This is a genomic window from Paraburkholderia sp. (genome assembly GCF_035501035.1).
In the GTDB taxonomy this organism is placed as follows: domain Bacteria; phylum Pseudomonadota; class Gammaproteobacteria; order Burkholderiales; family Burkholderiaceae; genus Paraburkholderia.
Map to the genome: position 1 here is coordinate 1 of NZ_DATJWR010000392.1, position 57,671 is coordinate 57,671.

Below are 57,671 nucleotides of genomic sequence, written 5' to 3' on the forward strand. Positions count from 1 at the left end.
GATCGTGCGCGGCGTGCCGCCTTCGAGGCCGACCGCCTTGTCGGCGGCGTCCATGCGAATGTCGAGGTACTTCTCCAGACCCACGCCAGCGGCCAGCAGCGCCGCTTCGCCGTCCTGGCCGAGCTTGTTCAGATAGTTCACGCCGGCCCACACTTCATCGGGCGTGATGTCGAGATCGTCGATAGCCTTGAACAGGTCGCTCAGCAGGCGGTGCGTGATCTGCTGGAAACGCGCATTGCCGCTGTTGCCTTCCAGGTTGGCGGCGGCCTTCAGCAGATCCTGCACTTCCTTCGTTTGAAATACTTTTGCGCTCATGATTACTGTCTCCATGTAATGGCGAAAAATTCGCTCAGGCGTCGCTTTCCCGAACGGACGAGGGGTGACGGCACAGCGGTGTTACCGAAATCTTCATGTACGGGAAAAGCGGCAACGCGGTCAGGATCTCGTGCAGCTCCGCGTTGCTCTCCACATCGAAAATGCTGTAGTTCGCGTACTCGCCAACCACACGCCAGATATGGCGCCACTTGCCGCTGCGCTGCAGCTCCTGCGAATACTCTTTCTCGCGAGCCTTGATCTGGTTGGCGACATCGGCAGGCATGTCGGCGGGAATATTCACATCCATTCGTACGTGGAAAAGCATCGTCAGCGTCCTGTTGTCTTGGGGTGCGGATTACTTCGTGACCTTCATTAGCCCGTCACGCGTGAAGCGCCTGACCCTGGCTTCGTCCAGTTCAATGCCCAGCCCCGGGCCGTTCGGCACGGTAAGCTCGAAGTCGCTGTAATCCAGCGGTGTGGTCAAAATCTCTTCGGTGATCAGCAGCGGCCCGAACAGCTCGGTGCCCCACTGCAGGTTGGCGAAGCTCGCGAACAGCTGCGCCGAGGCAATCGTGCTGAACGCGCCTTCGAGCATCGTCCCGCCATACAGTTCGATACCTGCCGCATCGGCAATCGCCGCCACGCGCTGCGCGGCGAACAGCCCACCGCTTTGTTCGATCTTGATGGCGAATACATCGGCGCCCTCGTTCTTCGCGATCTCGAATGCGCTTTCCGGGCCTTGCAGGATTTCGTCGGCCATCAATGCCACCGGGAAGCGGCGCATGAGGCGCGCGAGCGCGGCCGGGGATGCCACCGGCTGCTCGACGAGTTCGCAGCCCGCGTCGGCCAGCGCTGGAATCGCCCATGCTGCCTGCGTCTCGCTCCACGCCATGTTGACGTCCACGCGCACCGTGGCGCGTTCGCCCACGGCCTTCCTGATTTCCGCGACGTGCCGGATATCGGTCTTGAGATCCCTGGCGCCGATCTTCAGCTTGAAGATCTTGTGGCGGCGCACGTCGAGCATCGTTTCCGCTTCGGCGATATCTTTCGCGGTATCGCCCGAAGCCAGCGTCCAGGCAACCGGCAGGCGCTCGCGGCGGCGCCCGCCCAGCAGTTCGCTCACCGGCACGCCAAGGCGCTTGCCCTGCGCATCGAGCAGCGCGGTTTCGAGCGCGCACTTCGCGAAGTGATTGACCTTGACCAGCTTGCCCAGATGCGCCATCAGCGCCTGAATCTGCGTGGCGTCCCGGCCGACCATCGCCGGGGCGAAGTAGGCGTCGATCGCCAGCTTCATCGCCTCCGGGCTTTCCGGGCCGTAAGCCATGCCGGCAATCGTCGTGCCTTCGCCGATACCGAACACGCCGTCGCTGCAATAGACCTTCACCAGCATCAGGGTTTGCCCGTACATGGTGGCGACCGAGAGCTTGTGAGGGCGGATCGTCGGCAGATCGACGAGGCGGGTTTCGATACGTTCGATCGTGGCGGTGGTCATGTCGAATGCGGCGCAAGTGAAGTAGATACGATAGTTTTATACACGTCGCGCATTCGCACAGTCCAATACTATTTGCGTCCAATTCAATACCTTTATAGTATTGAACCGCCGCAATCGCCCGTCTTTGGTATGATATTGCGGTGCATCATATTCTTTGAGTATCGATAATTTGATGCTCCTCTTTGGGATCAGACCATGGACCTACGTCAGCTTCGTTACTTCGTTGCCGTTGTCCGCGAGCGCAATTTCACTCGCGCCGCGGAGCAACTGCGCATCGCGCAACCGCCACTGAGCCGGCAGATTCAATTGCTCGAACAGGAGATCGGCGTCCCTCTGCTGATTCGCAACACCCGCCCGGTGCGCACGACCGACGCGGGCCGTCTGGTCTACGAGCAGGCAATGCAGATACTGGGTCGCGTCGAGCAGATGCAAACGGCTGCGAAGCACGTGGGGCTGCATCAGCGGACCGTGCTGTCGATCGGCTTCGTCGCCTCGGTGCTTTATTCCGGACTGCCAACATTGATGCGCAAGCTGCGTCAGCATGCGCCGGAACTGGACATCCAGATGGTGGAGCTCATGTCGGTGCAGCAGATCCAGGCGTTGAAGGAAGGCCGCATCGATCTTGGCTTTGGCCGGGTGCGCCACAGCGACCCGAACGTGGCCGGCATCGTCCTGCGTGAAGAGCCCCTCGCCGTGGTGGTGCCCGTCGAGTCCCCCATGGCAAAAGAATCGACGCCAATCCCCATCGAGCAGTTGGCCGGACAAAAGCTGATTGTTTATCCGAAGGAGCCGCGCCCCAGTTTCGCCGATCAGGTATTGAGCATGTTGCACGGTGATGGCGTGCAACCCGGCGAGGTACTCGAGGTACGGGAGATCCAGGCGGCACTGGGCCTCGTCGCGGCCGAGTTCGGCGTGTGCGTGATTCCCGCGTCAGCGCGGCAAATACGCCAGGATGTGCACTACCGCCTGATAGACAGCGACCACGCCACTTCACCGATCATCCTGAATCACCGCGTGAACGACAGCTCGGTCTACATCGACCTCGTCAAGCAACTGGTCAAGGAGATGTATGCGGAACCTCAATTGTGGCTTCCCGAGAAGAAAAAGAAGCCGTGAATGGCTGCGCGCTCATCGAGGCTCGCAAGCCGCTGCGATCGTCGGTGAGCGCGCGAGACCCTGAACATGAGGATGTCACGCAACATCGTCACGTTCAGGGCCGAATCGAGCCTCAGTGAAAGTCAGTGGTTCGGCGATAGGGCGATATCTGCCTTTGCCGCATCCAGACGCAGGCTGAACACGGCAAGCGCAGCGCCCGCGAGGGGCACCGCCAGCGCGAGGAAAAAGCCGGAAGGGCCGCCCCACGAAAGAAACGTGCCGCCGATCGCCGATCCCACGATTGCGCCCGCCCGTCCCATGCCGATTGCCCACCCTGTTGCCGTGGCACGCAGAGCGGTTGGGTACGCGCCCACGATCAGGTAGTTCAGCGCAATCTGCTGCCCGCCAATACCAAAACCCGCAGCCCCCACAAGAGCAAAGACAAGTGCCCAGTTCGTGCCGGCATGACTCAGGCCGAGTGCGATGACGATGCCAGACGCGAACATGGCGCCAAGCAGAGTGCGTGTGTTCATGCGAGGCAAGAGGAACGAGAGCGGAATCGCGCAAACGATGAACACGGCATTGACGATCACAGTGCCGAGCGGCGCCTGCGCCGCCGGCAGGCCGGCGGATTTGAGCACGGTGGGCAACCACGAGAGAAGCATGAACCATGCGACCCAGTTGAGCAGATAGACGGTCCAGATTGCGAGCGTTTTCCCTGCATAGCCGTCCCGAAACAGTGCACCGACGCTTGCCTTCGCAACGGCTTCCTCGGGCACGGTGAAGCGCACGTCGGGCGGCAACGGCTGCGTCACGATCTTCGAGAGCGTCTTGTGCACGTATTGCTGCCCGCGGGCGTCGCCGCGCGCCGCCCGATAGTAGAGCGACTCGGGCAGCAGAAGCGCCGCGAGCACGAGCACGGCAAGCGGCACACCGCCACCCACGACAAAGATGCCCTGCCACCCAATGACAGGCAGCATGCGTGCCGCGAGCAAGCCTCCGAGCATGGCCCCCGCTGGCAGGCCGAGCAGCACGCCGGTCATGATCGCGCCGCGCAGTCGTGCCGGGCCGTACTCGGCGGCGAGTGCGAGCAGCACCGGCGTGCAGCCGCCCATGCCCAGCCCGGCAATGAAGCGCAACACCAGGATGAGTTGGGGATTGGTCGCCCAGGAAGTGGCCAACGTTGCGCAGCCAAAGAGCGCAAGTCCGATCATGATCGCGGGCCGGCGGCCTATGCGGTCTCCGACGAGACCCAGCGTCATCGCGCCAACGGTCATGCCGATGATCCCGGCGGTCAGGATGGGCGCCAGCGCGCCGGCGGGCAGCTTGAACGCAGCGAGAATCGCAGGCCCGGTAAAGGCGATGGCCTGCGTGTCGAAGCCATCGAGCAGCGCAATCAGCACGCAGATCGCGAGCACACGGCATTGGAACGCACCGAGCCGTTCTCTGTCGATTAGCGCCGGAATGGACCGGATGGAAGGGTGAATCATGACGAGAGTCTCCAATCGACACGCATCCTGGAGAGGCGTGGCATTTGATTTTTTCTGGAAATCAGGCGATCTTCGGCGCGGCGATTTATCTTTCCCTTAAGCGGGAAAGCCGCCACACGTATTGGCTATTGTGTTTGGCACAAACCCGGCTAAGCATAGATCGCCGTATTTCGCGCTGTCCAACACCTAATAGGTATCGGTCCATACCGATACGGCATAGTTCTCAAACGGATGATCAATTGAACCGAACACCTGACGTGTAAACCCTGGTATCAAGTTGCGTCGTCAACGAGACGATGTATGTGCAAGTTGAAACACCGAATCATCGCACCCTATCGGGAAGCGGCATCAAGTCATCTCGATGATCGAAAAGAACAGCCACATGAAAATCTCCGGCCAAGGCATGCTCAATTACCACCAGAACCGGCAGTTGCAACATGCAAATGCGTTCACGGTTCGCCACCGGATTCTGGTTTATTTCGGCGCATGCATGACGGCCGCATTGATCGTTTTCAGTGTCGCTATCACTGCGCTCGTCGAGCGCACTCCCGAAGTCGAGACGCTCGCGCTCGCGCTCACAATCGCAGCCGTTCTCGCTTTCCTGCTCTTTCTCACATCTTGGGCGAAGTCAGCCAGGCCGTTTCGCAGATGGAGGGTGTCACGCAGCAAAATGCAGCACTCGTAGAGCAGATTGCAGCTGCATCCGAAGCGCGGCGAGAGCAGGCCAGGCATTTGCGACGCACCGTCGATCAATTTACGCTGCGAACCGCCGCATGCACGTAGGCGCGAGTCCGCCGCCAGTGGATCCGGGAACGCGGGCAAGGTCGCACCGGTCTCGTGCGGCGGCACAGCCTAACCACGCGTTCACTGCGCCGCGAGCCGCTGTGCGGAAAAGCGCAGGCCCTCGAAAAGCCGCTCTGCCACACGTTCGGGAAAGCCTTCGGGCAGCGCCGACGCGACCTCATCGATCGCGCGGGGCGTGCGCTCGAGCACGCGTTCGACGAGCGGCGCCGCGTCGGGCCCGTAGTGGCAAAGTTGTGCGGTAGCGTCGAAGTGCGTGCGCTTCACGTCGCGCATGCGGTAATGGCGCGCCCTCCCCCACACCGCCATTGCGAGCGAAGCCTTGTGCCACGACCACTGGTTGCCGCCGTCCCCCTCCACCGGCCAGATCGACATCACGTCATAGAGCGGGGCGAGCTGGAAGCGCCCCGCAGGCAACAGGCGGATGCTGAAATTCTTCGCGTGGCCGTCCGGCGCGGCGAGCATCCAGAAGACGATTTGCGCGGTGAGGAAAGTCTCGAGATCTTCCCGCGCCTGCTGCGACTGGCGCAAGAGTCCCGCGATCTCGCGCACGCCTGGGCCGCCATGCGCCTCATACTTGCGATGCGGCGCAACCCCGAGTGCCTGGCAGAAGTCCTCCTGCGGCAGGCGCAGGAGTGCGCCGCTACGCGCACGCGCACGGTCGAAGCGTTCGACGCACAACACCTTCTGCGCGCCGAATGTCATGATCTCAGCCTGCGAAGCGGGCAGCCCGTAGGCTCTGAGCAGTGCCAGGCAAATCCATTCGTTTTCGACTGAGGTGTTGAAGTCCACCTTGCGATGGCCGATGAACCCTAGCGGCAGCTTCAGAATGTGCGTTGTCGGTGTGGCACCGCGCGGCAGCAGCCATTTACCGCGGTGACGCAGCAGCGCGGTTTTCTCCTGCGCGCCCGCGAGCGAAATGCGCAGCTCGTCGGCCTCCTGCGCGTCACCCGGCAACGCACCGGCCGTTTCGAGCAGCAGGCGCTCGATGGCAGCCTCGCTCAGCGCCGTGCCTTCCACGCGATCGATGCGCCCCGGCATTTCGTCTTCGCCGAGCAGTTGCACGGCGCCCACGCAGTCGCGCCCGATGGCCTTGAGTAGATCGAAGGCCTCGAGCGTATCCGTGCGAAAGCGCGCCGCAATGCGGCGGCGAATGTGCGGACTGTCGGGCAGCAGGTTGTCGAAATAATGGTGGATGCGCTCGCCGCGCAGCGGCACATCGCCAATGCCGAACGGCAGCGAGAGCGAGAGCGGCCGGCCCACGGCCGAGCGTTTCCAGGCGTCGTCGTAGCGCAGTTCGGTGTCCCCGGCCGCCGTCACGACCCACGTACCCACGCGCTCGCCGTTGGCCCAGATCGAGAGCGCGCGCGAATGCGATTTGCGGCCCATCGTCACCACTCCGGCGTGTCGGCGCCCGCGGCCGGGGCCTTGCCCGCGCCCGCCGGCTCGCGCGACTGCACGCAAAACTCCAGCCCATAGAGCGCGAAAAGCGCGAGCATCTGCTCGAGCGAGAGCCCGGCGGTGCCCGTGGTTTCGAGCGCGGAGAGTCGCGGCTGGCCGACGCCGACATGCGCTGCGGCCTGCGCCTGGGTCATGCCGCGCGCCTTGCGGGCCGACTGCAGAATCTCGCCAAGCCCGGTGGGCGTCTGGACGATGATCTTCATGGCATATTCCTGTAAGGCATAAAGCGATTATATGCCTGTGGGGAATATTTTGCCAATATCACTCACAGGAATAAAACTGCAATATCACTCATAGGAATAGTCGGCCGGCTAGCCCCCTGACCGAAACTCAGCTGTATGCACGCCGGGAAAGGCGCTGATCGCCACGCATGGCCGCGCTCAAGCGCGCGCCGCTTCCTGCCCGCGCTCATGCGCGCGCACGTCGAACGCCCCACCCGTCAAGGTCTGGTCACGCAGCGTCACCGGCTTCTTGCCCGGCAGCAGCGGGAATACGAGCTCCGCGAAACGGATCGCCTCTTCGAGGTGCGGATAGCCGGAGAGCACGAAGCTGTCCGCGCCCGCATCGACGTATTCCTTGAGGCGCGCCGCCACCGTCTGCGCGTCGCCCACGAGCGCCGTGCCCGCGCCGCCGCGTACGAGCCCCACGCCAGCCCACAGGTTCGGGCTGATTTCGAGCTGGTCGCGGCGGCCGCCATGCAGTTCGGCCATGCGGCGCTGGCCCACCGAATCCATACTCGCGTAGTTCTCCTGCGCGCGGCGGATGTCGTCGTCATCGAGCTTGCTGATCAGGCGCTCGGCTGCGGACCATGCTTCGTCATTGGTCTCGCGCACGATCACGTGCAGGCGCACGCCAAGCTTGAGTGTGCGCCCGTGGCGCGCCGCCCGGGCCCGCACGTCGGCGAACTTCTGCGCCACCGCCTCCGGCGGCTCCCCCCAGGTGAGATAGGCATCCACGTGCTTCGCCGCCAGTGCGTGGGCCGCCGGCGACGAACCGCCGAAATACAGTGGCGGATATGGCGTCTGCACCGGCGCGTGAAAATTCTGCGCGCCTTGTACGCGCAGATGCTTCCCCTCGAAGTTCACCTTCTCGCCGCGCAACAGGTCGCGCCAGATCGTGAGGAACTCGTCGGCGGCCTCATAGCGCTCGTCGTGCGAGAGAAATACACCGTCCGCCGCGAGCTCGGTGGCGTCGCCGCCCGGCACGACGTTGAGCAGCAAGCGGCCATTCAACGCCTGATCGAGCGTGGCCGCCTGACGCGCCGATGCGGTAGGCGCACCCAGCGAGGTGCGCAACGCGACGAGCAGCTTGATGCGCCGCGTGACGGGCGCCAAGCTCGCGGCCGTCACCCACGGGTCGAGGCAGCTGCTGCCGGTGGGAATGAGCAGGCCGTCGTAGCCGAGCTCCTCGGCAGTGACGGCGATCTGCCGCATATAGGCGTTGGTCGGCGCGCGGCCGAAGTCGGACTTGCCCAGGTAGCGCGTGTCGCCCGAGGTTGGCAAGAACCAGAAAATGTCGAGACTCATCAGTGATCCTGCTGCGGATAGTGGAAAGCGCGAACGCGCACGGCGTTATCGCGCGATTACCGCCGCCCGTGCATCGAACGGGGTCGTCCACTCATTGAAACAGCCCGCAGCGCTTTCCCCTACCAGTTATTCGGCAGTTGCATATGACGTTTTCGGCTATGCACCCGCCGGCGTAGTCAGCTCGTCGAGCCGCGAGAGAAAGAGCTTGAGCGTGGGGGACGTGTTCGCCCGGTTATAGCCCACCACGAGATCGACGATGGGCGCCTCCCCGTCCAGCGGCCGGCTCACCACCGACCACGGCAGCAGGTTGTTTGCATACTCGGGCATCAGCGCGAGGCCTCGCGTGGAGGCCACGAGCGACATCGCCATCGCGAGATTGTCCACGGTGTGCTCGGGCGCCAGCTGCACACCGTGCTCGCGCAAATAGCCTTCGATCACCTCGTGCAGCACGCGCGCCTTGTTCGACGCCATCACGAACGGCTCGCCCACGAAATCCTGCGCACGAATCGCCTCGCGCCCGGCGAGCCGGTGGTCGCTCGGCATCAGCACGATCAGGCGCTCGCGGCTCACTACGCGGTATTCGAGGTCGAAGCCGGGCTCCGCGCGCAAGAAGCCGAGATCGAGCTTGCCGCGCGCGAGCGCATCCGCCAGGTCGGGCGAGTAGTAGCTCGATACCGTCACGTCGATATTCGGCAGTTCGTCGCGCAGCACCTGCATCGCGCGCGGCAGCCAGGTCATCTCCTGGCCGGTGAGAAAACCGAGTGCGAAGACCTTGCGCTCGGGCAGCGCCGCGCGGCGCGCCGCTTCGGCCGCCGCGTCCACCTGTGCGAGCGCGAGCCGTGCATGATCGAGGAATGCCTTGCCCGCCGCCGTCAGTTCCACGCCACGCGCGCTGCGGCTGAAGAGCTGCACGCCCACCTGGTCTTCGAGATCGCGGATCTGCCGGCTCAGCGAAGGCTGCGAGGTGAAGAGCCGCTGCTCGGCGGCGACCGTCAGGCTGCCGGTCTCGGCGACCGCTACAAAATACCGCAGATGCCGCAGCTCCATTGCTGTCTCCCGGTTGCAACACCTCGCGCGTGCGCGTGCGCTCGCCATGCCTCGCGAGCATGCCGGCAAGCCTACAAAGTCTTTTTCACCCGCGCAAGCGGTGCCTGGACTGCCCTATCTATCGCCCCATGCGCGCGCCTCGCGACGCTTCGCATACCTCACGGGATACGCTGCCGCTCACGCGGCAGCCATCGCTCGCAGGCATGCAGGTTTCTGCAATCGGTTTGTCAGCTTTGCGGGAGTTCGCCATGGCCCTTTTTCTCCGCTTTTCACCGGCGAAGTCGCAGACAGCGGCGCAATGCGCAATCCCAATCGATTAGGCATCCAAAATGATTGACGAGCGCAGCAGCAGACTCCCAGTCGGCCCGCACGCAAAACCCGGTAGTCGAATAAACTGAATCGCATTCCCGGCAAGGCATGGTCCGCCGGCTCATCCCACCCCGTACTCGAGGAACCCAGTCATGGACACAAGGACCGTCAAGATTCCCGGCCCCGACCATCCGATCACGATCGAACCGGCGCATACGCGCGTGGTGGTGAAAGCGGGCGGCCGAGTCATAGCCGACACGCGCCGCGCGCTCACGCTGCGCGAGGCGAGCTATCCCGCCGTGTTCTACGTGCCGCGCGAAGACGCCGATATGGCGCTGCTCTCGCGCACCGAGCACACGAGCTGGTGCCCGTACAAGGGTCAGGCTTCTTACTACTCGATCACGCCCGGCGGCGAGCGCGCCGCGAACGCGATCTGGACCTACGAAACGCCGCACGCGGCCGTGGCGGCGATCAAGGACCATCTCGCGTTCTATCCCGACCGCGTCGATTCGATCGAAACGCTAGCCTGAACCTGAAGCGCCGGCGCGCAGCCAGCACCGCGGCGCGTCAAACCGTTTCGAGCCGCTGCTGCCGCTCGCGCAGCGGCTGCACGCGCTGGCCGAAGGACTCGACTTCCTCGACGAAGTGCAGGAAGCCGCCAAGCACGAGATCGATGCCAATCGCCTTGAGCGCGACGATCTTGCGGGCGATCTGCCCGGGTGTGCCGATGACCCCGGTCTTGAAGCCGTCGTTGTACTGCACGAGGTCCTCGAACTTCGAATCGGCCCACATGCGTTCGCCGGCCTAAAGTTTCCGCGGCAGCCTGCCGTTAAGCAATATGGCTTGCTGGACACCCTTTCGACCGCATGCGCCGCTGCGGCGACCTTGCCTTTGCATCGTCGACGCTCATACGAGCCCCAAGGGGTGCCTGGATTCGATGATTCGCGCGGCGTGGCGCAGCCTTCCCTTACATCCAACCAACATGCAACAGGGCACCCCGGCCACGGCGGCCAGTTTTGCCGACATGGGCGTCGACTTGCTCGACTTCTTCGACGTGACGCCCACCTCGCTGTGGCTCGAAGACTATAGCCAGTTGCGCGCGTTGTTCGAGCGCTGGCGCGCGGCCGGCGTCACCGACCTGCGCCGCTTCCTCGAAGAAGATCCGCGCCGCGTGGCCGAATGCTCGGCCTGCATCCGTGTGCTCAAGGTCAACCGGCATACGCTCGAACTCTACGGCGCGCGCGACTATGAAACGCTCGCCGCGCATCTTTCCCGCGTGCTGCGCGACGACATGTTCCAGGCACACGTGGGCGAGCTCGAACAGATGTGGGCCGGCCACACCACGTTCCAGAGCAAGAGCGTGAACTACACGCTCGCCGGGCGGCGCATGGACATCCTGCTGCGCGGCGTGATCCTGCCGGGTCATGAAGCCGACTGGAGCCGCGTGCTCGTGGCGATCGAAGACGTCTCGGCACTCGAAGAAGCGCGCCATCGCGCAACCGCGAGCGAGCAATACGCGCTGGGCATTTTCGAGCACGCGCCCGTTTCGCTTTGGGTGGAAAACTTTTCGGCCATTCGCGAACTGCTCGACGAAGTCCGCATGCAGGGCATTGTCGACTTTCGCACCTTCACGGACGTTCACCCCGAATTCGTCGAGCGCTGCATGAGCGAGATCCAGGTGCTCGACGTGAACCACTACACCCTGGGCATGTATCGCGCGCCCGACAAGGCCACGCTGCTCGCGCGCCTGCCCGAGGTCTTCCGCGACGAAATGCGCCCACATTTTCGCGAGCAGTTGCTCGATCTATGGGAAGGCCGTCTCTTTCAGCAGCGCGAGGTGGTGAACTACGCGCTCGACGGCAGCGAACTCAACGTGCATCTGCAGTTCTCCGTATTCCCGGGCCACGAAGCGCAATGGGACCTCGTATTGCTCGCGCTCACCGACATCACGGCGCGCAAGAAGGCCGAGGCCTACCTCGAATTCCTCGGCAAGCACGACGTGCTCACGAAGCTCAAGAATCGCTCGTTCTATGTGGACGAGATCAACCGGCTGCAACGCAAGGGTCCGTTCCCGGTGAGCGCGATCGTCGTCGACATGGACGACCTGAAGACCGTGAACGACCAGCTCGGGCACGCCGCCGGCGACGCGCTGCTGCGCCGCGCAGGCGAAGTCCTCGCGAAGGCGATCCAGAAGCCGTATCAGGCCGCGCGCATCGGCGGCGATGAATTCGCCGTGCTGATGCCCGGCGCCGACGAGCGGGATGCGCAGACAGTGGCGGACAGCATCATGAAGCTGGTCGAACTGAACAACCAGTTCTACGGCGGACCGAAACTGAGCTTTTCACTGGGCTCTGCGACGTGCGAGGAAGGCGAAAGCGTGGAAGCCATGCTACGCGGAGCCGACGCGGCGATGTACGAGGCCAAACGCCGACGCAACGAAACGAGCCGCGCAATGACGCAAGCCGAGGCGGCGTCGTGACGCGCCCGAACGCTTCGGACACCATACGAAAAGCGTGAAAGAAAGAGCAGGGAAATGTGACCGGCATGTGGCCATGCCTGCAGACGGGGGCGCCGCCCCCGCTTTTCAAACGCTGCACATATTCAAGCAAGCGGCGCGACGCCGCCTGCCTGCATGCAGGCCATCGCACTGGCGCGACACGACGCGCGCGCCGGCGACGAGGCCAGCAGCGCGCGCGTCCGCCATGGCGACGGACTTCGCATCACGACGCGTTGACGGCGTCCTTGAAGGCCTTGCCAGCGGTGAACTTCACGGTCTTGGCGGCCGCAATCTGGATCTCCTCGCCCGTGGCCGGGTTGCGGCCCACGCGGGCAGCACGCTGGCCGGTCGAGAACGAGCCGAAGCCGACGAGCTGAACGGAGTCACCCGAGGTGACCGCACGCGTAACGACTTCGAGGATCGCGTCGATAGCTGCGCCGGTGGCCGCCTTGGTCTCGCCCGTGCTTGCGGCGACTGCGTCAATGAGTTCCTGTTTGTTCATCTGCTACCTGTGTTGAGTTGAGAAAACCTGCATACCCTACCTCACGCGGGCGAAACAGGCAAATCGCGTTGCATATGGAAACGCGTTGGTTCGCCGCCCGGCACGTGTCTTGCGGCCCGTGCGCGCTTCGGCGAAAGCGGAATCAATAGCACAACACGAAGACAGTGTGTAGACAAAAACGCATCAAAAATGGCAAAAATGTACAAAAACGACAAACCCGGAGCCTGTAGACGGATTCACACGGGAATGATTCGTGCTGATGTCGCCTGCCAAATGACTGAAATCAGCGGTAATCTCGATCGACGATTTAGGTCAATAAATGAATGCCGCGCCGGGACAGCCGACTACCTCGTGCCCGGGAACACAGACGCCGCCTGAGCGATGTTAGGCGTGCCGCTTCTGAGGATCGCGGTGCGCTCGCGGCGCGGTGCTCGAGGCCGGCGCGGCTGCCGGCGAGAGCGCCCCCTCGATCTGCCGCGCCCCGATTCACCGTTTCGCCGCGCCATGCAAAACAGAACTGGGGTATTTCCCGCTCGAAGCGACACGTGCGAAGGGGCATCTTGACACTCACAGGGCCATTAATCGGTCATGCTTATCATTGGCAGGCTGTCGCACCGCTCGGAGCATTCGCGCCTCGTCGTCGGGCTCAGGTAAAAACCCACAGCACCCGCGTCAGCCCGTCAGTGAGATTGGCGTAGCGAAAGCGGCGACGCGCAGGCAACTGGAAGCTGTCGTCGACACGCAACGTCACCGGCTCTTCGTCGTCATCCAGCCAGATCGTGAGCTCGCCTTCGAGCACGAATCCGCCCTGCTCGTCGCTGTCGTCCACGGGGCGGTCTCCGCTCGTAGCGCCCGGATCTAGCCGGCTCTCCAGCATCGAAAAACCCGAGGACATGCTCGGCGAAACCAGCACGTCAGTGATGCCGCCGCCATAGTAGAGCGTGCGCCGCTCGCCAGGACGCGTGACCCACGGCAGCGCACGCGGCATGCTCACGCTATAGAAATAGGTGGTGGGCGTTTGCAGCGCCTCGCCTATTGCCGTGAGATCCGCCACCGTGGGCCGCGAACGGCCGCGCTCGACCTGCGAAAGAAAACCCACCGAGCGGCCAATCTTCTTCGCAAGCTCGGCAAGCGTCACCTTCTTGTGCTTGCGCAGATCGCGAATCAGGATCGCGAGGCCTTCTATTTCGTCCTGCCTGTCCATGCGGGAATCTCCGTCACACGACGTCGCGCAGCCTGTACCACAGCTTGCCGAGCGCCTCGAGCGGCGCGGCGAAGCGCTCGCCGCCCGGAAAGCGCGGATTATGAATGCGCTCGTAGAGCGAGAGCAAGTGCGCTTCGCCGAGGATCGCATCGGCAACGGCGCGCGCCGCCGCGAGTGTCGGCAGGATGCCGTGACCGGAAAAGCCCTGCAGCCAGTAGCGATTGCGTTCGTGGCCCACGTCGGGCGTGCGGCGAATGCTGATGTCGATATGGCCGCCCCACGCATACTCGAATTCGATGCCGCGCAACTGCGGGAACGCGCGTTCGAGGCTCGGCCGGATAGCCGCGCCGACGTCCTTCGGGATGCCGCCCAGATACGTGCACGCGCCGCCAAACAGCAGCCGATGATCGGGGCTTAGGCGGAAATAATCCGGCACGAACTGATTGTCGATCACGCAACTGTTGCGCGGCAGGATCGAGCGCGCTAGCTCGGGGTCCAGCTGGCGCGTGGCAACCTGCCAGGTGCCCACGGGCAGCACGCGGCTCGCGAGTTCGTCATCGAGCCGGTCGATATAGGCGTTGCAGGCGAGCACCAGTGTGCTGGCACGCACCGTGCCCTCGCGCGTGGTCGCCACATAGCCGTTCTGGATTTCGCGGTACGTGAGCACGCGGCTTTGCTCGAAGATGGCGCCGCCCGCGCGCTCGATGGCGGCAGCAAGGCCGAGCGCGAGCTTGAGCGGATCGAGATGCCCCGCCTCGGGATCGTAGAGTGCCGCCCGATAACGAGCGCTGCCGATCCACTCCGGCATCTGCGCCTCGGGAATGAAGCGCAGGCTTTCATAGCCCCACTTCTGCGCGGCTTCGTCGCGCGCGGCTTCGAGCATGCCCACGCGCGAGCGCCGGACCGCCGCCCACAGACTGCCCGGCCGATAGTCGATATCGAAGCCGTGTCGCACCGGCAGCTCGCGTACCTCGGCAGCGGCCCAGCGCATGCTGTCCCACAACTCCCGCGCACCGGCCACGCCCAGCGCCTGTTCGAACGGCGGCATATCGCACGACCAGCCGAGCAGCGCCTGGCCGCCGTTGCGCCCCGACGCGGCCCATGCGACGCGGCTCGCCTCCACGACCGCCACGCGCCGGCCGGCCAGAGCGAGCCGTAACGCCGTGTGCAAACCGCTGAAGCCCGCGCCGACAACCAGCACGTCGACGCTGTGATCGCCCGCCAGCGCAGGGCGCTCGGGCAGTGCGCCTGGCCAGTTGCGTGCGTAGTAGCTGTCGATGTGGCGAGTCGATTCGGCGAACATGGAGTGCGTCCGTGAATATATGGCGGCTAAATTTCATGAAAAAATAGCACGACATTTTCACGTACGCAATTCGGCGCATTGCGAGCAGCGCACTGCAAATCGCTTAGTTCGCGGCTTCGTCTCCCTGCGCGCGGCGCGCCCACGCTTCTATATAGGCGGGCGCCTCGCGCTCCGGCGTGTCGGTATCGGCCACGGGCGGCAGCGGCGCCAGCGCCATCGGCAGCACACCGGCCCACACAGGGCGATCCATGTCCTCTTCGTCGTCCTTCGGGCCGCCCGTGCGGATTTTGGTGACGGATTCCGCGAGCGCGATGCGCAACACCGTGGTCGCGGCCAATTCCTTGTGATTGCCCGCGCGCACCTCGTGCCTGCGGCCCGGCGCGATGTGCTCCATGAAGGCGTCGAGCACGGCGCCCTTGTGCTCCTCTCCCACCTTCTCGAACACGCCATAAATCACGGCGGAGCGATAGTTCATCGAGTGATTGAACGCCGAGCGCGCGAGCACGAGACCGTCCAGATGCGTAACTGTGACGCAAACCTGTGCGCCTTCGGCCGCGAGCCGCAACATGCGGCTGCCGTTCGAACCGTGAATGTAGAGATGCTCGCCCTCGCGCCAGCACGCGGTGGGGATGCAATGCACGCCATGCTCGTCGGCGAAAGCGACGTGGCAGACGTAGGCCTCATCAAGAATCGCGTGCAGAACCGCCGTGTCGTAGTGTGCGCGTTGCGCGACGCGGCGCACACGCGTGCGTTGCGAAGGCACCGCGCTGGTGTCGACGGCGGGTTCGTTGGCGGCATCGGCGAGGGACATCGTTTTGCTTCCTCTGCGGTTGGGGTTGAAATGCCGGTTACGATAGACAAATCGTGGCCCTGGTTGTAGATCCAGGCGAGGTGCAGTTGGTGGAGCCATGAGCGCGGCTGGGGCGAAGAGAGGCGCGCTGGTCGAGAACACGCAATGGCATGAAATACAAAAAAGATGGCGCCAAAACAGAAATGTACATTGCGAGATTGCCGTATCTTGCTAGTTCAACGTCTCGGCCCGGCCCGCGCCCGCGCCGCGCAACGGCATGGTTGGGCTGACGCTCACTCAAAAATACCCATGCATCACCATTTTATATTTTGGATTGCTTATGAATGACATTATGGGGTATGACTTTGAAGATCTGAAACCCGGCATGAGTGCGAGCTTCGCAAAGACCATTACGGATGCGGACATCGTGTTGTTTGCGGGCGCCTCGGGCGACAACAACGCCGTCCATATAGACGACGAATTTGCGCAAGGGACCCCCTTCAAGGGGCGCATTGCACATGGAATGCTGACGGCAAGCATTATTTCCGCGGCGATCGCTGGCCGGTTGCCTGGGCCGGGCACGATCTACCTCGGGCAAAACCTGCGTTTCAAGGCACCGGTCAGGCCCGGCGATACTGTACAGGCAACGGTGACGGTGAGAGAGCTCATTCCCGGCAAGCGCCGCGTCGTGCTGGACACCCTGTGTACCGTCGGAGGCAAGGTGGTGATCGATGGCGATGCGCTCGTCATGCCGACATCGCGCGCGAATCGCACTATCGCGGAACCGCCCGCGCACGGCCCGGATGCAGCAGAACTGGAGCGGTGATGAGCAATCCATTCAATGTGCCAGACGAGGTCGTGCAAGGCCTCTTCGGCTCAGCACAGGATTTTTTCAGCGCGATGTCCGTCCTGCCCACTGCCCCAGCCTTCGCGCAGGCCGTAATCACAGAAGCCGCCCCTCAGTACTGGCAGAGGCAATGGGCACTATGGACAGGTGTACTGAGCAATTTTTCTGGCGCGAATACGCAAGCAGTCACCAGTCCAGTGACCCGTGATCAACGGTTCATGGCGAACGAGTGGTCCAGCCACGCGGGATACAACCTGCTCAAGCAAAGCTACCTCGCCAATGCCGGCTTGCTTGAAGATATCGTCGGGGCCACGACCTATGACGAGGACAAAAAGCACAGGCTGCGCTTTTTCATGCGCCAGCTCATCGATGCGACCAGTCCGACCAACTACGCCTTAACCAATCCGGAAGCCATTCAGGCGGCTATTGAGTCAAACGGCGGGAGCCTGCGCGCAGGCATGACCAACCTGCTTGGCGACGTCGCGCGCGGCGCCATTACGATTACCGACGAAGCCGCCTTCGAAGTGGGTCACAACGTTGCCCTCTCCGCAGGTGCGGTTGTCTTCGAAAACGGCCTGTTCCAGCTGATCCAGTATTCACCGCTGACCACGCACGTGGCAAAGCGTCCGCTGCTGATCGTGCCGCCCTGCATCAACAAGTTTTATATCCTTGACCTGCAGCCGGAAAACTCATTCGTTCGCTTTGCCGTCGAGCAGGGGCAGACGGTATTCATCATTTCGTGGCGCAACCCCGATGCCGAGATGGCGCAGACGGCGTGGGACGACTATCTGGAATCCGGCGTGATGAAGGCGATCGAAGTGGCGCTCGCCATTACCGGCGCGGACAGTGTGAACACGGTTGGCTGGTGCGTGGGCGGCACGCTTCTCTCATCGGCGCTTGCCGTCATGCGTGCGCGCGAAGAGGAAAACGTCGCGAGCCTGACGCTCCTCACGACCATGCTCGACTTTACCGATCCTGGCGATCTCGGCGTATTTATCGACGAGCAAACCGTGGCACAACGCGAGCGGACCATAGGAGGCGGCGGCATCTACCCGGGCCGTGAACTCGGTTTCGTGTTCCAGATGCTGCGCGCCAACGATCTGATCTGGCCATACGTGATCAACAACTATTTGAAGGGTAAAAGTCCCGCGGCGTTCGACCTGCTCTACTGGAACGCGGATAGCACCAATCTGCCAGGGCCGATGTACACCTGGTACCTGCGCAACATGTACCTCGAGAACAACCTGCGCGTGCCCGGGAAGCTCACGATGTGCGGCACTCCGGTCGACATCGGCCGCATCGACACGTCAGCCTATGTCCTCGCGACCCAGGAAGATCACATCGTCCCGTGGAAATCGGCATGGCGCAGCGCTCAGCTTCTTGGCGGAGACGTTCAGTTCGTGCTCGGGGCAAGCGGACACATTGCCGGCGTCGTCAACCCCGCGAGCCGGAACAGGCGAAGCTACTGGGTCAATGGCGACGAGGGCGGCGAAGCTGACGCATGGCTCGGATCCGCGCAGCAAAACCCCGGTAGCTGGTGGAATCACTGGATCACATGGCTGCAACAGCATGCAGGTGGGCAAGTCAAAGCGCGCATCAAGCCCGGAAATCGGGCACATCGACCGATCGAGCCCGCCCCCGGCCGCTACGTCAAGGTGCGGTCGTAGTGCACCCAAGGGGTACACGACGCCAGCCAGTGACATCGGGCGCGCGATGTGTGGCCGCGCGCCTGCTCTGTCGATTTGGCTATGCCCCAGATATACAAGTAATACAACGTAAACCGTTAAATATCTTACTTTTCATCTTTGATTTTTGACATTAATCCTATAATGTCAATCTTCTGCGGATAGGCGCTGCCACAAGTCGATCGTGCCTCGCTGAGGTCACCTCAGAGGGCGCCCCGCGACAAACAACGTCAAGGTGCCCCTTGTCAGCACGTCGCGGCCGGCCCGATATGTCGCGCCGACGAAGGCGCGGCATCGTCATATGAGAATCGTGATTGACAACGGCCGACGCGAGTGCGCCGCGTCGACCTTGATTGCAATGCGCGTTCGCTCCTTCCCCGCGCGCCTGATCAACTCCTCGACATTGGGTTCCCTGCTTTCGAAGCGATGTATCGCGCCATCCAGCGTTTCCAGCGAGAACCCTTCAAAGTCGCCGAAGCGGTCGTAAGCAAGGCTATCGACCTTTCCAACGAAGCTGTGCTCCTCGCACTGTGTTGCGATCCTGACTTCGACTGGGTCGGATGCAATGCCGTTTGCTATCACTACGAGTTCCCAGTGGCCCAGCGGCAATGTCGACGGAATGTCGAAATGGCAGGACTTCAAGTCCTCGGGCACCTCGCGACCGGTAGCGACCCCCATGGTCGAGAAATCATGGCTGCGGACATAGGCCACCTGCCCCGTCGACGGCCGCGTGAGCCGGACGATCGGGTAGTTCGTCGCCATGCCGGCGTCGTCGCCGTAGGACACAGCCTGTGACAATCCGTTGATCTGTGTGCCTCGCAGACGGTAGCTATGCCCAGGCACCATGCAGTCGGGAACCTCGATGTGGGCGGGCCTCCACGAGTGGTGGGCAGACCCGCTGGCGGGGTCTGGCGTGTACAGGAACAGGCTGTTTGTGTGAGCGCTGCAAAGAAGCTCGCCGGTGGGCAACAACAGGAAGAAGGATTGCCAGGTCCAGTTGCCGGCGGGAAGCGCAGGTTGCGCATCGAGCGGTGCCAGTGTGGCCGCTGAACTGTGCGGGTCGTATTCGAGGAAGACCGGATTTTGTGAGAAGTAGTCACCGGAATCCGGTTCTGTGGTGCCACCCAGGAAGACGACTTTCCCGCTGGGCAGCAGGCACCCAGGCGAGTCCAGCGCCGTGAGCGTGGGCCAGTTAGGACTCGCGCTGGTGTCCGGGGGAAACGCCGGTCCTGGCGTCCACGATCCGGGATCGGCAAGGTGCGGGCCGGGCGTGAAGATCGCTGTCTTGCCCGTACCGCCAACAACCAGGGCTTTGCCACTTGGCAGCACGATTACAGGGCCAGTTTCGAAGACCCCAACGCCGTTCAGCGTGTCGATCGCCAGATTGACCGGCGCCACATGGCAATCCACCCACTCGTCGAGCTCGGGAACATAGCGCTGTGCCTTGGGCGTGTCCCGCACGCTCGGCGCGAGGACACTTCCGTCGCGCAGGAGCGCAAAGGTTTCCTCCTCGAAAGGATCCTTCTTGTCAGTTTTAGGAAGCGCCCCGAATCTCAGCCCGGCTTCGGTCCACGTGTTGGCATGCGGATCCCAGATGGCAGTTCGTTTGGACCAGGCTGACGGCGGGGGCCCACCTGGCGTGGCGCCGCCCAGCAAGACGCGCCCGTCCGCGAGGACCGAGCCATTGCAGTCGCCGCGGACGAAATCAAAACTCGAGGGTTTGCTGATTGCGCTCCAAAGGTTGGTTTGCGGATCGAAGATCTCGCCCAGCGGCGTATCGGACCCGGCATCCGAATCTTCCCCACCAATCGCGAAGACGCGGCCATCCCTGAGCACGCCTGAGGCGAAGTATTCGCGCGTATTGATCATGTCCAGCTCGGCCGACCAGCTCCCAGTCTCATAACGCCCATAGAAGTCGGGCGTGAGCCTCAACCACTCCTTGCCATAGGCATTGTGAAGGAGCACCGAGCCATCGGTCAAAAGCAGCATCGCGTCCGAACTGAATGCCCCTGAGGCAACCGTCGGAAGCGGAGATATTGTTTTCCATACGCCGACCATTTCGGACTCCATATTGATGAATATGACTGAAACTAAATGCAAAAAAATGGCCACCCATTGCAGCCTTATTCACCACAATAAAAACGAATGCATTCTTGATACGCCTTGAGAAAATCTTTAATTAACACGTATCAATTGGCGAAAATTATCATGGCAACGCCTGGATTCAGGTCGCCAAACATAACGAGTTTGCTATCACCCCGCATGGAATGCGCTGCCCCTGGTGCGCGTCGGAGCGGCCCTCCTCTCTACCACACCATAAAGATTCGACCACTGCGCCAAGTATCAGAGTTTTGCGGGACGGTCGTCAGGCATCAACTGAAGAATAGAGTTCGAATCTTCATATTTCAAGATCGGGGGCCACTGAGCTACTCGATGCGAATGTCATGTAACCGCCAGAGGTGCAATCGCACCTTCGCACCATTTCAGCTCACGCAGATATCCACGCTCATTGCGTGACCGTCACGCCTGCCCTGTCGCCTCCAATCACTTCTTGCCGCCCCATATCCCGGTAACCGTCAACAAGAGCCAGCTGACGAACGCGCCGATCAGCGCCTCGCCCAACTGGCGTATCACCGGGTTCTTCTCCAGCCATGCATACCATTCGGAGCGTTCGAACTGCCCGTCTTTCGCCAGCCAGGCACTGCCGCTGAGCAGTTGCACGTTCAGCGAGTCAGGCGCGAGCGTGAGCTTGCCCACGAACAGACGCGGTGCCGAGGAACACGCCGCCCCGCCCGGATCGCCGAGGCGCCACCAGATCTGCCCGGGCCTCGCGGCGCAGGCATAGCGCGTAAAGCTATTCGATTCCACCGGCTTCACCCCGATCTCGCGCACCGCGAGCCGTGCGATCTGATTTTCCATGACACCGAGATAGAGAAAGGATTGCGGCGCGTTCGTCGGAAACACGAACCGCACGCGCGCGCCCTCGGGTACCTCCACCGTGACGGGCCAACTGCCCGTCAGGTGCAGCTGCGCGCCATTGGCCCATTCGAGGCTCTTGTTTTCAGCGGTATTCACCATGTCCCGACCCGCAGGCGCCACGCCCAGCGTGATCCTGATGGTTGCGCGCTCCGCTTTCAGGCTCAGCACTGCGTTCGAGCGCCCGTCGAGCAGCGCAAAATGAATCTTCGCATCCGGCTGGACCGATACCGTTTCAATATCGATGGTGTTGTGCCCTGTCACATCAGGACTCGTCGAACGCCACGTGAGTGCCTGTGCGTTGGCCGGCGGCTGGAACTGGAGCGTCTTCAGCAACTGCAGGCTGGCGGAATCGAGGCGAGCGTTGTCGAAGTACACATCGATGCCCTCGTGAACCACGCCTTCGATGGAGAGCAGCGGACCGGGGGCGAGCGGAGTCGCAATGACTTCTTCGTCCTGCATGGCTTTCCATTCAGTCGTCTCGATCTCTTTTGCGTAGGGCCGCGTGATCGCATATTCGACGAGGGCAATCGTCAGCATCATCAGGATCACTGCGGCCAACGCGACGGCAATCTTCTGCCCGGTCGTGCGCGGCCGCCGGCGCGTACGACGCGCGAGGCTTCGCGGCGAGGTCATGGGTGCGTGATCGTCACGACGTCATTGGAGATCCCGCTGGCCCAGCTCTTGTCGTCATCCCGGCTGTCCCACGCGCGCACTTCCAGCCGGTGAATGCCTGGCGACAAATGTCCAGCATTGTCGTGTGCGTCCCATTGACCGCTATGATCGGAACCCTCGAGGCTGGGCACCGCAAACGAGCGCACCGGCGTCGAGACGATGCTGCCGTCGCGCGGCGAACGCTCGAAGCGCAAGAACGTGATGGTCGCGTGATTGAACACCCACTCAGTCTTGAACGACCAGGTGACGGGGCTCTTACGGAGATCCGGCTGAGGCGGGCCAATATGCAGATCGGTCACGGTGATCGAGCCCACTGCCCTCGGCCCCGCACCGATGCCGTAGATTTCGAGCGGCGATGGCGCGGCGTCTGCGCCATTAGCTGCCGGGTGCTGGGAAGGACAGGCCGGCGTTTCGGACTGCACGCGGTAGCGGGCTGGCCAGAGGCGCTCCGCCGACATCCCCGAGAAGTTGCCCCAGAATAAATGCCGCCCGATATGGCCGTCCGGATCGATCACGGCGGGGACCGTCGCCTTCCCGCCAACGACGACCACGACATATGTGCAGGAGTTGGGCGCCGGCTTGAAGTCGATCACGAGCGGCCAGTTGCCCTTGAACAGCCCCACGGCCTCGAACTGATCCGCCGGGCGTGTGAGCGGCAATTGCGGCCCGGCTGCCAGCAAGGTTTTGACTTCGTTCGCATCGGGTTCGGCGGGCTCAGTCGGCGCGGGAGCTCGATCGTCCGTGGACGGCCCAACGATGCCGGGCAGACCAGGCCAGGAAAGCTGAGCCGGAGAATTCACACTGCCTCCGGGCGCCGGCCGGGCGCCGTACGCCGGTGCGCCGGGGTGCAACTGGGCCGACGCACTGACGGAAGCGAGAAGCGTTGCGATGCACAGGCCACAGGCCACAATGTCACCCAGCCGCCAGAGCGGGACACGATGGTTGCTCATGACAGGCTCCTCGCAGAGGGGACGCCGCAAACCAGCGGCGCTGCGAGACCGTGGCGCTTCGGTAGCAGCGAAGCGGCTCCTCGACGGGCAATCTGATTCGGTCTACCAGGTATTATCGTCGTCCGCGTAGATCACGGTCCGGTGTATAGATTTTCAGCATAGGCCAATCTCCCGGAATGCGTAAGGTTTGCGTTCAACTAGCGCGGCGTCTGCCAGCTTGAGCATTACCGGCAGCAACTCCGACAGGATATAACCAACGTTACTGAGGGCGACCGAATTGCGTGAACGGCAACGTTCGGTTTGTCATCGGCATTGCCTGTTATTCACCCTCTCTCGCACGAACTCCACGAACGCACTGGTGAGACGCGACAGCGGTTGCCTGTCCGATGTGACGACACCGTATTCGAAAGGGATTGCGGGCGCAAAGTCATGGACGGAGACCCCTGCCGGCAAGTAGTCGGTCGACACCGGATCGATGATCGACACGCCGGCACCTCGTGCGACAAACGTCGCTATCGCCGCCGACAACTGACACTCCGCGCTCATCTCCCGTTCGATATGCCGCGCCGCGAAGATATCGTCGATGATGCGGCGCGTGTCGAGCTCACGCGGAAACGAAATGAACTTTTCTCCCGCCAGGTCCTCGGGGGTGATGACCCGCTTGCGGGAAAGCCGGTGGCGCTTCGGCAGGATGCACTTCATGTCGGCACTGAACAGCGTCTCGAGCTGCACGCCGGGCTGCCATGTCGTATAAGTCACGAACCCGATGTCGCATTGCTCACTTGCCACCAGTTCCCCAACCAGTCTCGTGCCGTGAACGAGTAGCGACACCGTCACCCCTTCGTGTGCGCGTGTAAAGTCGGTGATCCATTCCGGCAGCAGGTTCAACGCGAGTGCGGGCGCCGCCGCGACGTTCAGCGAACCTTTGCTAAGGGAGCGGATCTGCTGCGCCGCATGGGCAATACGATCGATGCCGACAAACGAGCGCTCCACTTCGTGATAGAGCAGCAGCGCGTCCGAAGTGGGGAAAAGTCTGCCTTTCTCCCGCGTAAACAAGCTGAAGCCGATTTCCGTCTCCAGATCGAGAATCAGCCGCGTCACGGCGGGCTGCGTGATGTGCAGCATTTCGGCAGCCCGCGTAATCGACTGCCTCAGGATCACCGCCCTGAACGCTTCAAGCTGTCGGCTCTTCATTGCCTACCCCATAACATTTGAACATCGATTGTCGTTAATTTCTGATTTGACCGTGCCGATTTGGCGCACAAAACTGTGCTCAACCCGGAACAAAGCCGGATACATCGCAGCATAACATTCCGATATCGATGGAGACTTCAATGCCCAAACGCATCGTACCGATCCTGCTCGCCAGCCTGCTCGGCGCCGCTCAGGCCCACGCTGAAACGACGCTCTACGTCGGTGCCTTCGGTGGATCTTTCGAACAACTGCTGCGGGAAAAGATCATTCCGCCGTTCGAGAAGGCCAACAACGTCAAGGTGGTGGTCGTTCCGGGCGACTCGACGACGACCATGGCGCGACTTCAGGCACAAAAAGGCAAGGAGAGCCTCGATGTCGTATTTCTCGACGACGGTCCGATGTATCAGGCAATCCAGCTCGGCTTTTGCGACACCCTGACCGATGCGCCGGTCTACCACAACCTGTACGACGTGGCCCGTTTCAAGAGCAACAAGGCGGTGACGATCGGGCTGAACGCCACTGGCCTCGTCTACAACGAGCGACTGTTCGCAGAGAAGGGCTGGGCGCCCCCAACTTCGTGGCACGACCTGGCCGACCCTCGCTACAAAGGAAAGGTCGAGTTCCCCACGATCAGCAACGGTTATGGGCTGCAGACGCTCATCGTGCTCGCCCGTCTGAACGGCGGCAGCGAGCAGAACATCCAGCCGGGTTTCGACGTGGTGAAGGCGTCGATCGCACCAAACGTGCTGTCGTTCGATCCTTCGCCGGGGAAAATCTCCGAACTGTTCCAGACGGACAGCATCGCGCTCGCCGCATGGGGTGATGGCCGCACGCAGGCGTTGCGCAACCAGGGCGTGCCCGTAAAGTTCGTCGCGCCCAAGGAAGGTGCGGTGGTGCTGGGCCTGAGCATGTGCCCGGTCAAGCATGACACGCCGAACGATCTCGCCCAGAAGTTCGTCCAGTTCTCCTTGTCGCCGGAAGCCCAGGCGATGTACGCAGAAGAAGAAGGCGTTGCGCCGGTCAACAAGCAAACCCGCTTGTCCCCGGCGGTGGCCTCGCGTGTTTCCGCCCCGGACGCCGTGGCGAAGATGCTCAAGGTCGACTGGGACGTCGTCAACGACAAGCGCGCGAGCTGGACCCAGGAGTGGAATCGCGACGTGGAACGCTGACCGTCTGTTCGCGCTGAAGGCGGCGGGCGACGCCGCCGGAAGTCTTTCCGTCCTCGCCAAAGGAATCACAAGGTGTACTAAAAGTCATGACTTATTTACGCATTGAACGCCTGAACAAGCAGTACGGCGAGACTGTCGTCGTCGACGGCCTCAGCATCGATGTGGGTCGCGGGGAGTTCGTCTCGCTGCTCGGGCCATCGGGCTGCGGCAAGACGACGACCCTGCAGATGATCGCCGGCTTCGTCGAGCCGACTTCGGGCGACATCAGCCTCGAAGGTCGATCGCTGGTTGGCACGCCGCCCGCAAAGCGCGGCCTCGGCATTGTGTTCCAGAGCTACGCCTTGTTCGCCCACATGACGGTTGCCGAGAATGTCGAGTTCGGGATGCAGATGAGGCGCGTCGACCGCGCAGCGCGCAAGCGCCGGTGCGCCGCCGCGCTCGAGCTGGTTCAACTCGGCCGCCATGCGTCGAAGTACCCGCGCGAACTGTCGGGCGGCCAGCGTCAGCGCGTCGCGCTCGCACGTGCACTGGTCATCGAGCCACCGTTGCTGCTGCTGGACGAACCGCTCTCCAACCTCGACGCGAAACTACGTCACGACATGCAGGCCGAATTGCGCACCATCCAGCGCAAGGTCGGCACCACCACCATCATGGTCACGCATGATCAGGCCGAAGCGTTGGCGATCAGCGATCGTGTCGCGCTGCTCAATCAAGGCACGGTGGTCCGCTTCGATACGCCGACCGGCGTCTATGACGACCCCGGCAGCCTCTTCGCCGCGGACTTTATCGGTCGCGCCAATGTGTTGCGCGGACACGTGACCTACGACGGTATGGACCGAGTATTCCGGGTCGGGCCCGCGAGTCTGCCGCTCGATGCGCCGCATGCGTGCGGCGAGCACGCATTTTCGCTGCGTCCCGAGCGCATCGAGCTGGTCGCGAGCGGCACAGGACACGTGGACGGACACATCAGCGCGTGCGCGTTTCACGGCAACTGCTGGTCGGTCAACGTGAGCACCGATATCGGCGAGCTGCAGGTGCAACTCGCGAACGGTGGCGGCTACGTGGCGAAGGTCGGAGACGCGGTCGGCCTCGACTGGTCAGGCACCGCGCTGCGTCCTCTCGCACCGCACACCTCGGGAGGCACACGATGAGCGCCTCCCGTCCCCTGCCTCGCCCGCTGCGAACGGCCGCAGCGCGCCGCGGCCGGCCGACCGGCCCGTTCCTCGTCGCACCCGTGACGCTGCTCTTCGCGTTGCTGCTCGTCCTACCGATGGCGCTCGTCGGCATGCTGAGCCTGCAAGGCTTCGACGCGTCATCGGGCGGCGTGCTCGACGCCTACTCGTGGCACAACTACGCGCAGATCGTCGCCGCCCCCTACTATCACGAGATATTCCTGCGCACCTTCGGACTCGCGATCAGCGTGACGCTCGGAACGATCGTAGTGGGTGTGCCCGAGGCGTGGTTCATCTTCCGCATGTCGGCTCGCTGGCGCGCGTTCTTCCTGATTCTCACGCTCGGCCCCCTGTTCATCTCAGCCGTCGTGCGCACGCTGGGCTGGTCGATCCTGCTCGACGGTCAGGGCGTCGTCGCGCAAATGCTCGTGCGCCTGCACCTGGTCGATACCCCGCCGCAAATGCTGTTCTCGTTCCCGGCTGTAGTGGTCGTGCTCGTGCATGCGCTGGTGCCATTGATGGTGCTGTCCGTCTGGACCTCGTTGCAAAGCATCGATCCGCAGATCGCCAATGCGGCGGTTTCGCTCGGCGCGGGCCCGTTCACGGTATGGCGGCGCATCGTCCTGCCGCAAACCGCGCCCGGCATTTTGTCGGGGAGCCTGATGGTGTTCGCGCTGAGCGCAAGCGCGTTCGCGACACCCGCGCTCATCGGCGGACGGCGCCTCAAGGTCGTCGCGACGGCGGCCTACGACGAGTTCCTGCACAGCATGAACTGGCCGATGGGCGCGGCGATCGCGGTGTGCCTGCTCGTGCTGAATCTCGGCATCGTCGCGCTTTACGGCCGGGTGATCGAGCGACGCCTCAAGCGTCGTCTTGGGGAGGCCACATCGTGAATCGAAACGGTCCTGTTGCGCTGGGCTTCCATGCCGCGTTCACCATGTTTCTGATCGCACCGCTTGCGATCGTCTGCCTCGTCGCCTTCACGCCGGGCAATCTGCTTGGCGTGCCGACGCTTCATTTTTCGGCGCGCTGGTTCAAAGCGCTCATCGACGATCCGGATTTCACGCAGGCGTTTTCGAACAGCCTGTTGCTCGGGGCGCTCTCCGCCACGCTTGCGGCGATGCTGGGCGTGCCGGCCGCGCTGGGTCTGACGCGCTACCGCTTTGCCGGCCGCGACGCGATCAACTCGCTGCTGCTCTCGCCGCTGATGATTCCGCCCGTTGTGATCGGCGTCGCGCTGCTGCAGCTATTCACGCGCATTGGCGTGTCCGGGTCGTTCCTCTCGCTCGTGCTCGCGCACGTGATGCTGGTGTTCCCGTATTGCCTGCGGCTCATCATGGCCTCGCTGGTCGTGACGACACGCGATGCCGAGCACGCCGCCGTCTCGCTCGGGGCAAACGCGTGGACCACCTTCCGGCGCATCACGTTGCCCGCGCTGTTGCCGGGTATCGCCGCTGGCTGGGTGCTGGGCTTCGCAAGCAGCTTCGACGAACTGACTGCGACCATTTTTATCGCGGCGCCGACCACGATCACGCTGCCGGTGCGCATCTACATGAGCATGACCGAAACCGTCGACCCGATGGTCGCCGCGGTCGCAACCGTGATCATGGCCGTCACGCTAGGCCTGATGTTCGTGCTCGACAGGCTCGTGGGGCTCGACAAGGTTCTGATGGGGAAGCATTGATGAAACACGAATATGACTTTGCGATCGTCGGCGGCGGTCTGGTCGGGATGGCGATCGCTTACGGGCTCGCCAAACGTGGCCAGAAGACGATCGTGCTCGATGGAGAGGATTCCAGCGTACGCGCCGCTCGCGGGAACTTCGGCCTGATCTGGGTCTCGGGCAAGGGCAAGAAGCAGGTCGATTACGGTCGGTGGTCGCTCGAATCGGCGCTGCTGTGGCCGGCGTTCGCTGCGGAGCTGGAAGAAGCGTCTTCGTTCAGTCTCGGTTATTCGCGCGGGGGCGGCATCAGCATCGCGATGACCGATGACGCGCTGGAAGGCAGTGTGGATACGCTGCGCCACTTGCATGCCCAGGATGCACGTCTCACCTACGACATCCTCGACCGCCAGCAATTGACGGAACGCATTCCCGAGGTTGGCCAGCACGTGGCCGGCGCGGTTTACTCGGAAAACGATGGCCATGTGAGCCCGCTCTATACGCTGCGCGCGCTGTTCCTCGCATTCGAGCGAGCAGGCGGCGACTACGTGCCGGAGGCTCGGGTGAAGTCGATCGAACGCGCGAACGGCGGCTTTCGCGTCGACACGGGCACGCGCACGCTCGAAGCTGGGCGCGTGGTGTTGTGCGCGGGTCTCGGCAACCGCGAGCTCGCGCCCATGGTCGGACTCACCGCGCCCGTGGTTCCACTGCGCGGCCAGATCCTCGTGACCGAACGCGTGCGTCCCTTCCTCAAATACCCGACGCTCTCCGTGCGACAGACAGCGGAGGGATCGGTTCTGCTCGGCGAATCCGCGGAGGATGTCGGGATGGACGACGGCGTGACGCCCGAGATCGTCGCGCACATCGCCCGCAAAGCCGTGACGCAGTTTCCGCTGCTCAAAGGCGTGCGCGTAGTGCGCGCATGGGGCGCATTACGCGTGATGACGCCTGACAGCATGCCTGTCTACGAAGAATCCGCCACGCATCCCGGTGCGTTCATCGCAACCTGCCATAGCGGCGTGACGCTCGCCGCCGCGCATTGCGAGTTGCTCGTTGGCTGGCTGCTCGGTGGTCAACGTCCTTCTCTTCTGGACTACTTCTATGCAAAACGTTTCGCTGTTTAGTCAGATCGACGGCACCCCCATCCGCATGGTGCGCATTGTCGTCGACGGTCGCAATGTGGACGTGCCGGAACATGCCAGCGTGGCAGCAGCACTCCTGTATGCCGGCGTCGGCGTCTTCCGTCACACGCCTGTGGGCGCCGCACCGCGCGCGCCGTATTGCATGATGGGCGTGTGCTTCGATTGTCTCGTCGAAATCGATGGCTCGCCGAACCAGCAGGCCTGCATGGTGAGCGTGCGCGACGGAATGGAAGTCAAAGCCATGGTTGGCGCGAGGGCACTCGTATGACGATCGAATCGGTAGACCTCGTGATCGTTGGCGCAGGCCCGGCCGGCATGGCGTGTGCGATCGACGCGGCGCGTGCTGGCCTCGACGTGCTGGTGCTCGACGAAAGCCCGCAGCCAGGCGGCCAAATCTATCGCAATGTCGGGTGCTCGCCGCTGCCCGATGCGGCGCTGCTCGGCGACGACTATCTCCAGGGCGCGGACCTCGTCGCGCGCTTTGCTCGGGCGCGCCTGCGCTACTGGCCCGAAACGCTCGTGTGGCAGATCACGCGCTCGCTGGAGATCAGCTTCACACGCCGCGGCGACGCCGCGGCAAGCGGGCAGATCCGTGCGAAAGCCGTGGTCATCGCCACCGGCGCGTACGAGCGGCCATGCCCGCTTCCGGGCTGGACGCTCCCTGGGGTCATGGGAGTGGGCGCTGCGCAGACCCTATTGAAGTCGTCGGCCATGCTACCCGATGGGCCGGTGGTGCTGGCGGGCAGCGGACCGTTGCTGTATCTGTTTGCGTGGCAGCTCATTCAGGCGAACAGGGCACCGGCCGCGATCCTCGATACAACACCTTCGCGCAACTACTGGCACGCGCTCGCAGACCTGCCTGGCGCATTGCGTACGCCGGCGTATCTGCTCAAGGGCAAACGCTTGCTGAACGCGATCCGGCGCAGCGGCATTCCACACATTCGCCATGTGACACGGCTTTCGGTGGAAGGCGACGGTCGTGCGGAATCGGTGCAATACACGGCCAGGGGGCGCACGTCGAGACTCGCCGCGAGCACCGTCCTGCTGCACCAGGGCGTTGTACCCAACGTGCAACTCACGCGCTCGATCGGCTGCGAACATCGCTGGGACGAGGCTCAACTTTGCTGGCATCCGCGCACCGACGCATGGGGCGAAACAACGGTGCCGAATCTCTTCATCGCGGGCGACGGCGGCGGGATCCACGGTGCAATCGCGGCCCGGACGGCCGGTGCGCTGATCGCGCTGCATCTGGCCCATCGGCTTGGCGTGTCGAGCCGCGAAGCACGCGATACGCAAGCCGCGCCGCTGCGGCGAGAACTCAACCGGCACCGCGCCGTGCGGCCATTCCTCGACACGCTTTATCGTCCGGCAGACGCATTTCGCCGCCCTGCCGACGAAACTATCGTCTGCCGCTGCGAGGAGGTCAGCGCCGGCGAGATCAGGGCGATGGCGCGTCTTGGCTGCACCGGGCCCAACCAGAGCAAGTCGTTCTCCCGCTGCGGAATGGGACCGTGCCAGGGACGCCTCTGTGGCCTGACAGTCGCTGAACTGCTTGCCGAGGCGCATGCGAAACCCGTGGCGGAAGTCGGTTACTACCGCATTCGGCCGCCTATCAAACCAGTGAGCCTGGGCGACCTGGCCATGTCCCATACCCCTGATATCAACGCAGCAAAACCGACGGAGTTCGTCCCCAAATGAATGCGTCCCCTATCGTGAGAACCGCCGGCAATGCACGCATGAGCAAGATGGTGCGCGCAGGCAACCTTCTCTTTCTCGCCGGACAAACCTCATCCGGCGCACCGCATGCGCGCACGATCGAAGAACAGGCCACCGAAGCGCTCGGGCGCATTGACGCTTTACTGGAGCAGGCGGGCAGCGGCAGGCAAAAGCTGCTATCGGTCACGATCTATCTGAAGGATATGTCGCTGTTCGACCGCATGAACGCCGTTTGGCAAAACTGGGTCGACCCGGAGCACCTGCCTGCCCGCTGCACCGTGCAGGCCACGCTCGGTTTGCCGGAGTTACTCGTGGAATTCAGTGTGACGGCTGCGGTTTGACGACCTGTCTGCGCTCGGCGCCTTCAGCGGCGAAGTTGAACGATACCGCCGAAGGCTTCGAATGAATCGCTTGACCCAAGCCCCGCTTTCCCGCGGTTTCGCGCCTTGGCGGGCTCGATAGCGGGGCTCCTTTCCATTTGGACTGCTTCGCAGTGCGAGAAAAATCCCGTTCGGTTGGTGAAAGATAATCGCATAGCCATTCAACAGGACGGTCCAGACCCTGGATCACTGCAAGCGCGAGACCCGGCACCCTCCACGCGCACACCGACACGAGAACGAGGGCATCAAAGTCCTGGCGGTCCTTTTCTGCGCGCGCGGCGGTTTGACGACGCATTCGGGACGGATCGATGCGAAGCGACAACTTTAGCTGGAATTCAGCTGTAACTTGCCTTCCAGACGGCATTCGCTGATGCTGCAGTGCAGCGTGCATCTTGTGCGAACTATGTGGGTAAGCGGTGTATTACCCGAGATGCGGTCCGCATCGTCTTCTCGTTGCGCATGCATGTCGAGGGACGGCCCGATCACCGGACATACCGACTCTGCGATGACCAGTCCCGATGCCTTGCGCCCGCTTCTGGTAATGTCACGCACATGCAAACGATCCTCTCCATCGAGAATCTCTCGAAAGTCTATGCGTCGGGGTTCCGCGCGCTCACGCGCGTCAGCCTCGACATTCACCGCGGCGAAATTTTCGCGCTGCTGGGACCGAACGGTGCCGGCAAGACGACGCTGATCAGCATCGTCTGCGGCATCGTCAATGCGAGCGAAGGCAGCGTACGGGTGGCCGGTCACGACATCGTCAACGACTACCGCGCCGCGCGCTCGCTGATCGGCCTCGTGCCTCAGGAGCTTACGACGGACGCATTCGAAACGGTCTGGGCCACTGTCTCGTTTAGCCGTGGCCTGTTCGGCAAGCCGGCCAACCCCGCCTACGTCGAGCGCGTGCTGCGCGACCTGTCGCTCTGGGAGAAGCGGAACAACAAGATCATGACGCTGTCGGGCGGAATGAAACGCCGCGTGCTGATAGCGAAAGCACTCGCGCACGAGCCGCAGCTTCTGTTTCTGGACGAGCCGACCGCGGGCGTGGACGTCGAGCTGCGCCGCGACATGTGGGAACTCGTGCGCGGGCTCAAGGCCAACGGCGTGACGATTATCCTGACGACCCACTACATCGACGAGGCGGAAGAGATGGCCGACCGGATCGGCGTCATCAACACCGGCGAAATCATGCTCGTCGAACGCAAGGATGCGCTCATGCGCAAGCTCGGTCGCAAACAGCTGACGTTGCAGCTCGAAGCCCCGTTGACGGCGATTCCAGCCGGGCTTGCCTCGTGGCGCCTGGAACTGGCCGACGGCGGCACCGAACTCACCTATACCTACGACGCCGAAAACGAACGCAACGACATCATCACCTTGCTCAAGAACCTGAACGAGGCCGGCATTGGCTTCACGGACCTGAAAACGAGCCAGAGTTCGCTGGAGGATATCTTCGTGAGCCTCGTCAGCAAAGACCCGACCGGCGCTTCACGAACCGCCACTCCGTCGATCGACGATCAAGGCAAAGGACAGGTGACATCCCGATGAACCTCTACGCGATTCGCGCCATCTATCGCTTCGAAATGGCGCGCACGAGGCGCACGCTGATGCAGAGCATTGTCGCGCCGGTGATCTCGACCTCGCTCTACTTCATCGTGTTCGGCTCCGCGATCGGCTCACGCATCAAGGAAGTGAACGGTGTCAGCTATGGCGCGTTCATCGTACCGGGCCTGATCATGCTGTCACTGCTCTCGCAGAGCATCTCGAATGCATCATTCGGCATCTACTTTCCCCGGTTCACGGGCACGATTTACGAACTGCTGTCGGCGCCCGTGTCCCATTTCGAAATCGTGATCAGCTATGTCGGTGCGGCGGCAACCAAGTCGGTACTGCTCGGGCTCATCATCCTCGCGACCGCCGCGCTCTTCGTGCCGATCCAGATCCTGCATCCACTCTGGATGGCGCTGTTCCTGCTGCTCACAGCGATAACGTTCAGCCTGCTCGGCTTCATCATCGGCATCTGGGCGGACAACTTCGAGAAGCTGCAGATCGTACCGCTCCTGATCATCACGCCCCTGACCTTTCTCGGCGGCAGCTTCTACTCTATCGACATGCTGCCGCCATTGTGGCGCGTGATCACGCTATTCAACCCGATCGTCTATCTCATCAGCGGCTTTCGCTGGAGCTTCTACGGGCTCGCGGACGTCCACGTTGGCGTGAGTCTCGGCATGACGGCAGCCTTTCTTGTGGCATTCCTCACGATCACCGCCTGGATCTTCAAGACAGGATACCGGCTGAAAACCTGAGTGGAGGGCTGGCCCGGAGCGAGGCAAGTCCGGCAGGAATCGTGAACCCGGAGTTCGAATCGCTGTAGACGTCCAATTGTTCGACTACGGGGAGATCGGCAACGCCTCCGACTTCGAAGGGCGTCGGTACGCGCGAACTGTCATCCCACGGTGGCAAACGCCCGGCGCCAATACCAGTTGAGGTTCTCGCTTAGCAGGCGTGTTTCCGTCTCTCGAACGAGTTCCACAAACTCGCGCTCCGAAGCGGCTGCACTAAATCGACGGAGTTGGTCTTCCAGGAATTTTTGCATCTCTGCGAACGTTTGCGCCCGCCCATGCAGATCGCTCGCGGCGGCCCAAGATAGTGCGCCGACGGCGACGACCGGGAAAAATGCGGCGAGCGCATTCAATACGCCGGATGGAATCAACGATTGCGGGAGCGATATTGCCGCCGCCAGATCGCGATTTCCTACTTCGCGAATGCCCAGGTATAGTTCAGCCGTCGCCATCAGCACGGCTAGAATCGTGAAGAACCAGAATGCGAATGTTGCGAAGAAGAGGTGGCGCTCCGCTTTCAGGGCCCGACTTCCGTAGTAGCTTATCTGTCCGCTGATGGGGTCAGTCAGGCGCTCCCTCACATAGTTGTCGCGCCTGGCCGCCCATGCCTTGCCGTCGGCGTATGGGGCGTTGCGCAGAAGCAGAATGTCGCAGGTCCGTAGAACAGGTTCAAACTTCTGCGGCACCGGAAGTAAAAAGACGTATTTGAAATCGCCGCGAGCCGTTCCGATTCTGGTGAGCGAGCGCATGATCTCGGCAATCAGCCGGTTGGAGACCAGTTTGCCCACCCGCCCACCGTGGTGCAACGCATAATGATGTCCGGCGCCCGTGATCAGAAGCATAATTTCGCCCACGAGCAGCGCCAGGATCAGCGTCGATCCCGGAAGAAGTTCGTCACCGTGAAAAGTTAGAGGAAGCTTCCCCACGATAATCGCCAGCAACGTCGCCGCCACGTGGCAACCAATGATGACATTGGCAAAATTCCTGAACCCGATCCCATGCTTCTTTGATCGTTCGCTCGCGTGATTCTTGATGGCGCCAATATAGGTCTCGGCCGGGGGCCACTTGCCGATGTCGCCGAGGATGCCGATTTGAAGGCCCGCCAGTTCCGCGGGCATCGTCGGCGGCCCCTCATCCGTAGCTTCGGTCCAGGGTATGGTCGGAGGCAACTCGTCCAGCGTCACCTTCCCTGCATTGATCGAAACGCCAAGCGTCACCACCGGCTTGCGTACAATTTCCGCCCGTACAATCAGGTCTTCCGTCCCCCCTGGCTTGCCTCGCGCACCATCGCGCACGAGGCAGAGAATGACGTCGCTTTCATGCACGATTGCGGAGTTGGCTTCCTCGAATCGCGTATCGCGGTCCCTTGCGTGACTGACAACGCGCTCTTCGATGATGTGTGGGCTGCGCAGCAGTTCGCGCGCGGCAGTTTCCTCTGCGGGCGAAAAGTCTCGAACGCCATCCGGGCCGACCGCCGAGAGGAAGTCGTCGCGGTTCTGCGGCAGCAGCACACGTTGCGCAATGCCTAGCTTCTCACAGGCCCGCGTAAAAAGCGTGTCGGCACCGACTGCAATCTGCGAGATTCCACACAGGACGTGCTGATCACACAGGCCCAGCTTCACCCGAAGTTCGACGAGCCGTTCCAGCAACCGCTCGAACGCCTGCGCCTCGAGATCGGCAGGATCGAGATCATGATGCTGCGACGCGTTAAACAGATTCCGTGAACCGGCGAAGCCGACTTGCACGACGATCGGGATCGTGGGCGGCACATAAGCGTGGGAGTGGGCATGGTTCGACATTTCGATCTCACGCGGCCGATGCGTTGTGAGCACGCCGCAACGAATACATGCGGCACTCGCCAAAATTCTTCGCCATGGGTTGCAACCCGGCGTATTCGCAGATAAACGTATCCCGCGCGGTGAAGGCAAGCATGGCCGCGAACTGCTCTGTCACGAAGATCTCCCCAACGGGCGTCACGGGCTCGATCCGCGCCGTACGAATGACTTCCATGCCGACGAACTTGTGACGTCGAATAACCCGGTCATATCTTCGATACAACGGTCCAACATGGGCGCTCAGCCGGATCCCGAGCCGTCCGGGCAATCCCATCCTGCTCAAGCTTTCCGGCAACAGGATCTTTTGCAAGCGCATGCAGCAGTCGATTGCGGAAAGTACGTCCGGCAGCACAATGAAGAGGCCGTCACCCGCTGTCTCCGCATATTCGATACTGCCGCAGTCCTTGAGCGCCTTCGCAAATCCGCCGACGATGCGCTCGATAAAGACCAACTGTTCGGACTCGTTCAGGGTGCTAAAGCCGTGAACGTCGCCAAAGATAATCGCGTGCGGTTGCCGGAGCGTCTCCCCCTGTGGGTTTGGCGAGTGTGCCACCTGCATGATGTCGGCGTTCTCGTTGGGCATCACGTCGAATACCATGCCGTCGCCGCCAGGATAAATGAGTTGCGGCACCACGCCGAGATTGCGGGCGCGCAGGAACGCGAGGCCGCGTGCCTGCTGTTGACACAGGAGCTGCGCCGCCGGATCGCCCGGGTCGCCTTCCTTGGTCACCAGCATGATTTCGACAGCATCGTTGTCGCTCACGATCCGCACGAACTTTTCTGCGAGATCCGGTCTGCCCGCGAGTATGCGCGTAGCGAGCAGATCCGCCTCGCATGGCAGGACGAGATGCAACTTGACGCCACCTGCGAGCAGCGCAGCAGCGATTTCAAGGTCGTCCTCGGACATCAGCGCGCCAAACGCAATGGTCGTCCGTCCCTGGGGGATATCGATGCTGATCTTCGAAGACCGAGAAACCGGCCGCGCAATCCAGTTCAATATTCGCGGCGTAGGCAGGTTGTTCAAAATATCCAGTGGAGCGCCAACGAGTGCCGCGACCCATGTGAGTTGCGCTCGCGTACTCGCTACCTGGTCGAGATTCTCATTGCCGGTCGCCGCCCGTACCCTGGAGACTTCAGCTGCGGCTGACCGAAGCATTTCGGCTGCAGCGTCAGGTTGCCGAAGAATCAATCTGGCTTCTGCCTGCGTCACGTCGGACCAATAATCTGCAGGGCTCTGCGCCGCCGCGAGCATGAGCGCGTGATGAGCGAACAGGTTCGCGCGATCGGAATCTCCACACGACAGATACATGGAAGCAGCGTTGATCGCGAGGTAGTACGTTCCCAACCGATGAAACGAATCCGCATAAGCCTGCGCCGACTCCAGGCGATATCTCTTCGCATCCCCCGGCGAACTCACGCGTGCGAGATCTTTCAGCAGGCGTCCATGAAGTCCGGCGAATTCGGCGGCGAGATCCTGATCCGTCGGCTTTGGCAAACGTCCTTCACGCTCGATTCTCCGGTACCACTCAATCGCGCGCCCAAGCACCCCAAGTCGCGCGAGCGCGAGGATCGCCTGATGCTCGAACAGCAGCGTGTCAGGCCACAGCGCGAGCGCCTGCATGGAAAGGTCGTAGGCGGCCAGGTAGTTGCCATCTCTACCGTTCGCGCTTTTTACGCGTGCCAGCCACTCTGCCTTGCACGCAACGCTCGCCGCCGCGGTTAGCTCACTGTCCATAATCTCAAGGTATCGCCTGAACCGCAGGAGTCTTGTACTTATCCTCCGCGGACTTGTTCTGGTTGAGGAGCAACGAAATGATCGATATCGTCTCCAGTGTGTGGTCGCACCTCGCCTGATCCTTATCCTGGCAAACCTGCGGCGCCGGCAATGACCATCGCTCTCCGTTGTACGCGACAGTGATGCGCTGAGATGAAAATCCTACGTCGGTTCTCTCGAGACGAAACAGCACCCCGCGCTCGCAGCTCGCGCCGCCCTTCTCCGTCCATTCGAGCGTGATGCAACGTTCCGGCTGGTCGGGATGCTGCTGGGTCTCGAGTGCCTGAAATGCGAGGATCTGGCCAATATATTGAATGACTTCAAGCGTCGAGCGGAGCTTGAATACATACGGCTCGCAACGCCGCCCACTGGACGTATTGCCCCGTTCTGTCACGGCACCACCGCAATCGTCCGGGTCGATGGGTCCGCTTGCCTTTGACGTGCTGCGTGCGCCGGCAGTGGCTTCGTTGCGTACGGACGGCGAACAAGCATCGGCGGGAATATCAATGTGTTCATAGGGCGTGTTCGTCAAGACTCCCACTACCCTTGCCCCCCTTCTGGCGGGGTCTCCTGACTCCTGGCATAGAATGACCGGATTGTCCTCGGCTTCGCTAAGCAACTCCCACATTCCGCTATTCAATCGCACCACCGTATATTTGCTGCCGTCGATATTGGCGACATCGCGGAAATTCTTTGCCATATCGAGCGAGAACGGCACGCCCACCCGCCTTTTTAGAACGACGGGATAAACTCGATGCAGATTGTTGATGACACGAAGAAACGCGAAGTACTCGGGCTCGCGGCGTTCTTGTGGGCACGGACCTCCGGAGATGAAAATGTCGTATTTGTCAGGCAATCTGTTGAACTCCGGCAACGCGTTCACATAGCAAATCACCCTCGAACTGTTCGGCGCATTCAAGATCATTTCATTCGCCCCGGGTGTGAGGACACCGGAAGTCAGCAGCATGAGCGCCAGTCGATAATCGACGCCCTCATCCATGAAAAAGGCCGCCGTCTTCGGCACGATCGGTCTCATCACGCCATCCGTGAAGTCCTTCGTATCGAGACTATTGACGTCGAAGCTGGGCGAGGTGCTGACCGTCAGACCGAACGTTGCCATATCTTGCGGGATGGTCGTGACATGCGCGCGCGAGCCATAGGGAAACGTTGTCGATGCGTTGGCCTGCATGTTTAGTACACCTCGTATGTTTGCCAGCTCGCTGAAATGCAGCGGCGCGCCATCCCTCGCCCTTAGGATATTGCGCAGAATCACCTGGTTCGACGCAATATCGTTCGCATCGAAATAGTCGACAACCTGGTGATTGATGATCGGCTCTAGCGAGCATGCCGAGAGCATCAGCCAGAGGAATGCCGTAATCCATGAAATGCCATATCTCATGACGGTCTCCAGTATGCGTTAACTGCTTATTGGTTCTTCCATGCTGCGCGGCGTGGCCTAAAGCACATCGCGGCAACGGCGCCAAGCGCGCAGCCGAACAACACCCACGCCATCGACTTTCCTGTTCCGTCCGCCAGTTCTCCCACCAATGCCCCTGCTATCGCGCCCCCCGAGTACTGCATCGTGCTCATTAGCGCCGTGGCGCTGGCAGCATGAGAAGAATGATTTGAAAGCGCCTCCACCTGCGTATTCGATGGAATGCACGTGTAACTGAGCAAAAACACCATCAACACACCCAGCACCCACGCGGAGCTGGCCGGCGCAGAGCGCATGGATATCGCCAGGTAACCACTCGCCACGAGCCAGACGAGCACGCCGGCTTCGATCATGCGCGGCGCGCCGAGGCGGGATACCAATGCCGAATTCAGCCGGAAGAAGCCTATCGTCGCTACGCCGAACGTGGCCAGCGTGAGGCCGTAGGCCAATGGCGTATAGGCATATTGATTCAGGAACACGATTGGCGAACCGGCGAGAAAGGCGAACAGCGCCCCCATGCCAAACGTGCCGATCAGCGCGTTGCTGAGGAACCTGCGCTCTCGCAGGATTTCCCCGAAGAGGCGCAACGTGGGCGTGAATCCGATCGAGAGACGCTTGGCGCGCGGCAATGTCTCCTGCATGAACCAGATCATCAGGATGAGGCTCACCACTCCATAAAGCGCCGCGACGAGGAATATCGCCCGCCAGCCGGCCACGAGCAGCACACTACTGCCCAGCAGCGGCGCCACCACCGGCGCCACGGACATCACCTGCATGATGTCCGACATGAGTTCCGCGGCTTCGCGACCATCGCAGACATCGCGCACCATCGCGCGCGGCACGACGACAGAGGCGGCCGCGCCAAATGCGGCAATCGCGCGGAAGACACATAGACTCACACTGCTTTGCGCAAGCGCGCAGCATATCGAGGCGACGATGTAAAGCGACAGCCCGAACGCGAGCGGCGCGCGCCGGCCCAGGCGATCCGACACGAGCCCCTGTGTGAGTTGTCCGGCAGCGAATCCCGCGAAATAGGCGGCGAGCGCGAGCTGAGGACTCGACTTCCCCAATTCCCGCTCGATCACCGCGGCCGCAGGAAGATACATATCGACCGATACCGGTCCGATAGCGATGATGAACCCGAGCAGATACTTCAGGTCGGGCGTCGGGCCTGCCCGCACGTTCTGTAAATTTCCCATCGCGCTCCTCATCCGTGAAGGATTGGACATGGCGACTTCGCGATCGGCGCAGCTTGCTGACTACTGACAGGCGTGAATCAAAAATACAGCGACATCTATTCAATACATTGAACGAGTGCCGAAATTCTTCGCAGTTCGGCTCGCGGGTCCGCTGTGGCAATTCGGCTCGTGGAAGGACTCTCCATGTTGCCTCTGCGACCGACGAAATTCGTGAGCTCGCTCAGGCCCACGGCGACGCTCAATTCGGGCCTGTTCACATAGCGTCCGATAACCATCCCCACGAGGTGGCCTCCGCCATCGATTACCGGTCCCCCGCTGTTGCCTTCATACAGCACGGCCCGCAGTACCAGGAGGCGGCGTCCTTTCACATATCCCTCGCCTTGCATGGTGCCGCGGGTGAAAACCGGCACGAGAGGCGATGACGGCGTAAGACCGAATCCGATCGTGAAAACCGCGCTGTTTCGCGGCACACGTTCTTTGCCTGGCACGGCCGCGAGGTCCACCTTGTGTCGCGTAGACAAGAGTGCCATGTCGCCTGCTTCGTCGACCGACTCGACAGTAGCCGGAATGCTCCCGTTGTCCGTAGTCCACACCTTGAGACGCAGGCAACCGCGCACGACGTGCGCTGATGTCAGCATCTCACCCGCTCGAGTGACAAAAAACGCCGTGCCGCTGCGAAACAGACTGCCTTCATTTCCGGAGCCGGACACGTCACGCGCACGAAGAAAGCCGCCCAACAGCAGACCGATCGCCGCGATCATGTAGATCAACGAGTAGCGATGCGGTTTCATGGCGCGAAAACCAGCCTGCAGGATGATCAGTTCGCAAGTTGCCACTCCCCCTTCGAGTTGCGGCACGCGCGCGCAGTCTGCTGATATGTCTGTCCTGCCTTTACATAGGTTTCCTGAAAGTCGCGGCAGGTTTGTGCACTCGGTGACGACGTGTAGCCGCTCAGCGGCTTGATAGTTCCCGAATTTCCGGTTTTCGAGTTGTGCCAGGTCTTGGCCTGATCGTTCTTTGAACTTTGCAGGGCGGCCTGAACCGCTCGCTCGCGCGCCTCACGGTCGCGCTCGTCCATTTCATGTCCGATCACGCCCCCTAGCAGGCCGCCCACAAGACCACCGGCAACGATCGCCCCGGCATTTCCATGGCCGAAGATGCCCCCCAGTGCGGCACCCACGCCGCCGCCGACCAGGGCCCCGGACGTCGTATTGTTCATGCCGCTCGATCCGTTCTGTGCGCACCCCGCCACGACCGCGCCGGCCAAGCTAATTGATGCCAGCGTCCAAAGCCAATTGTTCATTGCGTCTCTCCTCTCACGCAGCGCTGGAAATCCGCGCGCAACTACATGGCCCAGATCCCTATTCGCGCGTGCCTCGCCTCCTGCTCGGCCTGCGCATACTGCGCCGGCGCTCCCTGCCGCACGCGCGCCCAGCCATTGCGGACAGCGTGTTCCGCGATGTCATGACCGTTTGCGAGGCACACGTATGCTTCTTCTCGCGCAAAGCACTTGACCACGTTTCCTTCGCTTTCGAGGTAACGCTGCATCGATTGCGCGGCACGCCCCTGTTCACCCCGAATACCGAAGAGGTTCACAATCTTTCCACTGACGATTAACGCAGACGAATCGAGCATCTGATCGACGCTACCTACGAGATCTGGCGCCGGCTGTTGCGCAGCCGTATTGCCAGCTTCGGGAGCTGGCGTTGTCGACGGACGATTGACGGCCGGCGTGGAAGCAGCCAACGACGGTACGGACACTTGCACCGGAGCGGGTGCGGAGGCTGGCGTAGCGGCTGGCATGGAGGCTGCCGCAGGGGTCGAGGCGGGCGTCGGCGCCGCCGGTGTGGAAGGCCCTTGACGCAGAAAAGCGTACGCTAGCGCGCCGACGACAATCACGCCGCCCCCCGCCGATGCAGCCAACACGGCAAAGTTGCGCTTGCGAACCGGCGCAGGAGGAACAACGCGCGCTGGCGCGGCCTGCGCGGCCGCGCCCTGATGCGACAGCTCACCGGCCAAACCCGCCTCCTCGGCTTGCCTGCTCGCAGCTTCACGACGGCGTGCCGCCTCGGCCTCCTTGGCCAACTCCGCCGCCTGCCGCTGACGCGCTTCCTCCGCTAGCCTGGCCTGCTCCGCCGCCTCGCGCCGCCGTGCTTCTTCGGCTGCCTTCGCCTTTGCGGCCGTTTCGCGCTGGCGCGCTTCCTCCGCGGTTTTCTCAACCGTTTCCCGTTCGCGCGCTTGCTGCGCTGCGTCCTGCGCCAACTCACGACGATGGCTCTCTTCAATGGCCTGCTCTGCTTTCGAAACCGGCACCGACACTTTGAGGATGCTCTCTGCCAGTCCATCCACCCAGCTGCCAACTTCATGAGAGCGCGGGTCAGCATGGCGCAGCGGCCGGAAATCGATCCACTGGTGCCGTCGAAGCGCCTCGATTTCGTTGCCGAACGCCGTATCGTCTGCGGATATTTGATCGACGCTCACATAAAGAATCGGGAAGATCAGATCGTCATGACCTAACCGGATCATCCGACGACGAAATGACTGAAACTCCTCGAAGCAATGCGTACTCTTGAGGTAGCGAGGGGTGACGATTGGTATGAAGAAGACGGTCTGGCCAATTGTCCGCTCAATGGAAGCGGCCCAATCGGCACCTGGCGGAATAGCCTGAATGTCCTGCCAGATCGTGATATCGCCGCCATACTGCAACGCAATGGCTTTGCCCACGATGGTGCGAAGCTGGCTCAGATGTCCATCGCTGTGCGCATCGTCGCTACGCGCGTAGCTCCAGAATCCCACAGGATTGGACATCTCCGGACGCTCCGATAACGAGAGACGAGTTTCCGTTTAATCCGACGAATTAAACGTGAGGAACATGCACTCCGGCCTGATTGGCTAAAAACGTTCCCTTTACACACCGTTTGCGCGAAATATTCTACGTTCCAGGTAGCTTTTTGAAATCGTGTTCTTTCTGGAAATTTTCTGCTCAAATTATCGAGCATTGAATTTGAACGAATGTTAATTGAAGATAGGAGAATGAAAACGGGGAGGCTGTAAGTATTTGCCCTATAAAAATATCGTCCGGATTTGTCGGCAAACGCATATACATGACTAGAAATCCGCGATTGCATTCGTCGATCTCTGGATTCCTCCCAGTTCCCCCGCATCTTCCAGTTTTATTGAAGAATTGCTTCTCCATTTAAGCCGATTCATATGGAGAAGTCAGGAACCGTTCGCAAATCAAACGACCAGCGCAAACGCTCTCAAGCCTCCCCTGGCTTCGGTCGCTCCCCGCCGTGGCATTTTCGTTGAATCGTCGTTCTCAGCGCGCCAGCTTCACCGGCGTCACGCCACTGTGAGATTTATCGTCAGTTTCGTGCTCTGTTGGCACTTCCATTTCTGACGCGATCATTAGGGGCCAGAAATTGCCATGCAGCAAAGCCTCGGTGGCATCCGACAAATCCATTTGTTCGAGACTCCCGCCGGCAGAAACGGAAATGAACGGCCGCCACTTCTCGACAAATGCGATGAGGTCGTCCTTGCGTCGGAAGAATCGCCACTGGCGCAGCGCATGGGTGTTGGAGTGTGCAACGATCATGTCTTTCCCGTCCTGGCCGCGGGCAAAGTCCGCATCGGACCACTGCGCACCGGGTTCCCCGAAGAGGCCAACCGGGCTGTCCGGATATCGTAAGTCGTAGAGCATTAACTGACCTTGCGAAGGCCTAAGGAGCAGCCACTTGCCATCGTTCGAAATTTTGCATGAAACGATGCTCGTCGCAGCGCCCGCGGTTCCCGTCATTGCGTTGGCCGACCTGGTCACATCCGCGCCAACCAGAATCGGCCGCTTCCCCGCGGTTACACCCTTCACATCGATTGTGACCATCCAACCCTCGTCTTTCGGACGTGTCGATACGTCGGTCCCGTCCGGACTGCCAGGAACACAGGCATTGCCACCTGAGGCCAGCGGCACGGCCGAAGGCAGATCACGCGATAACACCGGCTCGGTGTACCAAAGAGAGACTTTCCCGTTAGACGTACCGACGGCGATGTGATCCTGGTTGTCGAAAGCAACACTAGTGAACGCACCATCATCCGGGCTTCCTCGCAGCAACCGCGGGGATTCGCGGCTTCCTGGCCCCGAGTCCCGTGATTGCATGTTCCATAGGTAGATGCGTGACTGGTCCTGGATGGTGGCTGCGACGAACTTGCCGTCCGGACTGATGGCCCCGCGGAAGACAGGAAGGTTGCTGCATGTTTCGAGTGTGGTCACCTTATGCGAAGCAAGATCCCAGACTTCGATGTTATCTGCCCGGTCGTACGCCCCAATCAGCCTGTCGGGATCGCTCGGATCGAACATCAGCCATTTGAGCGTATTCTTCGGCAGACCTGGATTCTGGTCCTGGTAGCGCTTTCCACAAACATCGCGCCTGGAATCCGAGGGTTCGAGCGGTTCGCCGGCCAGGCTCCAGCCGCCCGGAGTACCGTCGCCTTCGTAGACCCGAACCTCGCCACCACTCGTTGCGATCGCGACATATTTTCCGGAAGCACTGATAGCTGCAGCCGTTAGATAACCTGATGCAATGCCAATGTCGTCGAATTCGAATACGTTGCGTGGCCTGAAAGCCGCGTTGGCCGTGCTGCCATGATCTGGCCGGGACAACTCCCACATCGTCCACTTCGTTCCGGAGCCCCCAGTCAGCATGAGATCGCGGTCCGGTGCGAACACGCCGAAGCGCGGCCTCTTGCCGTCAACCTTGATGTCATCGTTTCGGCTCCAGTGTTTCGAATCACCCGTGCTGATCAAGCTGACGCCGTCGGAGCCTAGCGTCGATCCCGATAATATCGCGTCGCCAGTCTTATTGACGCTGAGCTGGAAAGCACTTAACTGGTCGGCTGATTCCAGCTCGCCCAACCTCCGGATCCGTACATTCTGGTCGTCATGGACATTCCATATCGGTTCGATGTCCCACGCCCACGGGCTGCCACGATCCGACCATGAGACGGTCAGGAGTTCTGATGGATGCGATTTACCCATTGGTCTGAAAGCGACCCCAACCATCCCTTTCTGGACAGTGAATACTGCTCGCTCCTCCATATGCTGAAGTGCGTCATAAGCGAGCACCATGTTCGCCGGTTCAATCGGCAGCCAGTTCGCGCGATTTTCAAGGCCGAGCCAGATCTTGAGGTTCTCGAATGTGGACCGCGCGCCCGGCGCCTGGGCGTCGTCGTGTGATAACGCATACCTCGCCAGAAGAGCAGCCTGATCCGCGCTGTCCCGCTTCAACAGATTCAGGCCCGCAGCCGCAATCTGATTCGCCTGTGTGCTCGCATCCTTCTCTCTGTTCATGTACATATCGTTGATATATACGCCCGCGAGCAGAATAGCGACCGCACCAGCGATGGCTATGCCGCCGGCCACCTGTTTGCGCCGACGTGAGCGTCGTTGAACGACTTCGGCCCGTCGCCGCGCAACCTCCGCACGGCTGCGCGCCAACAGGTCCGCCGCGGCGTCGAGTCGGTCCTCGCCCCCGCGTGTATATCGGCTGGCCCAGAAGCGCGTTGGCTGCCGTTGCTGCCACCAGGTCTCGAACTCCAGAAGCAATTGCGATGGAAGGGCGTCAAGCTCGGCGAACGAAACCAGCTTGTTGTATTTCTCTGCGTCCGCACGCTCCTCGCGCACCCAACTGGACGGATCATCTCCGCCCAACCTCTCCCAGCGGCGGATCAGCGCCTCATGCCCAATATCGACAACAGCCTTCGCGCTTAGCGTCTCCTCAGTGGGCGCGCGCAAAAAGCTGCACATGGGGTCGGCAAAATGCGCAACGACCTTGCGCACCGCGGCCTCGACCGCCGCGACTTCTTCGGCCGGCGCGTCATCTCGCGCGATCACTTTGACGAGATCGCCAATGGTCTGCGGCCGGCGGATCACACGGCCCTGGCTTTCAATTTCCGTGAGTGACTGGAAGATCCGCTTGGCTATGTACTGAAGGTCCAGGCCACCCGGCGCTTCGTCGGATTGCGCGAGCCCTTCCAGGAGTTCGTCGCCGTGTTGCGTCAACGCTCTGTCGATGCCGCCGATCTCGTTGTAACGCTCGAGGGTAAACGCTGGCGGCGAAGGACGGTCGTGGTCCTGAGCCCGTTGGCAGCAACGCATCATGGCATGCTGCAGGACCGGAAGCTGATCCGGATCCTCGCTCGTATCATTGAGCACCTGCTGCACGAGCGCCGGTTCGATCGTGGCACCCGCACGTTCCACCGGCCCGCGAATCGCGAGAGCACGCTGATCGCGAGTCAACGCGGGAACCAGATATTGGGTCCTGGTGACGGCTTCCGAGAGCCCGTGGAAACGAGCGCAGTCTCCAATGAAGTCCGAGCGCATCGTCAGTACGATGGCGCCTGAAAAGTTTTCGTCAACCGCCGCCGTCAGCAACAGCTGTACGAAGAACGTCGCTTCGTCTCGCAACTCCGACGCACGCGTCGGGTTGGTGTTATGCCTGGTCCGAAGATTCGCATAACGAAATATTTCCTCGAATTGATCGACCAGAATCAGAAGCCGTGTGCGCTCGGGTGGTTGCGTGCTTCTGAGGACTTCGCCAATACCAAAGCTCGAGCTGCGCAGCGTGATCTCGATGCGGTCCGCTTTGGACTCCGCCAGCGAATCGGAAGTCGTCGTGCCGATCCCGTCGTTGGGCCGCGCCAGCGCTTCCGCCAGATTGCGAACAGGGGACTCGCCGGGCCGCATTTCCACCCAGTCCCAAGACCGCTCGCCGGCTTCGGCCGATGTCAGCGCAGGCAACAGTCCCGCTCGAACCAGCGAGGACTTGCCGCTTCCGGAGCTCCCTACAACCGAAACGAGGGAGCCATTGTGGACGAGGTGCAGCAGCGTTGCGATTTGCTGTTCCCGCCCGAAGAAGAAAGCAGCGTCCTCTATCCTGAACGGACGCAAGCCAATGAAGGGATGAACGACGGAGGCTGCCGCATCGGCGAAGTTGAGCATGGTTAGATGCCCGCCAAGTCCGTCAACCGGCTGCGCCGCCGGACGGCTCAGCGAGCAATCCATTCTCGCCGAGTCTGGTCGAGTCGACTACGAAATCGGCAGCGCCGAAACTTTCAATCTCGCGGGCGATTTGCTTGACGTTGCTATTGGGCTCGAACAGGATTAGCTGAAGCTTGCCATTTGGGCGCAGACGTCGCCATTCTGATGAGTCGAACCGATCGAGCGCCTCCATCACAGTGATTTCGTCGGCCTCGCCCCAGCAAAATGCCACATGGTCCGCGCGGCTAGCCAGCTGATATTCAATATCGGACGGGAAAATGAGAACCTTTTGACCGCGTTCCTTCAACCGTTTTCCGGCCTCGACCGACAACTTCAGATCGACTGGCGCGGCGGCAATATAAACGCTCGCCGAGCGGCGCCCCTCCGCGGGCCTCGCCAGCTTCCGGGCCTCGAGCCGCTGGATGACGAACTCGTTGAAGCGCGCGGCGGTATCACCTTCGAGTTCATCGGTTTCAAGCAGCGTGGCGAACTGGGCAAGTATTTTCAATGGATCACGTTCGTTTGCCGTGGTCTCGCCAGCCGCAGAATTTCCAGCATCGGGCACGATCTTGGGTATCCAGATCAGGCGGTGGAAATCGGGCCTGCGCTCAGCCTCGGCTGCCGCCTCGGCGAGTTGAAGGGCCACGATTCCGACGTCGAGGCCGTCGGGTTTGTAGCCACGCCGTTCGCCTATGAAGTGGATCGAGAGCTCTGCCCGCGCGAGACCGGAACGCACCACGCCCTGAACCGCGCTCCCCTCATCGGCGAGTGCCGATTGCGTGTCGGGTACGACCGTGTAGTGGCGTTTGCGGAGCTCTCGAACCAGTGTTTCGTAGGGCTCCAGCAAATCGCTGGCCGGTTTGGCGACAAACACGGTCCTCTGGCCAACGGGAACCGGGAACTCAAGGATACTGTGTTCTTGTTGCCCGTCTGGATCGCCGTCGTGCTCGCGGCCCCCGGGCCTCACGGACTCGCCCTGGCGCCCCGTGAATTCGCGCTCATCTTCGTCTACCTCTGTTTGCCTTAGTTCCTCGAGGCTCTTCATGATGGAGACGGCCAAGCCGTGAATCGCGGCAGCGTAAGGCGTGGGCCGCTTCAGCACCCCGCGAACGTAATACGGACTTTCACTTCCTGTCTCGCGGTCCTTCTCCCAGAAGCGGACCGCATGGACCGTCTGGAGCAATTCCGGCAGTTCGTTGTCCGCCAGCGGCTGCTTTTCAAGGCGGAAAATACGATTACTCCGGCCCGTGTGTGGCAGGCCTCGCAATCGTTGAACGAACAACTCGACTTCCCGCTGACACTGTTCGCTTTTCGCGAAGTTCCTCGACGTGACCACCAGCATGATGTCGCACTGTTTGAGTGTGTCATCGATCACGTTTGGCCAGTTGTCCGAGAATCTGAGATTTTCCTGGTCGCGCCAAAGGAAATTCTCAGGCAAGCCGAGATCAATCAGTTCCCACTTGAGCTGATCATAAAGATAACTAACGAATCCCCGGGTTTTCGGCTTCTCGAGCGGACGCTGGTCGTCGTCCCTCGCATAGCTCAGGAAGGCCGTATCTTGCTTCTGCGATGCGGACTTTAGGTTGCTACTCATTTGTACGCTCCGCCAATCGGGGGCTCAAGGCAGGTGCGACGTATTGACCCTACTCTAGTTCAAACTATTGAGCCACGCAAGCAAGCTAATGATTGAGCGCGCACAGGATCTGGTATTTCGAAACACTCAGCCTCGCGAAATGAAAGGCGTGAGTAATGTCTTATGAAATATTGCGCAACCAACGAAGCACAATGCGGCGTTTTAAACTCGCGAATACCACGGACCTCGCACAGCGCTCCGACCAGCAAGGAACGTTTCTTATCACTCAGCCCGGACATCTCGATCCGATCGCGGCATCACGCGATCGTGGACTTGATCTCCTTCCCTGGTCATTCATGCACTTGCTGCCGAGCGCCCAGGTGGTCCGTGTCGTACTGATACTGATTCTGATAAGTCGTCAATCTGGACGAGCCACACAGGTGGCCAGCGTCCCTGCCAGAAACCACCGGGGCTGCTTCCGTGAGGAAGCAGCCCCGATGTATCGCGGGAGAAATCGCCGTCGACAGCAGACCGAAGGTCCCGCCCGCGCACCCGTGCTTACTGTGCGACCGCCTTGATAGTCAAGGCATTCTCGACCGATGTCACCCCAGCTACGCCTTGTGCGGCTTGCGTGGCGGCCTCGACCTGGCCCTGCTCCGGTACCGACCCGAGCAACGTCACGGCGCCGCTGCGCGCACGCACGCTCACGTGGGTCACGTCCACGGCTTTGTCCCTGGCCAGTGCCTTGCGCACGGCCTTTTCAAGCACGTGGTCCGCCTTGCGGGCCGCTTTCCGGTCGGCCGAGGCCGACGGCGCGCTTGCCACCGAGGCCGAAGCATCGGCGGGTTGCGCGTGCACGTCCAGCGCGGCCAACGCCGCAATAGCGCCGACAATGGCGGCCAGCTTTTGAATACCCATGGTCCTGTTGCTCCGTTATGCCTTGTGCGCGTTGTCCAGATCAGAAGGTCGTGCGAATGCCGACGTTGGCTCCAACCGTCGTGCCCGGCGGCAGGCCGAGGCCTTCGGCAGCCAGACCGAGGCCTTGCAGCCCGCCCACTCCGCTGCCACCGCTCTCGACGGTCAGACCCGAACCGAGGCACACGCCGTTGTGCGCGCACGTGTTGTTGACGAAGCCGACCTGTGCATACAGAGACGTACGCTTCGAGAGGAAGAACTGCGTGCCGAGCGCGCCCATCACCGAGTGCCCACCCGAGTTCACGCGGTCCTGCTGGTAATAGATACCGGCGTTCAGATCGAGGTACGGCAGCGCGAAATAGTCGAAGCCACCGCTATAGATGTTCACGCTGGTATTGGTCGAATGAGCCAGCGCCGGGTCTGCTGAAACCGGCACGCTGTTCGCCTTGAAATTGGCGAATGCGGCCTTGGCTGTCAGCCCGCCGAATTTGTAGCTCATACCCGCGGTATAGGCGCGCACGTTGATCGGATAGAGTTCGCCAATACTCGCGAGCGCACTGTCGTCTGCGTTGTTGACGCTGATATACGCCGCCCCGGCAAGGAACGTGCCGTTGGTGTATTTCCCGCTGACAGACCAGGCGCGGCCGGTCTGGAACGAACCGGCGACACCGCCGAGGGCGAACAGGCCCGCTGCCTGGAATCCGCCTATGTCTGGTGATGTATAGGATACCGAATTTGGCACGAAGACGGCGGCGATCAAGCTGTTGTCGCTGACCGGAGTGAGAATGCTGCCGAATTCGCCTGCTCCGCGCGGATCGAGATCGTAGATGATGTCGAAGAACGGCGAGATCTGCAGGCCGGCCATGACTTTACCGAAGCCGCCTGAGAGTCCGACTTCGGCGATACGGTTGAACAGCCCGTTGTTGCCGCCCGGGTTATCGAAGCCGCCATTGGCGAGATCGATACCGCTTTCGAGCTTGAATTCGGCCGTCAGGTCGCCGCCCAGATCTTCGGTGCCCTTCAACCCCCAGAGCGAGGGCGAATAGCCCGAGTTGGTGAGCTGAAACACGTGGCCGGTTCCCGTCCCGCCATTGAACACCGGAGTCGAATGGCTCAGATACATCAAGCCGACATCGGCAATACCGTACAGCGTCACGCCCCCGTCCGCATACGCCGCGCTCGCCGCACAGAGTGCTGCGGCGCCCACACACGCCTTGATCGGGAATTTCCGTTGCTTCGCCATCTTCATGAGTCTCCTGTCTTTAGAGATGGTTTTTAAAATAATTATTCTGGGTCTGGCTATTTTCCATACCGACAAATTTATTTCGGATTCCATATTATTATTCAGTCAAACCTCTGCCGATTCCGAAGTCCTATGTCCCCGCTACTGTCCTGTCACGAAGTCGGGTGTCGTCTTCAGACGCTCGTCGATACGAAAAATGACCACGTTTTGCTACGTTGGAAAATTCTGGGGCCGCAGCGAACGTCACCAGCAAACGCTCAACAGTCCAAACTGGAAGACTCCGAATCGCCTTCCGAGAGCCCCGCTATGGCTTGCCACGCCAAGACACGCGTCTGCCCGAAAACCAGACCCTTCCATTCGTCGTTGTCGCAGTAGAACGCGTCTTTCAGGTTTTGCCGGATCTGCGCGGCCTCCGTCGCCCCGCATTCCGGATGACGGTGGAGCCAGTGATCGGCGCGCAAAGCGTGCAGCACGCTCAGGGCGTCATAGGTGCCAAATTCGAGCCCCAGCGTGGTCTTTTGAACGTCCGGGAATTCATCGTACGAAACCGTGATGATCGGGCCGCGCACGTCGGCTGAAACAGACCCCGCTTCGTGGATCGGCTTCACGTCGTTGCCCCACCAGCGGCGCGCCCTTTCCAGTTCGGCGCGGTCCGTGCTCATGAAGATCTTTTCACCGTGGCCATACGGGCCCAGCCCCGTGTGAAGATCGATCCACGCAAACCGGCAATAACCGCTCGCGTGCGCGCGCAGGATCGAGTGAACGGTCTGCGTGCTCCAGCTCGCCTGCGCCCCGCCGTAGAACATCCCGTCCGGCACAGCGTACTGGCCCTTCGAAACGGTATCGCGCAACGCATGCTCGCCATGTGTCCGGATGTAGGCCCCAAGCGCAGCCTGATTAGCCGCGTCGGGCGGCCAGGACGTCGGCATCAGCAGCGGATCGAGTTCCATGTATCCGGGATTCGTATCGAGCGCCGTCGAAAAATCCGTGCTGTTGCGATTCAGATCGACGTTGTCTTCGTTGACCCGGCGCAGATGCGCGAATCCGTAGGGGTTTACGCCGTGGATCATCAACAGCGCGACGCCGCGCCGTCGTGCCTCGGCAAGAAAGGCCGCATCCTGGAGCAATCCGACCTGACAACCCGATCCGCAGAAGCCCTCTACACCATGCGTGCCCGAAGTAACGATGAGTAACGAACGCGCGCCGGCAGGCGCGTGTATCGCGAGATCGATCGACAAGTTCTCGTTATCAGGACCCAATGCCGAGGGGTGCATCATCTGCTTGATCTCGAACCCACCAGCGTGTGCCGCCTCCACGAATTTTTCGCGCGCCTGCACGTAGGACCCTGAGAAATAGTCTTTTACTACCATGTAGTGACCTCGAAGAGATGCACGCGAGGCGTGCGTTCGGTCACAATGATCATGACTAACGCACCGGCGCACAAGGCAATAAAAATACGGCCCTGATAACGATTTTTTATCCCATGGAGCAGAATGAAACTTCGTCAATTGCGGGTATTCCTGAGTGTGGCCGAGCAGGGCAGCCTGCATGGCGCAGCCCGCGCGCTGCGTTTGACGCAGCCGGCCGTCACGGTCACGATTCGCGAGCTGGAAAGAACGCTGGGCGTGCCGCTCGTCGTGCGTTCGGTCAGCGGCATCGCGCTGACCGAATACGGCGTCTTGTTTCAGCGCCGTGCACGCATGCTGGTCAACGACGTACGGCACATCCATGAAGAGCTGTCGGCCATGCTCAATGGCGCAGGTGGAGAGGTGGCCGTGTCCGTCTCGTCGGCCGTCGCCTGTGCTTTGCTGCCTCAGGCGTTCACGCAGTTTCGCTCGCAGAACCCCGATACTTCGGTGACCGTACGTGAATTGCCGCTGCCCGCCGCGCTCCATGCGCTGCGCGACGGCGACACCGATTTCGCGGTAGTTACAGGTATTGCCGACACGCAATGGCCCGATTTCGTCGAGCGGCGAAAAATCATGTCGATGCCGTTGCTGGTCGTGGCGCGCCAGGGGCACCCGCTCGCGCAGGCACGCTCGATATCGAAGCTGCACGCAGCGGAATGGCTCCTGCCTTGCGAGCCCGGCGACGACATGGACAAAGGTTTCAGCGCCTATTTCCACTCGCTGGGTTTGTCCGCGCCCAGCAGAATCATGCGCTGCCAGGCTTTGGCGCCGTCCGTCGCGTTGATCGCGAAGTCCGATGTGATTTGCGTCGCCACGCAGCCGACATTCGAGCTCGAAATGAAGCGCCGCAGGATCCGTGAACTGAGAATCAACGAGTCGTTTCCCGACATGGACGTGTACGTCGTGCAAAGGCGGGAGCGCCCGCTCACCTCGGCGGCCTCCCGCTTTCTCTCCTGCGTCGAGCAAGCGGCCATGCGTTGAACTTGAACCGCAACCTCGCGCAGCGGAAGCCATAGGCTGATTCAGGAGCGCGAATTGCTCCAGCGCCCTCACAGGACCTGGTATCCGGCGCGACGAGTTGCGGCGACGTGCGTACGAAATGCCGTTGGCCGCCCGAGCGCGAATCTCACGATGCACACGGCGCAGGATGTGAGCGAGATTGCGCCGCTCGTCGACGGCCGGAACGCCGGGCGACAGCGATCGAATGCGACCATGAAGCCGACCCGCACACTCGAACTGCTCAACTTCTTCATGGCCGATGTGCAGGCCGGCATCGGTCCGTTCATCGGCGTATTCCTGCTCTCGCGCGGCTGGGGTGCCGATGCGATCGGCGCGATCATGACACTCGCCGGCCTCATCGCCGTAGCCGTGACGCCGTTGGCCGGCGCGCTCGTGGACGCGACGCACGCCAAGCGCGCGCTGATCGTCGCGGCGACGGTCGCCACGGCGCTTGCCACCCTCGCGCTCCTGCCTGCGCGCGGTTACGCGGGAGTCGCAGCTTCGCAGGTCGTGGCCGCGGTCAGCGGCGCCGTACTGCCGGCGGCCGTGGCGGGCATTACGCTCGGCATGGTCCGCTCGGGCGGCTTCGATCGTCAGTTCGGGCGCAACCAGGTGGCGGGTCACGCGGGAAACGTCGCTGGCGCCGCGCTCGCGGGGTGGTTCGGCTGGCGCTACGGATTCGCGGCCGTTTTCTCGCTCTTTGCGGTGTTCGCCGTGCTGGCGATCGTGTGCGTGATGCTCATTCCCGGGCACACCATCGACTATGCAAGCGCGCGCGGTCTTGAGACGGATCGGGACGCGTATCGGGCAGGCGCCTCGGTAGACCACGCGCCAGCGCAGGCACACACGACGAAGCTGAACTCGCTGCTGAGCAACCGCCCGCTCATAGTGCTCGGTGCGACGCTTGCGCTCTTCCATCTCGGCAACGCCGCCATGCTGCCGCTGTACGGCATGGGCGTCGTCGTGACGCATCGCGATAACGCGAGCGCGTTCACAGCGCAGACCATTGTCATCGCGCAACTGGTCATGGTGGGAGCAGCATGGCTTGCGCCGCGACTCATCCGCGCGCGCGGCTACTGGTGGGTGCTGCTGGTTTCCTTGCTTGCGCTGCCCGTGCGCGGCGTCGTTGCAGCGACCGTCATGAACAGCGCCGGCGTGTGGCCCGTGCAGATCCTCGACGGCATCGGCGCGGGCCTGCAGAGCGTCGCCGTGCCTGCGCTCGTGGTGCGGCTGCTACAAGGCACCGGCCGCGTGAACCTGGGTCAGGGTGCGGTGGCTACGGCGCAAGGCGTGGGAGCGGCGCTCAGCCCCGTGCTGGGCGGCATGCTCGCACGGCACTTCGGCTACGCAAGCGCGTTCATCGCACTGGCCGGGGTGTCGCTGCCCGCCCTCGCGCTCTGGGTTTGGCAAGCCGGCACCTTGCGCCCTGCCTGTGGCCTGCCGCCACGCGGCGGGTTTGCCCCTTCTGTCGACGACGCCGGCTGACGTGAATGTGGATCGGATCAACCAGCCGCGTTACATGGGCGCGCGATGTCCTGACATGCCGAGCCCTCGCGAGAACGCCAACGTACGATTTGCAACGAGACAGATGCAATCCCGCGCATTCTCCGGTAGAATCCGGCCTCCTTGATTCCCCGATAGCTCAGTCGGTAGAGCGCCGGACTGTTAATCCGTAGGTCCCTGGTTCGAGCCCAGGTCGGGGAGCCAGACATGCGGGAGTAGCTCAGTTGGTAGAGCGCAACCTTGCCAAGGTTGAGGTCGCGAGTTCGAGACTCGTCTCCCGCTCCAGTACGCATCGGCCCATGTGGCTCAGTGGTAGAGCACTCCCTTGGTAAGGGAGAGGTCGGCAGTTCGATCCTGCCCATGGGCACCATCGCTTCAAGCCAGGACGCGCAAGCGTCCGGCCATTGTGGCCGCCGCAGGGCTTCCCTGACGCCCCGGCAGTCATTCGCCGCGCAGCCTGTCGAAACGCTCGGCGCTCATAGCGCAACGACACACGCCGGATCGAACGCCGCGTTCTCCCACTGCAATTGCGCCGCCGTTCGTGCCGTCGCGAGATTCAACGGATAACCGCGCGGATTTGCGACGACCCTCGCCTTGCTATGGCGATAATCGAACGAGTCGTGCACGTGCCCGTGAATCCAGAGGTCCGCGCGCGCAAGCAGGTGACGCAGGTCGCTGAGAAAGCCCGCATTCACCGGATGATCGTGAAAACGCGGATGAATCGAAGCCGGCGACACGCCATGATGCGTCACCACCACGGTCTTGCCATCGAAAGGCCTGGCCAGTTCCTCTTCGAGCCAGCTCACCGCGCGACGGTGCTCCGCCAACGCCTCTTCGGGGCCGAACGGTGCTCCGCCTCGCACCCGAATGGCGGCATGGTCCGACATGGCCTCGCGCGCATAGTCCATGCTGCGGGCGACGTCGCCATAGAGCGCGTAATCGGTCCAGAGACAGCAGCCAAGAAAACGCACCGTACCGAATTCGATCGAGCGACGCTCGAGGTAATGGACCTGGGTCCCTGGCGAGCGCCGTTGAATGGCAGCCACGACGTCGTCGTACTCGCTCCCATACGCCTCGTGATTGCCGCTGACATAAACGACCGGCACGGGCCAGTCGGAAAAGATCTCCACGGCGCCCGCGCCGAGGTGAATGTCGCCGGCGAGAACGAGCAGGTCGGCCCCCTCGGCGGCCTCCAGCAGGGCTTTCTGCGCGAACCGGGGCGCAAGTGCATCGAGATGCAGATCGGACGCAATCTGTATGCGCATGTTTCGCGGGGGATTCCTGTCCTGGCTATACAGAACGGAACAGTCTTTGGCGTATCCGTGAAAGAAGCCGCTTGCCTACGCGTTTTGATTCCAGGGACGCGCCGCCTTCAATGAACGCTCCCCGCCCGGCGCTTTGACGGCCATCCGTATTCGGCCGCCTGCCACGCGAGCAAACCTGGCAGATAGAAAAGCAGATCGCGCACGCGCCTCGCCCCCGCGAGCGCGAGGCAAGTGGGCGCATCGAAGCCGAGCAGGCCGCCTATGAGCACGAAGCCGCCCTCCTGCACGCCGAGGTTGGCAGGAATCAGAAAGGCAACGCTGCTCAGAAGCTGGATTAGCGCTTCGATCACGAATGCGTCCATGAAGGTTGCGTCCGTGCCGAGCACGCGCAGCGCGATCCAGATTTCCAGCGCATACCCGAGGCACTGCAATGTCTGCCAGATGAGCAGATAGCGCACGACCACACCGGTCTGCCGCCAGATCAGCTTCACCGATTGATCGACGCGCACAGATTTGCCCACCAGGTCGACCATCTTGCCGCTCGTGACGTGGTTGAGCGTACGCGCCGCGCGCTCGAACGGCCGCGCGTGCTGCACGAGCGCGAACAGCACCAGCACCGGGGCGAGCGCCGCAATGGCCCAGGCGAGCCGCCCTGCGAGGCGCGCGGCATCGGAAGACGAATGTTCGAGCAGAAAGCCGGCCGCGATCAGCGCAAAGACGAGCTGGCTGATCAGCGTGAGCTGCGTGTCGACGATGAGGCTCGCCACGGCCGTGGCAGGCCGCACGCCCGCGCGCCCAAGCAGCCGGAACGAAACGATTTCCCCACCCACGCGCGCGACTGGCAGCAAGCCGTTGATCGACTCGCGGATCCACACGAGCTTGACCATCGCCGCGAACGTTGGGCGCTGCGCCGGGCGAATGAGGCTGCGCCAGTCCCAGGCATTCGCGCACATCGGCAGGATATGCACGCTGGCCGCCAGCACGAGGCCCATGCCCGCGCCTTGCAGCAGTTGCAATACGGCCACGGGGTGATCGCGCCAAACGAGCCACACGGCGATCGCAAAACCGCACAGTGCAGCGATACGTCCCAAATATTTCATCTGCGGGTGCTCTCCGCTGGATGCTCCCGTCTCATCGTGCCCTCATCTACCGTGAATCTCAGGTCTCGTGAACCGGCGAAAGCATGCCGTTCCTGTCAACGCGAAAACGCGTACCGCGCCAGACTACGCCCGACGAGCAAAAGCTCGCGACGTAGATCGAGAACTGGACAATATCCCAAATCGGCAAGCATAACAGGCCGCCCGGCTTGTCACCGGTCGCGCGATCGATTTTCCAGACGAGCCACGCGCGGGCAACCAGCGCAACAGCCGCGAGGCTCCATGCCGCCATTGCGCCGCCCGACAATGCGACGGCAAGCATGGCGAGTGCAAACGGGTGCATCAGCACGGCGCCGAGATGCCCCGAGCGATCCGCCGCGCGAACGGTGCGACTCCAGCGCAGTTCGTGCGCGAAGAGCCGCGTGAACGTGTCCTCTACGCAGGCGTGCCTCACCAGGATGGGCGGAATGAAGACCTCGGCCCCGGCGCGACGCACGGCTTCACCCAGCGCGTGATCCTCGGCGAGATGATGGGCGAATTGAGCAAGACCGCCAATACGATCGAGCGTTTCCCGCGTCATGGCGATGGATTGTCCGAAACACGGCCGCGCGCGGCCGATGGCAAGCCCTGTGACGACGCCGGGCAGGAAATGAA

49 protein-coding genes, 3 tRNA genes and 1 pseudogene (1 of these 53 running past the window's edge) are annotated in these 57,671 nt (G+C 62.0%); 21 read left to right on the plus strand and 32 right to left on the minus strand.

Translation table 11 applies throughout. The features are described from left to right. The 3 genes from VMJ11_RS28375 to VMJ11_RS28385 form a co-directional block, all read right to left on the minus strand. The coding region (locus VMJ11_RS28375; RefSeq protein WP_325623996.1) for a dioxygenase at positions 1-315 on the minus strand (315 nt) is incomplete at its 3' end. 34 nt (positions 316-349) lie between these two features. Beyond that, positions 350-640: a muconolactone Delta-isomerase gene (gene catC / locus VMJ11_RS28380; protein WP_325623997.1), complete on the minus strand. Its 291-nt coding sequence runs from the start codon at positions 638-640 to the stop codon at positions 350-352. Positions 641-670: 30 nt separating this feature from the next. Then, entirely contained in the window at positions 671-1,807 is a 1,137-nt protein-coding gene (locus VMJ11_RS28385) for a muconate/chloromuconate family cycloisomerase (RefSeq protein ID WP_325623999.1), read from the minus strand. Between the two features lie 195 nt (positions 1,808-2,002). Here VMJ11_RS28385 and VMJ11_RS28390 point away from each other — a divergent pair, with 195 nt between their 5' ends. After that, the gene (locus VMJ11_RS28390) at positions 2,003-2,923 is read left to right on the plus strand and encodes a LysR family transcriptional regulator (protein ID WP_325624001.1); all 921 of its coding nucleotides are present in this window, start codon (positions 2,003-2,005) and stop codon (positions 2,921-2,923) included. Between the two features lie 122 nt (positions 2,924-3,045). On the opposite strand, the gene VMJ11_RS28395 is transcribed toward VMJ11_RS28390, so the two are convergent. Further along, positions 3,046-4,392: an MFS transporter gene (locus tag VMJ11_RS28395; RefSeq protein WP_325624002.1), complete on the minus strand. Its 1,347-nt coding sequence runs from the start codon at positions 4,390-4,392 to the stop codon at positions 3,046-3,048. A 361-nt stretch (positions 4,393-4,753) separates the two neighbouring features. On the opposite strand from VMJ11_RS28395, the gene VMJ11_RS28400 reads away from it, so the two are divergent. Beyond that, positions 4,754-5,077 (plus strand): hypothetical protein, encoded by a 324-nt coding sequence (locus VMJ11_RS28400; RefSeq protein WP_325624003.1) that lies wholly within the window; start codon positions 4,754-4,756, stop codon positions 5,075-5,077. Between the two features lie 179 nt (positions 5,078-5,256). Here the strand turns inward: VMJ11_RS28400 and VMJ11_RS28405 are convergent, their stop codons facing one another. The 4 genes from VMJ11_RS28405 to VMJ11_RS28420 form a co-directional block, all read right to left on the minus strand. Continuing rightward, the gene (locus VMJ11_RS28405) at positions 5,257-6,582 is read right to left on the minus strand and encodes a type II toxin-antitoxin system HipA family toxin (protein ID WP_325624005.1); all 1,326 of its coding nucleotides are present in this window, start codon (positions 6,580-6,582) and stop codon (positions 5,257-5,259) included. 2 nt (positions 6,583-6,584) lie between these two features. Then, entirely contained in the window at positions 6,585-6,857 is a 273-nt protein-coding gene (locus VMJ11_RS28410) for a helix-turn-helix transcriptional regulator (RefSeq protein ID WP_325624006.1), read from the minus strand. A gap of 177 nt (positions 6,858-7,034) precedes the next feature. Beyond that, positions 7,035-8,180, minus strand: a complete 1,146-nt coding sequence (gene ssuD / locus VMJ11_RS28415) for an FMNH2-dependent alkanesulfonate monooxygenase (protein WP_325624007.1) — start codon at positions 8,178-8,180, stop codon at positions 7,035-7,037. Positions 8,181-8,336: 156 nt separating this feature from the next. Continuing rightward, positions 8,337-9,227, minus strand: coding sequence for a LysR family transcriptional regulator (locus VMJ11_RS28420; protein WP_325624009.1), 891 nt, complete (start codon positions 9,225-9,227; stop codon positions 8,337-8,339). Positions 9,228-9,688: 461 nt separating this feature from the next. Between VMJ11_RS28420 and VMJ11_RS28425 the strand changes: the two genes are divergently transcribed. Next, the gene (locus VMJ11_RS28425; protein ID WP_325624010.1) at positions 9,689-10,066 is read left to right on the plus strand and encodes a DUF427 domain-containing protein; all 378 of its coding nucleotides are present in this window, start codon (positions 9,689-9,691) and stop codon (positions 10,064-10,066) included. Positions 10,067-10,103: 37 nt separating this feature from the next. Here the strand turns inward: VMJ11_RS28425 and VMJ11_RS28430 are convergent. Beyond that, positions 10,104-10,337, minus strand: a pseudogene (locus tag VMJ11_RS28430) (dimethyl sulfone monooxygenase SfnG); the annotation flags it as partial. 181 nt (positions 10,338-10,518) lie between these two features. Between VMJ11_RS28430 and VMJ11_RS28435 the strand changes: the two are divergent. Continuing rightward, positions 10,519-12,015 carry a sensor domain-containing diguanylate cyclase gene (locus VMJ11_RS28435; protein WP_325624012.1) on the plus strand — a complete coding sequence of 499 codons (1,497 nt, stop codon included), beginning with the start codon at positions 10,519-10,521 and terminating at the stop codon, positions 12,013-12,015. Positions 12,016-12,256: 241 nt separating this feature from the next. Here the strand turns inward: VMJ11_RS28435 and VMJ11_RS28440 are convergent, their stop codons facing one another. From VMJ11_RS28440 to VMJ11_RS28455, 4 genes are all read right to left on the minus strand, one after another. Then, positions 12,257-12,535 carry an HU family DNA-binding protein gene (locus tag VMJ11_RS28440; protein WP_158957947.1) on the minus strand — a complete coding sequence of 93 codons (279 nt, stop codon included), beginning with the start codon at positions 12,533-12,535 and terminating at the stop codon, positions 12,257-12,259. Between the two features lie 646 nt (positions 12,536-13,181). After that, entirely contained in the window at positions 13,182-13,739 is a 558-nt protein-coding gene (locus VMJ11_RS28445) for an XRE family transcriptional regulator (protein WP_325624013.1), read from the minus strand. A 13-nt stretch (positions 13,740-13,752) separates the two neighbouring features. Then, positions 13,753-15,042, minus strand: a complete 1,290-nt coding sequence (locus tag VMJ11_RS28450) for an FAD-binding oxidoreductase (protein WP_325624015.1) — start codon at positions 15,040-15,042, stop codon at positions 13,753-13,755. A gap of 103 nt (positions 15,043-15,145) precedes the next feature. Next, a complete protein-coding gene (locus VMJ11_RS28455; protein WP_325624016.1) occupies positions 15,146-15,853 on the minus strand; it encodes a pyridoxamine 5'-phosphate oxidase family protein in 708 nt (235 codons plus the stop codon). Positions 15,854-16,172: 319 nt separating this feature from the next. Here VMJ11_RS28455 and VMJ11_RS28460 point away from each other — a divergent pair, with 319 nt between their 5' ends. Together VMJ11_RS28460 and phaC are read left to right on the plus strand one after the other, a co-directional pair. Next, complete coding sequence (locus VMJ11_RS28460) at positions 16,173-16,658, plus strand: MaoC family dehydratase (protein ID WP_325624017.1); 486 nt, start codon at positions 16,173-16,175, stop codon at positions 16,656-16,658. Then, a complete protein-coding gene (phaC, locus tag VMJ11_RS28465) occupies positions 16,658-18,346 on the plus strand; it encodes a class I poly(R)-hydroxyalkanoic acid synthase (RefSeq protein WP_325624019.1) in 1,689 nt (562 codons plus the stop codon). The genes VMJ11_RS28460 and phaC overlap by 1 nt, the downstream gene beginning before the upstream one ends. Positions 18,347-18,661: 315 nt before the next feature. Here phaC and VMJ11_RS28470 read toward each other — a convergent pair whose 3' ends face one another. The 4 genes from VMJ11_RS28470 to VMJ11_RS28485 all read right to left on the minus strand — a co-directional run bounded on the left by VMJ11_RS28470 (position 18,662) and on the right by VMJ11_RS28485 (position 24,159). Beyond that, entirely contained in the window at positions 18,662-20,476 is a 1,815-nt protein-coding gene (locus VMJ11_RS28470) for a kelch repeat-containing protein (RefSeq protein ID WP_325624020.1), read from the minus strand. A 432-nt stretch (positions 20,477-20,908) separates the two neighbouring features. Next, positions 20,909-21,976, minus strand: coding sequence for a hypothetical protein (locus tag VMJ11_RS28475; RefSeq protein WP_325624021.1), 1,068 nt, complete (start codon positions 21,974-21,976; stop codon positions 20,909-20,911). Beyond that, positions 21,973-22,815: a hypothetical protein gene (locus VMJ11_RS28480; protein WP_325624023.1), complete on the minus strand. Its 843-nt coding sequence runs from the start codon at positions 22,813-22,815 to the stop codon at positions 21,973-21,975. Before VMJ11_RS28480 ends, VMJ11_RS28475 begins: the two co-directional genes overlap by 4 nt. Before the next feature lie 453 nt (positions 22,816-23,268). Next, complete coding sequence (locus VMJ11_RS28485; RefSeq protein ID WP_325624024.1) at positions 23,269-24,159, minus strand: LysR substrate-binding domain-containing protein; 891 nt, start codon at positions 24,157-24,159, stop codon at positions 23,269-23,271. Positions 24,160-24,299: 140 nt separating this feature from the next. Here VMJ11_RS28485 and VMJ11_RS28490 point away from each other — a divergent pair, with 140 nt between their 5' ends. From VMJ11_RS28490 to VMJ11_RS28535, 10 genes are all read left to right on the plus strand, one after another. After that, positions 24,300-25,328 carry an ABC transporter substrate-binding protein gene (locus VMJ11_RS28490; RefSeq protein WP_325624025.1) on the plus strand — a complete coding sequence of 343 codons (1,029 nt, stop codon included), beginning with the start codon at positions 24,300-24,302 and terminating at the stop codon, positions 25,326-25,328. An 86-nt stretch (positions 25,329-25,414) separates the two neighbouring features. Continuing rightward, positions 25,415-26,479, plus strand: a complete 1,065-nt coding sequence (locus tag VMJ11_RS28495) for an ABC transporter ATP-binding protein (protein ID WP_325624027.1) — start codon at positions 25,415-25,417, stop codon at positions 26,477-26,479. Next, positions 26,476-27,393, plus strand: a complete 918-nt coding sequence (locus tag VMJ11_RS28500) for an ABC transporter permease (RefSeq protein WP_325624029.1) — start codon at positions 26,476-26,478, stop codon at positions 27,391-27,393. Before VMJ11_RS28495 ends, VMJ11_RS28500 begins: the two co-directional genes overlap by 4 nt. Then, complete coding sequence (locus tag VMJ11_RS28505; RefSeq protein ID WP_325624031.1) at positions 27,390-28,184, plus strand: ABC transporter permease; 795 nt, start codon at positions 27,390-27,392, stop codon at positions 28,182-28,184. The genes VMJ11_RS28500 and VMJ11_RS28505 overlap by 4 nt, the downstream gene beginning before the upstream one ends. Then, complete coding sequence (locus tag VMJ11_RS28510; protein ID WP_414694487.1) at positions 28,181-29,284, plus strand: NAD(P)/FAD-dependent oxidoreductase; 1,104 nt, start codon at positions 28,181-28,183, stop codon at positions 29,282-29,284. Before VMJ11_RS28505 ends, VMJ11_RS28510 begins: the two co-directional genes overlap by 4 nt. Then, the gene (locus VMJ11_RS28515) at positions 29,262-29,570 is read left to right on the plus strand and encodes a (2Fe-2S)-binding protein (protein WP_325624033.1); all 309 of its coding nucleotides are present in this window, start codon (positions 29,262-29,264) and stop codon (positions 29,568-29,570) included. Before VMJ11_RS28510 ends, VMJ11_RS28515 begins: the two co-directional genes overlap by 23 nt. Continuing rightward, positions 29,567-31,000 carry an FAD-dependent oxidoreductase gene (locus VMJ11_RS28520; RefSeq protein ID WP_325624035.1) on the plus strand — a complete coding sequence of 478 codons (1,434 nt, stop codon included), beginning with the start codon at positions 29,567-29,569 and terminating at the stop codon, positions 30,998-31,000. Before VMJ11_RS28515 ends, VMJ11_RS28520 begins: the two co-directional genes overlap by 4 nt. Further along, complete coding sequence (locus tag VMJ11_RS28525; protein ID WP_325624036.1) at positions 30,997-31,359, plus strand: RidA family protein; 363 nt, start codon at positions 30,997-30,999, stop codon at positions 31,357-31,359. The genes VMJ11_RS28520 and VMJ11_RS28525 overlap by 4 nt, the downstream gene beginning before the upstream one ends. A 591-nt stretch (positions 31,360-31,950) precedes the next feature. Then, on the plus strand, positions 31,951-32,943 hold the full coding sequence (locus VMJ11_RS28530; protein WP_325624038.1) for an ABC transporter ATP-binding protein: 993 nt from the start codon (positions 31,951-31,953) through the stop codon (positions 32,941-32,943). Continuing rightward, positions 32,940-33,701 carry an ABC transporter permease gene (locus tag VMJ11_RS28535; protein ID WP_325624039.1) on the plus strand — a complete coding sequence of 254 codons (762 nt, stop codon included), beginning with the start codon at positions 32,940-32,942 and terminating at the stop codon, positions 33,699-33,701. Before VMJ11_RS28530 ends, VMJ11_RS28535 begins: the two co-directional genes overlap by 4 nt. 140 nt (positions 33,702-33,841) lie before the next feature. On the opposite strand, the gene VMJ11_RS28540 is transcribed toward VMJ11_RS28535, so the two are convergent. The 12 genes from VMJ11_RS28540 to VMJ11_RS28595 form a co-directional block, all read right to left on the minus strand. Beyond that, positions 33,842-35,536: a hypothetical protein gene (locus VMJ11_RS28540; RefSeq protein ID WP_325624041.1), complete on the minus strand. Its 1,695-nt coding sequence runs from the start codon at positions 35,534-35,536 to the stop codon at positions 33,842-33,844. Between the two features lie 7 nt (positions 35,537-35,543). Continuing rightward, complete coding sequence (locus tag VMJ11_RS28545; protein ID WP_325624043.1) at positions 35,544-37,307, minus strand: tetratricopeptide repeat-containing protein; 1,764 nt, start codon at positions 37,305-37,307, stop codon at positions 35,544-35,546. A gap of 4 nt (positions 37,308-37,311) precedes the next feature. Beyond that, a complete protein-coding gene (locus VMJ11_RS28550) occupies positions 37,312-38,745 on the minus strand; it encodes a hypothetical protein (RefSeq protein WP_325624044.1) in 1,434 nt (477 codons plus the stop codon). A gap of 26 nt (positions 38,746-38,771) precedes the next feature. Further along, positions 38,772-39,980: a multidrug effflux MFS transporter gene (locus VMJ11_RS28555; RefSeq protein WP_325624046.1), complete on the minus strand. Its 1,209-nt coding sequence runs from the start codon at positions 39,978-39,980 to the stop codon at positions 38,772-38,774. A 95-nt stretch (positions 39,981-40,075) separates the two neighbouring features. Then, positions 40,076-40,837: a serine protease gene (locus VMJ11_RS28560; protein ID WP_325624047.1), complete on the minus strand. Its 762-nt coding sequence runs from the start codon at positions 40,835-40,837 to the stop codon at positions 40,076-40,078. Then, a complete protein-coding gene (locus VMJ11_RS28565; RefSeq protein ID WP_325624049.1) occupies positions 40,798-41,283 on the minus strand; it encodes an RT0821/Lpp0805 family surface protein in 486 nt (161 codons plus the stop codon). Before VMJ11_RS28565 ends, VMJ11_RS28560 begins: the two co-directional genes overlap by 40 nt. A 41-nt stretch (positions 41,284-41,324) precedes the next feature. Beyond that, entirely contained in the window at positions 41,325-42,788 is a 1,464-nt protein-coding gene (locus VMJ11_RS28570; RefSeq protein WP_325624051.1) for a TIR domain-containing protein, read from the minus strand. A 511-nt stretch (positions 42,789-43,299) separates the two neighbouring features. Further along, positions 43,300-47,037: a WD40 repeat domain-containing protein gene (locus VMJ11_RS28575; protein ID WP_325624053.1), complete on the minus strand. Its 3,738-nt coding sequence runs from the start codon at positions 47,035-47,037 to the stop codon at positions 43,300-43,302. Next, entirely contained in the window at positions 46,997-48,607 is a 1,611-nt protein-coding gene (locus VMJ11_RS28580; protein WP_325624054.1) for a toll/interleukin-1 receptor domain-containing protein, read from the minus strand. The genes VMJ11_RS28575 and VMJ11_RS28580 overlap by 41 nt, the downstream gene beginning before the upstream one ends. A gap of 537 nt (positions 48,608-49,144) precedes the next feature. After that, the gene (locus tag VMJ11_RS28585) at positions 49,145-49,504 is read right to left on the minus strand and encodes a BON domain-containing protein (protein ID WP_325624056.1); all 360 of its coding nucleotides are present in this window, start codon (positions 49,502-49,504) and stop codon (positions 49,145-49,147) included. A gap of 40 nt (positions 49,505-49,544) precedes the next feature. Then, entirely contained in the window at positions 49,545-50,750 is a 1,206-nt protein-coding gene (locus VMJ11_RS28590) for a porin (RefSeq protein ID WP_325624058.1), read from the minus strand. 251 nt (positions 50,751-51,001) lie between these two features. Then, entirely contained in the window at positions 51,002-52,114 is a 1,113-nt protein-coding gene (locus VMJ11_RS28595; protein WP_325624066.1) for a M14 family metallopeptidase, read from the minus strand. A gap of 123 nt (positions 52,115-52,237) precedes the next feature. On the opposite strand from VMJ11_RS28595, the gene VMJ11_RS28600 reads away from it, so the two are divergent. From VMJ11_RS28600 to VMJ11_RS28620, 5 genes are all read left to right on the plus strand, one after another. Continuing rightward, entirely contained in the window at positions 52,238-53,134 is an 897-nt protein-coding gene (locus VMJ11_RS28600) for a LysR substrate-binding domain-containing protein (RefSeq protein ID WP_325624059.1), read from the plus strand. Between the two features lie 231 nt (positions 53,135-53,365). After that, positions 53,366-54,637 carry an MFS transporter gene (locus VMJ11_RS28605; protein WP_325624061.1) on the plus strand — a complete coding sequence of 424 codons (1,272 nt, stop codon included), beginning with the start codon at positions 53,366-53,368 and terminating at the stop codon, positions 54,635-54,637. Between the two features lie 146 nt (positions 54,638-54,783). Next, positions 54,784-54,859, plus strand: a tRNA-Asn gene (locus tag VMJ11_RS28610). A gap of 5 nt (positions 54,860-54,864) precedes the next feature. Next, a tRNA-Gly gene (locus VMJ11_RS28615) sits at positions 54,865-54,940 on the plus strand. A 10-nt stretch (positions 54,941-54,950) separates the two neighbouring features. Next, positions 54,951-55,025: transfer RNA gene (locus VMJ11_RS28620), tRNA-Thr, on the plus strand. A 106-nt stretch (positions 55,026-55,131) separates the two neighbouring features. Here the strand turns inward: VMJ11_RS28620 and VMJ11_RS28625 are convergent. The 3 genes from VMJ11_RS28625 to hpnI all read right to left on the minus strand — a co-directional run. After that, positions 55,132-55,920, minus strand: coding sequence for a metallophosphoesterase family protein (locus tag VMJ11_RS28625; RefSeq protein WP_325624063.1), 789 nt, complete (start codon positions 55,918-55,920; stop codon positions 55,132-55,134). Positions 55,921-56,027: 107 nt separating this feature from the next. Continuing rightward, the gene (locus VMJ11_RS28630) at positions 56,028-57,020 is read right to left on the minus strand and encodes a lysylphosphatidylglycerol synthase domain-containing protein (RefSeq protein ID WP_325624064.1); all 993 of its coding nucleotides are present in this window, start codon (positions 57,018-57,020) and stop codon (positions 56,028-56,030) included. Between the two features lie 58 nt (positions 57,021-57,078). Continuing rightward, positions 57,079-57,671, minus strand: partial view of a bacteriohopanetetrol glucosamine biosynthesis glycosyltransferase HpnI gene (gene hpnI, locus VMJ11_RS28635; RefSeq protein WP_414694488.1) — the 3' end only. Its footprint extends 673 nt past the window's final position; the window shows 593 of its 1,266 coding nt (coding positions 674-1,266); its start codon lies off the right edge, out of view; its stop codon occupies positions 57,079-57,081.

What these genes read in the sequence shown, in the direction of transcription:
- catC (WP_325623997.1), bottom strand. Translation starts at nt 640, where the DNA reads ATGCTTTTCCACGTACGAATGGATGTGAATATTCCCGCCGACATGCCT.
- VMJ11_RS28385 (WP_325623999.1), bottom strand. Translation starts at nt 1,807, where the DNA reads ATGACCACCGCCACGATCGAACGTATCGAAACCCGCCTCGTCGATCTG.
- VMJ11_RS28390 (WP_325624001.1), top strand. Translation starts at nt 2,003, where the DNA reads ATGGACCTACGTCAGCTTCGTTACTTCGTTGCCGTTGTCCGCGAGCGC.
- VMJ11_RS28395 (WP_325624002.1), bottom strand. Translation starts at nt 4,392, where the DNA reads ATGATTCACCCTTCCATCCGGTCCATTCCGGCGCTAATCGACAGAGAA.
- VMJ11_RS28400 (WP_325624003.1), top strand. Translation starts at nt 4,754, where the DNA reads ATGATCGAAAAGAACAGCCACATGAAAATCTCCGGCCAAGGCATGCTC.
- VMJ11_RS28405 (WP_325624005.1), bottom strand. Translation starts at nt 6,582, where the DNA reads ATGGGCCGCAAATCGCATTCGCGCGCGCTCTCGATCTGGGCCAACGGC.
- VMJ11_RS28410 (WP_325624006.1), bottom strand. Translation starts at nt 6,857, where the DNA reads ATGAAGATCATCGTCCAGACGCCCACCGGGCTTGGCGAGATTCTGCAG.
- ssuD (WP_325624007.1), bottom strand. Translation starts at nt 8,180, where the DNA reads ATGAGTCTCGACATTTTCTGGTTCTTGCCAACCTCGGGCGACACGCGC.
- VMJ11_RS28420 (WP_325624009.1), bottom strand. Translation starts at nt 9,227, where the DNA reads ATGGAGCTGCGGCATCTGCGGTATTTTGTAGCGGTCGCCGAGACCGGC.
- VMJ11_RS28425 (WP_325624010.1), top strand. Translation starts at nt 9,689, where the DNA reads ATGGACACAAGGACCGTCAAGATTCCCGGCCCCGACCATCCGATCACG.
- VMJ11_RS28435 (WP_325624012.1), top strand. Translation starts at nt 10,519, where the DNA reads ATGCAACAGGGCACCCCGGCCACGGCGGCCAGTTTTGCCGACATGGGC.
- VMJ11_RS28440 (WP_158957947.1), bottom strand. Translation starts at nt 12,535, where the DNA reads ATGAACAAACAGGAACTCATTGACGCAGTCGCCGCAAGCACGGGCGAG.
- VMJ11_RS28445 (WP_325624013.1), bottom strand. Translation starts at nt 13,739, where the DNA reads ATGGACAGGCAGGACGAAATAGAAGGCCTCGCGATCCTGATTCGCGAT.
- VMJ11_RS28450 (WP_325624015.1), bottom strand. Translation starts at nt 15,042, where the DNA reads ATGTTCGCCGAATCGACTCGCCACATCGACAGCTACTACGCACGCAAC.
- VMJ11_RS28455 (WP_325624016.1), bottom strand. Translation starts at nt 15,853, where the DNA reads ATGTCCCTCGCCGATGCCGCCAACGAACCCGCCGTCGACACCAGCGCG.
- VMJ11_RS28460 (WP_325624017.1), top strand. Translation starts at nt 16,173, where the DNA reads ATGAATGACATTATGGGGTATGACTTTGAAGATCTGAAACCCGGCATG.
- phaC (WP_325624019.1), top strand. Translation starts at nt 16,658, where the DNA reads ATGAGCAATCCATTCAATGTGCCAGACGAGGTCGTGCAAGGCCTCTTC.
- VMJ11_RS28475 (WP_325624021.1), bottom strand. Translation starts at nt 21,976, where the DNA reads ATGACCTCGCCGCGAAGCCTCGCGCGTCGTACGCGCCGGCGGCCGCGC.
- VMJ11_RS28485 (WP_325624024.1), bottom strand. Translation starts at nt 24,159, where the DNA reads ATGAAGAGCCGACAGCTTGAAGCGTTCAGGGCGGTGATCCTGAGGCAG.
- VMJ11_RS28490 (WP_325624025.1), top strand. Translation starts at nt 24,300, where the DNA reads ATGCCCAAACGCATCGTACCGATCCTGCTCGCCAGCCTGCTCGGCGCC.
- VMJ11_RS28495 (WP_325624027.1), top strand. Translation starts at nt 25,415, where the DNA reads ATGACTTATTTACGCATTGAACGCCTGAACAAGCAGTACGGCGAGACT.
- VMJ11_RS28500 (WP_325624029.1), top strand. Translation starts at nt 26,476, where the DNA reads ATGAGCGCCTCCCGTCCCCTGCCTCGCCCGCTGCGAACGGCCGCAGCG.
- VMJ11_RS28515 (WP_325624033.1), top strand. Translation starts at nt 29,262, where the DNA reads ATGCAAAACGTTTCGCTGTTTAGTCAGATCGACGGCACCCCCATCCGC.
- VMJ11_RS28520 (WP_325624035.1), top strand. Translation starts at nt 29,567, where the DNA reads ATGACGATCGAATCGGTAGACCTCGTGATCGTTGGCGCAGGCCCGGCC.
- VMJ11_RS28525 (WP_325624036.1), top strand. Translation starts at nt 30,997, where the DNA reads ATGAATGCGTCCCCTATCGTGAGAACCGCCGGCAATGCACGCATGAGC.
- VMJ11_RS28530 (WP_325624038.1), top strand. Translation starts at nt 31,951, where the DNA reads ATGCAAACGATCCTCTCCATCGAGAATCTCTCGAAAGTCTATGCGTCG.
- VMJ11_RS28535 (WP_325624039.1), top strand. Translation starts at nt 32,940, where the DNA reads ATGAACCTCTACGCGATTCGCGCCATCTATCGCTTCGAAATGGCGCGC.
- VMJ11_RS28540 (WP_325624041.1), bottom strand. Translation starts at nt 35,536, where the DNA reads ATGTCGAACCATGCCCACTCCCACGCTTATGTGCCGCCCACGATCCCG.
- VMJ11_RS28545 (WP_325624043.1), bottom strand. Translation starts at nt 37,307, where the DNA reads ATGGACAGTGAGCTAACCGCGGCGGCGAGCGTTGCGTGCAAGGCAGAG.
- VMJ11_RS28550 (WP_325624044.1), bottom strand. Translation starts at nt 38,745, where the DNA reads ATGAGATATGGCATTTCATGGATTACGGCATTCCTCTGGCTGATGCTC.
- VMJ11_RS28555 (WP_325624046.1), bottom strand. Translation starts at nt 39,980, where the DNA reads ATGGGAAATTTACAGAACGTGCGGGCAGGCCCGACGCCCGACCTGAAG.
- VMJ11_RS28565 (WP_325624049.1), bottom strand. Translation starts at nt 41,283, where the DNA reads ATGAACAATTGGCTTTGGACGCTGGCATCAATTAGCTTGGCCGGCGCG.
- VMJ11_RS28570 (WP_325624051.1), bottom strand. Translation starts at nt 42,788, where the DNA reads ATGTCCAATCCTGTGGGATTCTGGAGCTACGCGCGTAGCGACGATGCG.
- VMJ11_RS28575 (WP_325624053.1), bottom strand. Translation starts at nt 47,037, where the DNA reads ATGGATTGCTCGCTGAGCCGTCCGGCGGCGCAGCCGGTTGACGGACTT.
- VMJ11_RS28580 (WP_325624054.1), bottom strand. Translation starts at nt 48,607, where the DNA reads ATGAGTAGCAACCTAAAGTCCGCATCGCAGAAGCAAGATACGGCCTTC.
- VMJ11_RS28585 (WP_325624056.1), bottom strand. Translation starts at nt 49,504, where the DNA reads ATGGGTATTCAAAAGCTGGCCGCCATTGTCGGCGCTATTGCGGCGTTG.
- VMJ11_RS28590 (WP_325624058.1), bottom strand. Translation starts at nt 50,750, where the DNA reads ATGAAGATGGCGAAGCAACGGAAATTCCCGATCAAGGCGTGTGTGGGC.
- VMJ11_RS28595 (WP_325624066.1), bottom strand. Translation starts at nt 52,114, where the DNA reads ATGGTAGTAAAAGACTATTTCTCAGGGTCCTACGTGCAGGCGCGCGAA.
- VMJ11_RS28600 (WP_325624059.1), top strand. Translation starts at nt 52,238, where the DNA reads ATGAAACTTCGTCAATTGCGGGTATTCCTGAGTGTGGCCGAGCAGGGC.
- VMJ11_RS28605 (WP_325624061.1), top strand. Translation starts at nt 53,366, where the DNA reads ATGAAGCCGACCCGCACACTCGAACTGCTCAACTTCTTCATGGCCGAT.
- VMJ11_RS28625 (WP_325624063.1), bottom strand. Translation starts at nt 55,920, where the DNA reads ATGCGCATACAGATTGCGTCCGATCTGCATCTCGATGCACTTGCGCCC.
- VMJ11_RS28630 (WP_325624064.1), bottom strand. Translation starts at nt 57,020, where the DNA reads ATGAAATATTTGGGACGTATCGCTGCACTGTGCGGTTTTGCGATCGCC.